Here is a 56680-nt window from a genome sequence, read left to right as displayed (position 1 = left end):
GTGAAAGGAATTGGACCGGCGAAACTTGCGGCAATGCGCGACCAGGTCGGCTTATAGACGGGGGCGTGGGGTAAGTGGGGGAGATCAGGCTTGTCCCGGCGGCGCTGGTGGTGTGGGCAGTGGCTGCGGTGGCGATCACCCTCGGAGTGGGCATCGCGGTGGTTGTGGTGCTGGTGGCCGTTATCGGTGCTGTGGTGCTGCGCGCCTACGGGCAGGCGGTGTTCATTGCGGGGATGGGTGCGGCCGCCGTCGTGACCACCGGGGTGCGACTGCGCATTGCGCGGGCGTGGGAGCCCGCGGGTCAGTTCGTGGGCCGGGTATCGGGCGCGCCGAAGCAGACGAGCACCGGCGGGTTCATCGTCCGCGTGCAGGTAGACGGCAACCCGACGCTGACGCCCGTGTTTGTCGATGAAGTGCCGGACACTGCCGTGTCCGGCGCCCAGGTGGTTGTGCGTGGCGTGGTGAAGGAATCGGAGATGGCTGGGATCAACCCGATTGCGGTCAACGGGTCAGTTGAGGTGGTCGCCCCACCGCAGGGGTTGGCTGCGTTTGCGCAGCACACCCGGGAAACGTTTGCCAGCGTTGTCCAGGCCACCGTCGGGGAGTCCGCCCAAGGGCTGATCCCTGGCATGGTGCTCGGGGACGTCTCGTTGCAAACCAGCCAGGAACAGCAGGATTACATCGATACTGGCCTCTCGCACCTGTCAGCAGTCTCTGGTGCGAACGTGGCAATCGTGACCACGTTCGCAGCGATTGCCGCAGCGGCAGTGGGCTTGGGGCTGCGGGGCCGTATCGTGGCGTCGGCTGCGGCGCTGTTGCTCTATGCCTCGCTGGTCGGACCCGAGCCGAGCGTGCTGCGCGCTTCCGTGTCTGGGTTGGTGGGGTTGACTGCAGTGTTGGCGTCACGCCAGTCCGAGCCGATCCACGCGCTGTGTTTATCGGTGATCGGCCTAGTGCTGGTGGATTCAGACCTGGCGGTGCATTACGGGTTCGCGCTCTCGGTAGCGGCGACCGCGGGCATCGTCGCGCTGTTTCCGCTGTTGTACCGCGTCCTTGCTGCCACGGGCTGGCCCGACATTCTCGTGCGTGCACTTGCCGTTGCGGTTGCCGCCGACGTAGCGACGATGCCGATTGTCGCCATGATGGCCGGCCGGGCTTCTTTAGTCTCTGTGGTGGCAAACGTCATCGTCGCACCGGTGACCGGCCCGGTGACTGTGCTCGGCCTTGCGGCGGTGTTGCTCAGCCTCATCCACGGCGGGTTGGCTGCACCTGTGCTGTGGGTGGTGGAACCCATGGCCTATTGGGTGCGTGTGGTCGCAGAGAACGGTGCACGGTTTCCCGGTGCCACGGTAGAGACGGCACCCATCGTTGTCGTGGTTGTCTACGGATGGTTCCTCGCGGGCCTGTTTGCCGGATACCCGAAGACCACTCTGGCGGCGGCGCTTGTGTGCGGGTTTGGTGTGGTCCTGTCGCAGGCGCCGGCGGGCACGCCGGTGGATGTGGGCAGGTTGCGTGCTCATGTCGTCGAAAAGCAAGAAGATGCCCTGCCCATTCCGCCGGGCACGCAGCTTGTTGTCGTGCTTGAAAAGGGCCGCCCCCACCGAAGACCCGTGGTCACTGACCAGGGCATCCCCGTGATCTTTCCCAACCGCGACGGCAACGTTGCCATCTACCCGGATGGCACCCAAGTGCTGCCGCGGCGAGAGTTTTAAGATGGTCGTCATGCTCAACCCCGTGCACCTTGTCTTAGGCGAAGACGAATTCCTCGCCGAGCGTGCCACAAAAAAGATCATCGCCGACGCTGGCGACGGCATCGAAGTGACCACCCTGCGTGCAGGCGACGTCACCGAAGGCGAAATCGCCATGGCAACCAGCCCGTCACTGTTCGCCGAAGACCGCGTCGTACTGGTCAAACACGCAGAACTCGCAGGCAAAGAACCCACCGAGGTACTGCTGAAAGCGTGCGTGGATCCTGCACCCGGCATCGTGATCATCATCCAGCACACCGGTGGTGGGCGGCAGAAATCGCTGGTGCCCAAGTTCAAAAAACTCGCCGATGTGCACGAGGCCAATCCGCTTAACGACGGCCAACGTCGCACCTGGGTCACCGAAGAGTTCCGCTCCCACGGCGTGCGCCCTACCCCCGATGTGGTTGCCGCACTCCTGGAATCCGTCGGCTCAGACCTGCGCGAACTCGCCTCCGCCGTTAGCCAGCTTGTCGCCGACACCGACGGGGAAATCACCGTCGCCGCAGTGCGCGAATACTACGTTGGCGTCGCGGAGGTCGCAGGCTTTGACATCGCCGACCAAATGGTCGCCGGTCGCGCCGACCGTGCACTCGCATCGACGCGCCGAGCACTTCAACTGGGCGTCAAACCGGCCACCATCGCCGCAGCGCTCGCCCACAAAGTCGGCGACATCGCGAAACTTTACGGCGTGCGCGGCAACCCCGACCAGATCGCACGCACCGTAGGCATGCACCCGTACGTGGCCAAGAAAACCATGCAGGTGGCGCGCCACTGGTCTGGCCGAGCGGTGTCCGAAGCGGTGATCATCGTGGCTGACCTCGACGCAGAGGTGAAAGGCCAAGGCGGCGACGCCGAGTTCGCCCTGGAAAACGCCGTGCGACGCATCGCGGAGCTTGTATGATCGCGCCGGGAGATCTCGCCGTCATCATCGGCCTCAACGTCATCGGTGCCGCCGCGCCAGGTCCCGACGTGGTGCTGATTACCCGCACAGCGACGCGCTCGCGCCGCCACGGGTGGGCAACCGCCATCGGCATCCAAACTGGCGTGCTCATGTGGTGCGCGCTCACTGTCTTTGGCGCTGCGGCGCTGCTCAACGCGTTCCCAGACGCGCTGACCTACGTCCAACTGGTGGGTGGTGCAGTGCTGATTGCGATGGGTGCGAGCAACGTTCGTGGTGGTCTCGCGGATCGGCACAACCCACCAATGACCCTCGAAGAGGCGGAGCAGCGGCTCGGCACGGTGCGCTCTGCATACATGCGTGGCTTAGCAACGAACCTCGCCAACCCCAAGATCGTCATCGCGCTGTCCGCCATGATCGCCCCACTGCTGCCGCCCAGCCCCAGCCTGAGCACCGCCCTCATCGTGACGTTTGCGCTGTGGCTGAGCTCCTTCGTCCTGTTCGCCGTCTTTGTCCAGGTGATCTCTACCCAGCGGGTGCGGCGCAAGTTCCTGAGCGCCGGCCCCTACATCGACATCGGTGCAGGCGCGTTCTTCGTTATCGTCGGCCTGACCTTGATCGTGCGCGGGGCGCTGGCGCTCTAACCGCCCTGTAAACGGCTCGCCGTTTACAGGTAGGGCAGGAGGAAGCGCACCGTGTGGGCGGTTGCGCTCGGGTCGGTGAACCAGGTGTGGATGCCACCCTCGATGCGCTCCACGCGCGTGGCCGCGTCGCAGCTCTGCGCCTCAAACGTGGTCACGTTGTCGGAGCGCGAACGGGTGGTCGTGCCCAAGCACTTGTTCTTCGAGGCCATGGTGCGCATGACGCTATCCACCGACTCGTAGAACGCACCGTGCCGGATACCGCCGTTGTATCCCACAACGTTGTCGTTGGTGCCGTGCATGATCAGCGTCGGCACCGCGCCGGAGGTGCAGCCGGTCACGGTCGGGTTGTAAAACGCACCAGCGACGGAGGCGACCGCCTTGACGGTGTCGGGGGCGTGGCAGGCAAGTGCGGCCGCAAATCCGCCGCCGTTGGACAGGCCGGCTGCGACGACACGGTTCGGGTCGGCGCCGTACTGGGTGGTGGCGTCGTCGATAATGGCGCGCGTGTAGGCGATGTCCTCATTCAGCGACGTGCGGGCATACGGCGCTCCAGCCCACGCGTTGTCAACACCCTGTGCGTAGATCACAATCGTGTTGTCGATTGCGGTTTCGAACTTCTGGTAGTCACGCGTCTGGCTCGCGGTGTGCTGCCAGCCACCAAAACCAAGAATCACCGGGTAGGCGACACCCTCGGAGTAGTTCGACGGCAGGACCACATCGTAGGAGCGCGAGGTGCCATCCACCACGATGCGGCGCGTGTGCTTGCCCGGAGCCTTGTCGCCCACGGCGCCATTGCGTATCGACGACCCCGCTTCCGCCATCGGCACCGCAACCAAAATACCGGCGATGATCAACGTCAACACGCCAAGCGCCTGCTTGACCTGCGGGTTATTCATCGGAAGGAGTTTCGACAATGCCGAAACGAGCTCAGCTGCATCCACGGATGCCGAAACGGACGGGTCTGCAGCCTTCGCCTCTGGAGCGATTGCAGGGGATGCCATCAGGCTAAACGTCAGCGCGGCCGCAACCGCACGCTTTTTAATTTTCACGGAAGTTCCTCTTTTGTCGGGCCGCACGCGGCGTTAGAAACAAGTAAATCCCGCCCCGAATAAACCTGGGCGGGATCAACCTGTGAACAACGGCAATTAGTCCATCTTGTTCAGGGCGCGAGCCATGTTGGACTTCTTGTTCGCCGCAGAGTTGCGGTGGAAGACGCCCTTGGTCACAGCCTTATCCAGCTTGCGGGAAGCAACGCGCAGCTGTGCCTCAGCGGCAGCCTTGTCGCCGGACTCCACAGCCTCACGGAACTTACGGATCTCCGTGCGGGTAGCGGAACGGAAGGACTTGTTGCGCTGACGACGCTTCTCGTTGGTGAGAACGCGCTTCTTCTGCTGCTTGATGTTTGCCATCGTGAAATACCTCTTGGTTTCTCAATCGAACATGTACATGTCGCGGCATCTGGCAGGGCATTGCGTGCAGTGCTTTGGGTATCAAACGCGAACCCAAGGTCCTGTCCGCGTAGCACCGCACACCCTATTGAGCGCCGGATGCGAACAACCCCGAAAGAATAACAGTGTGAACTGCACAAACCAAACTGTTGGAGTTACGACCAGTTGAAGCGTTCGCGCAGCGTGTTGGCCACCCGCTGGAAGCGACGTGGCGGGACGGTGGTGCCGCGACGTTCCACATCTGATTCCGGCACGACCAGAGTCTTATCCAAACGCACCCAGCATGGCTGGCCGGAGGATTCCCAATCGCCCGGCCCGATTTCAAACCACCGCTCGTCGTTTTCGTGTTCCCGCTCGGGGGAGATCAGCAACCCCAACACGTCGTGGCGCTCGCGGCCCACGATCAGGATCGAGCGCTGCCGCGGCGGATGTGAAGGGACGGTGACCCAAACAACCTCGCCTGGTTCGGCGGTGCCGTCCATGTCCGGGGCGTAGTAGATGCTGCGACACACGGAGTCGGTGGGGCGCACCGAGACTTGCGGGGCACGACCACGGCGTTGCTGGATCTGGGATGTCAGTCGATCACCAAACAGCGTAAAACCGTGGTCGAGGACGGGTTTCCTCTTTCGCTTAAAGCGCTCAAACGCCACGGTTTCACCTCCGGTTTATGGTCACTGGCCACTCTAAGCCTTCGCGGGGGATGGAACAACCACTTTTTGCTGCGAATGTTTCCCTACGTCGCGCAGCACCCACATGAGTAGCGCGGTCGTTCCGATGGTGAGCAACGCGGAGACGGCCGTTTGAGGCAGGGTGATTTCTGTTTCGCCTGGATCAGTCAATCCCAGCGTGCCGTAGGAAAACACAATCGTGTTGGACACCGCGTGCAAAACTACGGCCGCCTCCACACCGCGGGTGTGCCAGGTCAGCAGTGCGGCGCACAGGGCGAAAATGGCGATGTCGAGCAGGCCGATCCAGTTGTACAAGTGCAACGCCACGAACACGGCGGCGGGCAGCCCGTAGCAAATCCAGCCAGGTGAGATCCACTGGCCGAGGATCTGCGGCAGGCTCGCGCGGAAGACGTACTCCTCGGCCGCGGCCTGCAGCGGGACGACAACCACAAAGGCGGCGAGCAGCATCCATTCGCGAGGACTCAGCGAAAGGTCGCCGGTCCCGAACAGGAGGGCGTCGAGAAGCACCTGCGCCCCATAGATCGCGCCGACCACCACGAACGCGCGCCCAGCAACGCCCCAGCGGAAGTGCCCCTCGATGCTGGAGAGCGCACCAGGTTTGCGGCCGAGTACCCGCGCGGCGATAAACGGCGCAGGCAGCCAAGCCGCGATGAACAACACCTGCACCAGGGAGGCAAGCGGGTCGGAGGAGGTTTCGTCGAAAAGATCGCCCAGCCCGTAGAACCCAGCGGCAAGGCCGATCGGCACCGCCATCGCCATCGTGAACGCTGCGATGCACACAGCAAGCACCACGAACTCGACGAGCGGACGCCACCACGCAGGCTTGCGCAAACGGTGCGTTAAACCAGCTCTGTGAAACTCAGTTGGCATGCCCACACGTTAGCGCGCCGCGCGACACGTAAGATGAAGCAATTATGGCTGCCAAATCGACGAACTTCGCGGAAAATACGTTCACGGACCCCGCCCGCATCCGTAACTTCTGCATTATCGCCCACATCGACCATGGTAAGTCCACGCTGGCAGACCGCATTTTGCAACTGTCCAACGTGGTGGACGAGCGTGAGATGCGCGACCAGTACCTCGACAACATGGACATCGAGCGCGAACGCGGCATCACCATCAAGGCCCAAAACGTTCGCTTGCCGTGGGTGCCCAAGACCGGCGCGCACGCGGGTGAAGAGATGGTGTTGCAGATGATCGACACCCCAGGCCACGTGGACTTTTCCTACGAGGTTGCCCGCTCCCTCGACGCGTGCGAGGGCGCAATTTTGCTTGTCGACGCAGCCCAAGGCATCGAAGCCCAAACCCTGGCCAATCTCTACATGGCCATCGACAACGACCTGGAAATCATCCCGGTCCTGAACAAGATCGACCTGCCGGCAGCCGACCCGGAAAAGTATGCACTCGAGATCGCCAACATCATCGGCTGCGAACCGGAAGACGTGCTGCGCGTGTCCGGCAAGACGGGCGAGGGCGTGCCGGAACTGCTCGACCGCGTCGTTGAGCTGATCCCGGCTCCGGAGTCCGAGCACGGCGCAGAGGCGCCGGCCCGCGCCCTGATTTTCGACTCCGTCTACGACACCTACCGCGGCGTCGTCACCTATGTGCGCATGATGGACGGCCGCCTCGAGCCGAACCAGAAGGTACAGATGATGAACACCGGCACCACGCTCGAGATCCTGGAAATCGGCGTGGTCTCCCCAACGATGAAGAAGACCAAGGGGCTTGGCCCGGGCGAGGTCGGCTACGTGATCACCGGCGTGAAGGACGTGCGCGAGACCCGCGTCGGCGACACCGTCACCTGGGCCTCCAAGGGTGCTACGCAACCCTTGGAGGGTTTTGAGGAAGTCAAGCCGATGGTGTACTCGGGCCTGTTCCCGGTGTCTCAGGAAGACTTCCCGGCCCTGCGCGAGTCGCTAGAGAAGCTGCAGCTTAACGACGCCTCCCTCACCTGGGAGCCCGAAACCTCCGTCGCCCTCGGCTTCGGTTTCCGCTGCGGCTTCTTGGGACTGCTTCACATGGAGATCACCCGCACCCGCCTCGAGCGCGAATTCGACCTGGACCTCATCTCCACCGCGCCGTCGGTCACCTACCGCGTGATCGCCGAAGACGGCACCGAACAAATGGTGCACAACCCGTCCGACTGGCCCGGCGGTAAAATCCCCGAGGTGTACGAGCCGATCGTGAACATGACGATCATCGTGCCCCAAGAGTTCGTCGGCACCACCATGGAACTGTGCCAGTCCAAGCGCGGCCAGATGAAGAACATGGAATACCTCTCCGAGGACCGCGTGGAGCTGCGCTACCTCATGCCGCTCGGCGAGATCATCTTCGACTTCTTCGACATGCTGAAGTCCCGCACCAAGGGCTACGCATCGCTCAACTACGAAGAAGCCGGCGAGCAGCAAGCCGACCTGGTCAAGGTGGACATCCTGCTCCAAGGCGAACCCGTGGATGCGTTCTCCGCCATCGTGCACAAGGACTCCGCCCAGTGGTACGGCAACAAGATGACCAAGAAGCTCAAAGAGCTCATCCCACGCCAGCAGTTCGAGGTGCCCGTCCAGGCGGCGATCGGCTCGAAGATCATTGCGCGTGAAAACATCCGTGCCCTGCGTAAGGACGTGCTGTCGAAGTGCTACGGCGGCGACATTTCCCGTAAGCGCAAGCTGCTGGAGAAGCAGAAGGCCGGTAAGAAGCGCATGAAGTCCATCGGTTCGGTCACCGTGCCGCAGGAAGCGTTCGTGGCAGCGCTGTCCACCGACGAGGAGTAGTTCGGTGCCCTAGTTTGATGTAAAACCACGCAGTACCGCCTGCGTGGTTTTACATTTCGCGCAGGTCGCTACCGTGGGCCTTGTAACATCTTGCATCGCGCTAGCGCCGACGCGCCTGCCGGATCGTTTTCTCCACGACCTCGACGCATTGCTGCATGGTTTTCGACCCCGCCCGGGGAACCGTCCAACCATGAAGCATCGATGTCAGGTTGATGGACGTATCTAACTGTCGTTGGTCGTACTCCCAGTGGTGTCGGCCGTCGAACATGATCCCGATCTTGAGTTCGGGGATGGCAAAATCAAAGGTCGTAATGGCTTTGCCGCCCACTGTCAGCGGATACTGCTCTACGAGCGTGTGGCCGTAGTTGCGAACCACTGGCTGGAGGAGCAACCGCAGTTCGGTTTCTTTCGGCGAATCGGCAGTTGAACGGGACAGATCGAGCACCCGAGACAGCCACCGTTGATTGATTTGCCGAAGGGCGCTGGCGCGAATGTCTTCCGCCTGTAGTCCGAGGTGTCGACGGGCGCAGTCGACAAGTTGTACAGCCTTGACCATTTCTGGGCTCACACCGGGGATTGGCTCTGTCTGCCACGAGTGTTCGCCTCGTCGAATCTGTTGCAGAGCCTGCACGGTTGCACGTAATGGTCGAGAAACGCGGATGGGCACACCGCGGTGGGTGAGGGTCCATGTTTCTGTGTGTGGGGCGTGGAGTCGTGCGACGGAGGGACGTATAGCGGAAGCGGTGAGTTTTTGGGGTGTGGGTGCTCGCAGAGTAGTGTCTGCGCCTTCAACGAGATACGGCAATCCGTAGAGAGCGAGCGCGGAGAATCCGCACACCACGCTGCCTGGGCGTTCGTACGCGTGGACGACGGCGCGCACGGCTGCGGGCACGTCGTATTTCTGGTTGTGCGGGTGGTGTCGTGCCGCGAGTTGGACTGCCCATTGTTCCAGGCTGTGGCGCTCGTGGATGAAGCGTTGTTTGCTAACAGGCAGGTAGTTTTGTCCGCGTTCCATCTGGGACGCATTGACGATGGTTGGCGGGAATTCGATGTTCATTCCGTCGTACATAACTATTTGACGTGGAAACTCTCGCCCCGGTTCCTACAATCGCCGTATGCGTGAAATTGTGTTGAACCGTGGCGGCTTTTCCATCTTCGCCCGCATCTTCGGTGAGGCGGATGCCCCGGCGTTGTTGTTCCTGCAGGGTGGCCCGGGTTTTCCGGCGCCGCGTGAGCGGTTCGAGTGGGTGGAAACTGCGCTCGAGCGTGGCTACCAGGTGGTCATGTTGGATCAGCGGGGGACGGGGCGCTCGACCAGGGTTGATTCCGCGACGCCTTCGCTTATCGACGACACCGTGCTCACCCAGCTTCGCGCCAGCGACATCATCGCCGATGCGGAAGCCTTGCGTGAGGAGATGGGGCTGAAACAGTGGGATGTGCTGGGCCAATCCTTTGGCGGGTTCTGCCTGACGCATTATTTGGCCGTGCACCCGGAGAGTGTGGGGAGGGCGTTGTTTACGGGTGGGTTGCCGTCGATAAGCGAGGGCGCGGATGGTGTCTACCGTGCGACGTTTGCCAAGCTCAAGCACCGTCACCTGCAGTTCAACGAGCAGTACCCGGAGGCCGAGCGAACGATCCGTGAGGTGTGCCGCCACCTGGAGTCGGAGGAGGAGCTGCTACCCACCGGCGAGCGGCTGAGCGCGCGGCGCCTGCGCACCCTCGGTATTGAGTTGGGGCGCGAGGACGGGTTCGCGTCGCTGGCGCAGTTGTTTGAGGCGCCGTTTCACCCGAACGGCAGGCTGCGCACGGACTTTTTGGCGTCGGTGGGGGAGCGTGTGAGTTTTGCCAGGGGCCCGCTGTATGCGGCGGTGCATGAGTCGATCTACGGCGGCACGGTGCCGGGGGCGACGAACTGGGCGGCGGAGCGGGTCTCCCGCGAACTTACAGGGTTCGCGCCGGACGCCAGCCCTAACGACGAGGAGTTCTACCTCACCGGCGAGCACATCTTCCCGTTCCAATTCGACGAGGATCCGGAGCTACGCCCGTTCAAGGCGGCAGCAGAACAGCTGGCGCAGAAGGATGACTGGGACAACCTGTATGGCGGGCTCGGTGGGGGCCACGATGCGTACGCGGCGGTGTACACCGACGACATCTACGTGCCGCACGAGCTGTCGCTGGAAACTGCGGATGTCATCGGTGCGAAGGTGTTTGAGACGGACCAGTTCCAGCACGACGGGCTGCGCCGCCACGGCAAGGCGGTGCTTGGCCGCCTGCTGGACATGGCGGGGAAGTAGCTAGCCGCGGTTGTCTTCGGCGGCGGTGCCGGTGCCGCTGTCAGTGTTCGTGCTGTCTTCGTCTTCGGCCTGGTAGCCGTCGGACCATTCGCCGGTTTCGTAGTCGTAGCCGACGGGGGTGCCTTCTTCGTCGGTGCGTCTGTACCAGTCGGTGTATTCGTTGGACGTGGAATCGAACTCGGCACCTGCGCCTTCGCCCGCCGCGGAGGGTTCGACAACGATTTCAAAGTCGTCGCCGTATTCTTCGATGCCTCGGATGACGGCGGATTTCACCGCGTTGCGGGCGTAGGAATTGCGGATGGCCATGGGGTCGGTGGAGAGGTCCTTGATAAACGAGTACATCAGCAGCAGGATGACCACCGAGAACGGCATTGCGGACAGGATGGTCAGCGACTGCAGGCCGGACAGGGCGTCTTCGCCACCGGAGAGCAGCATGACGACGGCGATGCCCATCATGGCCAGGCCCCAAAACACCACCACGAGTTTGTTCGGTTCGGGGTCGCCCTTAGAGGACATGGAGCCCATGATCGTGGAGGCGGAGTCTGCGGAGGTGATGAAGAACACCGCGAGGATGCCGATGAGGATGTACGGGGTGATCTCCACCAGCGGCATTTCGCCGAACATGTTGAAGAGCACTTGCTGCGGGGTGGCGGTGCCGTCGAAGCCTTCGCGGCCTTCGCGGGAGAAGGTGATTGCGGTGCCACCGAAGATAGTGAACGCGCAGATGAGCACGGCGGTGGGGACGAGCGTGGTCACTACCGCGAATTGGCGCAGAGTGCGTCCGCGGGAGATTCGTGCGATGAACATGCCGACGAACGGTGCCCAGGCGATCCACCACGCCCAGTAGAAGGCAGTCCAGGCAGACTGGAAGTCGAGGGTGTCTTCACCCCAGGACAAGGAGCGCGACGCCATGTCGAAGAAGCGGTCGGCGTAGACCAGGGTGCCTGACGGCAGCAGGTTGACCAGCAGCAGGGTTGGCCCGGTGGCGAAGATGAACAGGATGGCCGCCGACGTCAACGAGATGTTGATATTCGACAGGATGCGGATGCCTTTGCCCACACCAGAGACGGCGGAGATAACAAAGCCGATGGTGAGCACGCCCATGACGGTCAGCAGCACGCCCATGGGGGCGGAGTCGCCGCTGCGCATGATGGCGATGCCGTCGCCGATCTGCAGGGTAGAAATACCCAGCGTGGCCGCGGTGCCGAACAGGGTGGCCACGATCGCCAGGATGTCGATGATGGTGCCGAAAGGGCCTGAGCGCTTGAACACCGGGGTAAACAGCGACGACATAAGCGTGGGTCGTCCGCGGCGGTAGCAGGAGTAGGCCATGGCGCCACCGACCAGTGCGTAGAGCGCCCACGGGGAGAGGCCCCAGTGGAAGTTGGCTTGGGCGATTGCGTGGTGCAGTGCTTCTTCGGTTTCGGCCTCGACGGTCAGCGGTGGCGGGTCGAGGTACATGGTCAGTGGTTCGGAGGGGCCGAAGAAGAAGATGCCTACGCCGATGCCTGCAGCGAACATCATGGCGACCCAGGAGAAGAACGAGTATTCGGGTTCTTCGTCGTCTTTGCCCAGTGTGATGTTGCCGAAGCGAGAGAACGCCAGCACTGCCATGATGATGACGCAGGCGACGAGCACGATGTTGAAGAGCCAGCCGAAGTTGCGAAGGCCCCATGCCAGTGCGCTGGAGGCGCTCGAGCCGACCTGTTCTGGGGAGGTCACGCCCCAGATGATGAAGGCAAGGATCGCTGCGGCGGTCACGCCGAAAACGACTTTGTCCAGGCTGAAGTTGTGGCGTGATTCTTCGACGCTGATGCCCGGGACGAGGCCGGGGTGCATGTCGTCGGGGTAGACGCCTTGTGTGCGTTGGACGCGCATGGGGCGTTTATTGCTTGTCGACGACGACCGTCGCGGCATCATCTGAGGGCTCATTTGGGTTTACGCTCCAGGCAGGGTGTCGGCGGCGGTCGGGTAGGACGGTTGTGCCCCGGGGCGGGTGACGGAGAACGCGCCGACGCGGCACGCATAGGTGGAGGCCTCGACGAGCGTGTCGCCCTCGATGATGCGGGCACAGAACGCGCCTGCGAAGGAGTCGCCGGCGCCGACGGTGTCTACGGCCTCGACTTGTGGGGAGGGGATGTGGGTCAGCGCGTCGCCTTCAACCACGAGCGCACCTGCTGCACCGAGGGTGAGCACGACGGAGGCGAAGCCTGCGTCCTTCAGGCGGCGTGCGAGGTCCTCGGGGGTGCCGGTGGAGTCGTAGCCAAGCTGGTCGAGGATCAGGCCTGCTTCGTGTTCGTTGGCCATGAGCGGGTCTGCGGCGAGCAGGGCTTCGCGCGGTACGTCGACGACGGGGGCAAGGTTGATCACCACGCGACCCTTCGCCAGTTCGACGGCGCGGGCGAAGCCGTCGGCCGGGATTTCACCCTGCAGCAGGACAACTTCGGCGGCTTCGACGGGTGCGGCGTGGCGGGAGACGAAGTCGGCGTTCACCAGTGCGTTGGCGCCGGGAACGACCTGGACGGTGTTTTCGCCGTTGGCGGCGACGGTGATCACGGCAAGGCCGGTGACCTCAGTGACTTCTTCGACGTGGGTGAGGTCGACGCCCGCCTCGCGCAGCAGTGCAGTTGCCGGGATGGCGTTCGAGTCGGTGCCTACCGCGCCGACCAGTGCGACGGGGGCGCCGAGGCGTGCGGCGGCGCAGGCTTGGTTCGCGCCCTTGCCGCCGGCGGTGATGCCTCCGCCGGAGCCGAGTAGCGTTTCGCCTGGGGTGGGGTGTCGGTCAACATTGACGGTGAGGTCGGCGTTGATGGATCCGACCACGCAGATTTTTGCGGCACTCATGGGTGCCTATAGTACGGCGGCGAGCAGTTCTCGGGTGTAGGGGTGCTGTGGGTTGGCCCAGATCTCCTCGGTTGGCCCCTGCTCGACGATGCGCCCGGACTGCATGACGGCAACGGTGGGGCACAGTTCACGCGCGACGTTTAAGTCATGGGTGACGAAGATGAGGGTGTGGTTGCCTACGGTGTCGCGAAGCAGGTCGAGCACTTGGTTTTGGATGGTGGCGTCGAGGGCGGACACGGGTTCGTCGGCAAGCAAAATGTTCGGGCGAGGGGCTGCGGCGCGCGCAATAGAGATGCGTTGGCGCTGCCCGCCGGAGAATTGCGCGGGCTTGCGGTGGCCGGCGCCGGCAAGGCCGACGCGCTTGAGCATTTCGTCGGAGCGTTGCTTATCGACGCCTACCTCACGAATCGACGCCCCAACCTCCATACGTGGGTCAAGGGAGGAGTACGGGTCCTGGAACACCATCTGCACGTCCCCTGCGACCGTCACGGTGCCGGAGGTGGCCTGGCGCAGCCCCGCAATCAGGTGGAGCAGCGACGTCTTGCCGGAGCCTGAGCCGCCCACGATGGCCAGGCGCTCGCCCTCGCGGACGGTGAGGGTGACGTTGTCCACCGCCATGGTGGCGCCGCGCTGCAGCGAGACACCATCCAGTTCGACGACCGGCTCGCCGAGCGTGACAGGGGCAGCGGGCGCGCCGGGCTCGGCTGCGGCGGCGAGTGCTTTGGCGTAGTCGGAGTCGCCAGCGACGATGCGCCCGTCCTTAAACACCAGCACCCGGTCGGTCATGCGGCGCACCACGGCCAGGTCGTGGGAGATGAACAGCAGGCCCATGCCGCGCTCGCGGACAAGCCGGTCGAGCAGGTCGAGGATGTCGGACTGGACGATGGCGTCGAGGGCGGTGGTGGGCTCGTCGCAAATGAGCACGTCCGGGTCCTGGGAAAGGGCGAGCGCGATGAGCACGCGCTGGCGCTGGCCGCCGGAAAGTTCGTGCGGGTAGGCGTCGGGGCGGTCCACGCCGACGTCTTGGAGCAGGTCGCGTGAGACGATCCGGCCGATCTTCTTCAGCGGGTCGAGTGCGGTCATGGGTTCTTGGAACACCATGGCGACGTTTTTGCCGCGCACCCGGCGGCGCACGCGGTCGCGGGTGCCCACCATCTCGGTGCCGTTGACGGTGATGGATCCGGTCGCGGGCAGGTCACTCAGCCCCATGATGCTTAAGGCGGTGACGGACTTGCCGGAGCCGGATTCGCCGATGATGCCCACGCGTTCGCCGGGGGCGATGTGGAAGGTGATGTCGTGGAGGATGCCGTCGATGCTGAAGTGCTTAACGTCGATCATCGGTGCCTCCGAGCAGGTTAAATCCCAGCACGGTCACCGCGATGGCCAGGCCCGGCCACAGTGCGAGGTGCGGGGAGGTGGCCAAGAACGGCTGCGAGGCCTGCAGCATGCGGCCCCACGACGCGTACGGGGCGGGGGAGCCGAGACCGAGGAAGGACAGGCCAGCCTCGGCGAGAATGGCAAGGGCCACGGCGACGGAGACCTGTGTGAGCACGATCGGCCAGATATTCGGCAGGACGTGGCGCCACGCGATTGCAGGCCCGGACACCTTGGCAATGCGTGCGGCCAGGATGTAGTCGTTTTGCATCACCTGCAGCGTGCCGGCGCGAGCGACGCGGACGAATCCCGGGATGCCGGCGATGCCGATGGCTAGCACGACGATCCAGATCGACGCACCGAACACGGCGGTGAACACGATGGCCAACAGCAGTGCGGGGAAGGCGAGCAGAAGGTCGGCGCCGGCCATGACGAATCGGGCCGCACCGCGGCGCATGCCGGCCCAGATGCCCAGCGGCACGCCGACCAACGCGGAAAGCCCAACCGCGCCGATAGCCACGGTCAGGGTCAGGCGCGCGCCGTCCATGACGCGCGAGGTGATGTCGCGGCCGAACTGGTCGGTGCCCATCCAGTGCGCTGCCGAAGTGTCCTGGAGTCGGTTCTGAACGTCGGCCTGTAGCGGGTCGAACGGCGTCCACACCAGCGACAGCAGCGCAACTGCCGCGACGGCCAGTACGATCAGCCCGCCGATTTTGCGTTGTGTTGTCATGCTTGCCTCCGAATCCGCGGGTCGACCACCGTGTACGTCAGATCCACAATGAGGTTGACCACCAGCGTGAAGGCCACGACCAGCATCATCACGGTTTGGACGGTGGTGAGGTCGCGGTTGCCTACGGCGTCGAGAAGCATTGTGCCCAACCCCGGGATCGTGAACACGCGCTCGATGACCACCGCGCCAACGACCAGCGACGCCAGCTGCACGCCAACGACCGTGATCACCGGCAGTGCCGCGTTGCGCAGGGCAGAGGAGTAGAGCACTGCGCGTATCGACGACCCCTGCGACCGTCCCGTACGCACATAATCCTTGCCCAACTCTTCACGCACCGACGCCGCAATGTAGCGGGTCAGAATCGACGCCTGCACAAGTGAAAGCGCCGCCACCGGCAGCACCACGTGCGCAGGCGTGCCCCACCCGTTGGCGGGCAGCCAGCCTAAGCGTACGGAGAACAACGCCACCAGCGCGATACCGACCAAAAACGACGGGACGATGATGCCCACCTGCGACAGGCCACTGACCAGCGCAGGTCCCGCGGAACGGCGCCGACCCGCGATGTACACACCGGCGGGTACCGCGACGAGCAGCGACACCGTCATCGCAAGCACCGTAAGCGTCAGCGACACCCCGGCGCGTTCAATGACGGATTCGGTGATCTCCTTGCCCGAGGACAACGACACACCAAAGTCGCCGGTGATCAGCCCTGAAATCCAGTCGAAGTACTGCGCTGGCAACGGGCGGTCGAGCCCGAGGCGGGTGTTGAGCTCTGCGATGTCTGCCTCGGTTGCCGCCACGCCGAGCGCGATGCGTGCCGGGTCGCCGGGTACTGCGCGCAGCAGCGTGAAGATGATCAGGCTGGCGGCGACGAGCAGCAGCACAAAGCGCAGCAGGTGTTTGCTGATGGTGCGGATCATTTCTTCACCTCGTTCAGCCGTAGCGAGTCAGTGACCACGTTGGGGTTCAGCCCACTCACGCCTGGGGCGTAGAGCACGATATTGGGCGCGTTGACCAGGGTCAGCGATGCCGCGTCGGCCATGACTTGGTCGATGGCGGCTTTGATGTCGCCGTCCGCGAAGTGCTGCTGGGCCTCGGGCGAGTCGTAGCCCAGGTAGTAATCCGGGTTGCCGAACAGTTGGGCGGCGTCGCGTGGCTCCACGTGGGCGATGAGTGAGGACTGGTAGTCGTGGCCCTTGTGCACTTGGCTGAGCCATACGGCGGGAAACTCGACGGTTTCCAGGTTGATCTTGAATCCGACGTCGCGCAGTTGCGAGAAGATCAGCTCGGATGCGGTTTGTGCGTAGGGGAGGTTGGGCACTGTGATGGTGACCTCCGGGGTGCGTCCGGCGAGCAGTTCGCGGGCCTTGTCGGGGTCGAAGGGGTAGTAGTTGTGCCCGGTGAACCACGGGTCGGTCGGCGGGACGGGGGCGCCGCCGGTGTCGGTGGCCAGACCGTTGTAGACCACCTCGTTGATCGCGTCGCGGTCGATTGCGTACGCCACGGCACGGCGGATGTCCGGATCGTCGAATGGGGCGCGCTGGTTGTTCATACTCAGCAGCACTTCGCCGTTGGTGGTGCCCACTTCCACCCGGATGTCCTCGGGTAGCGTCTCTATCAACTGCGGCGCCTGCATCGCCCACACCACGTCGGCGTCACCGACGCGTAGCGCGTTGACGGCAGAGACCGGGTCGTCGAAGTAGCGCATCACGGCGTCGCGCTCGACGGGGCCATCCCAGTAGTCCTCGCGGGCGTCGAAGACGATCTTCTCGCCGATATCGAAGCGCTGCACTGTGTAAGGGCCGGTTCCCAGCGGGTCGGTGGCCAGCCGCTCGATGCTCGCTGGGGTCATCATCGCGCCGGTCAGCGTTGCCATGGACCACAGCCACGCATCCGCGTCACCCTCGACGGTGACGGCCAAGGTGTGCTCGTCGAGCACGTGCGTATCGACGACCGGAGCCATCTGGGCCTTCAATCCATTCGTCCACTCGTTTTGCACGTAATCGATGGAGAACGCGGCATCCTCGGCGGTAAACGCTTTGCCGTCGGAGAATGTCACGTCGTCGCGCAGGTGGAACGTGAATGTGTCGCCGTCGCGGTCCCATGAGGAGGCGAGGTGGGGGATGGGCTGGCCGTTGTCGTCGATACGCACCAGCGTCTCGTACACATTGCCCACGAGCGCTTGGGGTGCGGCGGCACCGCCAGTTGTTGTGAAATCGAGACCGGCAGGGGCTGCGGAAGCCGCAACCACCACCTCATCGCGGGCCTCGGAATTGGTGCAAGCAGCCAACGTAAGTGACAGGGAGACGGTGGCTGCGACCAGCGTCCTTGAAAGCATGCTGTGAGATTAGTGGATGTCGGAGTCCACCTGGAACCACAGGGGGGACGAGTGCCCCCGAACATTGTTCAATCCGAAGGACACCTTGTCCGCGCGGAAGATGTGCACGGCGTATTCGAGCACGTCACCGTTGTGCGTTAGGGCCTTCAGCGCAACCACAACAACCGGGTCGTCTTCTTCGATGCCGAGCTGCTGGGCCAGCTTCGCGTCGGCGCGCTCCACCGTGAAGGAACGCGACAGGTTGTTAAAGTCCGCGCCCGCGCGAATGAGCTCGCGGTGGATGGAATCCTCGGAGGTATCCACCGTCTCAATCACATCAGTCAGCGACGCGTCGAAGTACATCACTTCGGCCACGAGCGGCTCGTCGTCGGCGCTGCGCACCCGGTCGAGCACGTAGACGTCTGTGCCAGGAGTGATGCGCATCTTCTCGGCGACGGTCTCGTCGGCCTGGATGATGCCGCGGCGGTTGACCACCTCGCCCGGGTTCTTGCCCATCCGGTACAGCCACGAGGTGGTGGACAGGATCTCCTCGAACGTCTCGGTGCGGGTATTGGACAGCACCAGGGAGCGACGCCCGCGGCCCGAGGAGAGCAGGCCCTCCGCGCGCAGCGTCGCTACCGCCTGGCGTACCGGTCCGCGGGAGGTGTTGAACTGCTCACACAACTCGACCTCGCTTGGCAACGATTCGCCTGCAGGGATGTGGCCTGCGAAAATCTCGTCGCGAAGGTAGTCAGCGATCTCCTCGTGCTGCTGTGGGCGACGGAGTGGACCGGTGGGCAATTGAGCCATGAGGGTCAGTTCTTTCGTGGTCGAAGCGGATTTGTATAGCCAAATCCTAGACCACTGTTCACCAGAATTTTACTTTCCCCAGGAACCGGCAAGAATTTCCATAGTCCGCAGGGTTGCGTCGTGGCTGCCGGACTGCAGCGAAATCATCAACTCGTCCGCATTGGCCAGTTTTTGGAACGCCTCGAGGTATTCCGCAACCTGCTCGCCGGTGCCCTTCGCCGTGTAGCGCAGCATGTCCGTGATCTGGCGGCCCTGGTGGGAATTGACCACGGCGTCAAGTTGGTCGTCCGAAAGCATCGTTCCGCGCCGCCCCATGAACGCGCGCACCCGGTTGCGGTGCACGATACGGGTTTCCTCCACGGCCTCCTGCTCGGAATCGGCAGCCGTGACGTTGACCGCGGCGATGCAGTACGGCTCGGGGTGGCGCTCCGAAGGCTGGTAGTTCTCCTTGTAATAGGTGGTGGCCTGCTCCAAGTGCTGCGGCGCGAAGTGAGAGGCGAACGCGTACGGCAGGCCCAGCTTCGCGGCCAGGGATGCGCCGAACATGGACGAACCCAGAATGATCAGCGGTACGTTCGTGTTAAACCCGGGCATCGCGGTCACGCCTGGCAGTGGGGACTCGTTGGACAGCCACGCCTGCAGCTCGAGAACGTCTTCGGGGAAGCGTTCGGCGGCGGCAGGGTCTCGTCGCAAAGCGCGGCCCAACGTCTGCTGATCAGTACCGGGCGCGCGCCCCAAACCAAGGTCGATGCGGCCGGGGTAGAGCTCCTCGAGCATGCCGAACTGCTCCGCAATCACGTACGGGGAGTGGTTTGGCAGCATCACACCGCCCGAACCGAGGCGGATGCGCTCGGTCTTTGCGCCGATGTGGCTAATGAGCACCGCGGGTGAGGACGACACAATGCTCGACATGTTGTGGTGCTCCGCGTACCAAATCCGGTCGTAGCCCAACCCTTCCGCCTTTTGGGCGAAAGTAACGGAGCGTTTCATCGCCTCGCCGACGGACTCGTCGGGGTAGCGGGTGCAAAAATCGATCAGAGAAAGTGGCGTACGCATAAGGCCCCACCGTACGCGTTTTGCGAACAATGGGGCCTCGCAGGAGAGCCAGGTGCGACTACGACTGCAGCACCGGTGCAGCGTCACCTTCGGCGGAGAGGTCTTCGCCTTCGATGGACTCCATGGTGCCCGGGATCATCGCAGGCTTCGGCTTGGCCAGGTCCACGATCAAACCGATGATGAAGGCCACAACAACCGGAACAACCCAGCCGAGGCCCTCAGCGGCCAACGGGGCCCACTGCACAATCGGGCGCAGTGCATCGGCTGCCCAGTCCAAGGAGATGAAGGTCTCGATCGCGGACCACACCACGGCGACCCACAGCGGGACGAAGAACGCCCAGCTAAAGCGGGTACGTGCACGGAAGGCCGGCTCGATGAGCGTCAGTGCGATCAAGGTGATGGCTGGCGGGTACAGGAAGCCGATCACCGGAGCGGCAATCGCCATCACGAAGTCCAAGCCCTGCGTTGCCATGATCATGGAAGCCACAGCGAAGATGACGGCCCACACGTGGTAGGAACCCGGGAACTGCTCCGAGAAGTACTCGGCGGTTGCGGTGATCAGGCCGACAGCGGTGGTCAGGCAGGCAAGCAGCACGATGGCGGAGAAGACCGCCTGGCCGGCACCACCCATGGTCAGGTTGGAGGCTTCGGCGAGCAGGCCCGCACCGTTGTCAAAGTTGGATGCGCCCGGCATGACGCGACCGACTACGCCAAGACCGACGTAGACCAGAGCCAGCATGATGCCTGCGCCGACGCCGGCTGCGATGGTGCCGCTGACCAGCGGGGTGCCTTCCTTGAAGCCGTGGCCGCGCAGGGTGGAGATCACCACGATGGAAAACGCCAGCGCCGCAATGGAGTCCATGGTCAGGTAGCCCTCGAGCAGGCCGGAGGTCAGCGGGCCGTTGTCGTACGGCTCCTGCGGGGTGACCGGCTCGGCAGTCCAGCGGAATGCCGCCACGGAGATCATGATCACCAGCAAGATGACCAGCGCTGGGGTGAGGAACTTGCCCAGCTTCTCCATGATGGTGCTCGGGTTCCAGGACAGCGCCAGGGCGATGCCGAAGAACACGATGTTGAAGATGCCAGAAGCGAACAGCGAATCGAAGCCGAACAGCGGGGTGATCGCGGTTTCAAACGAGACGGCGCCGGTACGCGGCAGTGCGTAGAACGCGCCGATGGACAGGTACGCCAGAACCGGGAAGACCACGCCGAAGGCGGTGCCGGCACGCTGTGCGAGGTCGCGCAGGTTCGAGCCGGACAGGGCAATCGCGATGACGGCGAGCACCGGCAGCAGCGATGCGGTGACCAGGAAGCCGATGAGTGCCGGCCAGAAGTTGTCACCGGCCTGGACGGCCAGCATCGGCGGGAAGATGAGGTTTCCCGCACCAAAGAACATTGAGAACAGGGCAAGCGCCGTCACGATGATTGCGCTGGTGGAGCGCCCATTCGTTGACTGGCCATCTGCCTGCGAAATCGCTGTGGAACCCATTGGGAGAACCTCTCTAGCTAGTGTGCAGTTGTCTTAGCATAAACCACACGCCCGCCAGATGGGAACTAAGTTCCAATAGATGGGACGCTAGATGGTGTTGATTGCGTCCCCGATCCGCTTCACCGCCTCCTGGAGAATCTCCGGGGAAGTAGCAAAGTTCATCCTCGCACGGTGCTCTCCGCCAGGGCCGAAGTCCACGCCCTCATTCATCGCAACTTTTGCGTGACGACGAAGCCACGCCGCCGGTTTTTCATCCACAAGCTTGGTCTTTGCAAAGTCCAAGAACATCAAATAGGTCGCCTGCGGCACCTCCATCGCAATGCCCGGGACGGCCTTCGGCAGGTTTTCCACCAGCCAGTCGCGGTTGGCCCGCAGCTGCTCTACCTCGTCGTCAAGGAACTCACGACCATGCGTGTAGCAAGCCTCTGCTGCCACGATGCCGAGGGTGCCCACACCATCCTTGGCTACCCCCGACATCGCGTTCCACGTACGAACGTCCTCGTCATTGGTAAAGATCATCTGCGCGCACTTCAGGCCAGCTACGTTCCACGCCTTCGACGTTGCCGTCACCGTGATACACACGTCCGGGTTGTTCGCCGCGGCGCAGACGTGGGCGCCGTCGAACACCAGGGGCGCGTGGATCTCGTCGACAATGACCCGCGCGCCGTGCTTGCGGGCGACCTCGCAGACGGCATCCAACTCATCAGCGGTAAAGATGTAGCCGCCCGGGTTGAACGGGTTGGTCACGATGATGCTGCCCGCGCCGCCCGCAAACGCTGCGTCCACCTCATCCAGGTCGAGCCCGCCCGCGCTGGAGACATCCACGCGCTTGCGGCCCGCAACCTGGGCAACTTCCAGGAACGGGAAGTACGCCGGCACCGGCACGATCACATCACCCTCGGTGAAGTACTTGATCGCCAGCATCACACCGCGCACCACATCCGCAACCGGGAAGATCTTATCCGCGTCCGGGCGCCAGCCGTAGCGGTGCTCGTAGAACCCAGCCACCGCTTCACCCAAATGGTGCGCGTGCGGCGCCGGGGTGTAGCCGAACATCTCGCGCTCCACCGCATCCGCAATCGCTTCCTTTACCGCCGGGGCGGTGGGGAAGTCGCTTTCCGCGATGAACAACGGCAGCACGTCAGCGTCGAACTGCGTCCACTTGCGCGTGCCGCGGGCTTGCAGGGTTTCAAGGCTGGGAAATTGCATGCGCCCTACGGTAGTGGGATTTTTTCCTTTGCGGACCCTTTTATGCCGTAGCGCGTGGTGCTACGGTCAGTACATGACGGAGACAATCAGCCAGCGAGAGCTGCGCAATGAAAGCGGGCGTATCATGCGAGCGCTTGATGAGGGGGAGACATTTGTGATTACGAGCAACTCGCAACCGGTCGGTGAATTGCGACCATTACGAAAGTCACGATTCGCTCGAAAAGAAGACTTGTTAGCAACGGTCAAGCGGCTTCCGAAAGTTAAGTTTGAAGAGTTCCGGGCCGATATTGACGAGTATGTAGACCAACGAATTGATCCGCGTGACTAGCAGAGGCTTGTTGGATACATCAGTGCTCCTCGATCTCGATGAAATAGATCCAAATCTACTGCCAGAGCAGTGGACAATCTCGTCTATCGCTTTCGCTGAGCTGGCTGTCGGCCCTGTTGCAGCGCAGGATCCTTTGGAGCGTGCCCGCCGATCAAATCAGGCCCGTGCAATCGCTGAACTAGTTGAGTGTATTCCGTTCGACGATCGTGCAGCACAAGCCTATGCCCTTGTATATGGGGCAGTGATCCGTGCCGGGCGAAAGCCACGAGGCCGCGCGTTTGATCTTTTGATCGCTAGCACTGCCTTGGCGGAAGGACTTGATCTGTACACGAGGAACCCGCAGGACTTTAGAGGTCTTGAGGAACTTTTAAACGTGATTTCGGTTTAGTCCGCTGTACCCGCGCTGGTGCCGTGGTCTTCTTCGTCGTACTCGTCGTCTTCGGCGCCGTCGGCGGCGAAACCGAACGCCTTCAACCGCTTCCTATCTGCAGCAGAAGAGGATGCCGTCAGGCGCAACAGCTCTGAATAAATACCGCCAGAGACAGCCAGATCTGCCGGCGAGCCGATCTCGTCGATACGTCCGTCGCGCAGGGTGATGATGGTGTCCACGCCGGCGATCGTCGATAAGCGGTGCGCGATCATGATCGTGGTGCGGTTGCGCATGAGCTCATCCAGGCCGGCTTGGACGGCGCGCTCGGCTTTGGTGTCCAGGGCGGAGGTGGCCTCGTCGAGAATCAACAGCGGAGCGTCCTTGAGCATCGCGCGCGCCACCGCCACACGCTGGCGCTGACCACCAGACAGGCGCAGGCCGCGCTCGCCGATGATGGTGTCGTAACCATCGGTGAACTTCATGATGAAGTCATGCGCGTTGGCGCGCTTGGCCACGGCAACGACCTCTTCCATCGTGGCGTCCGGCTTACCGTAGGCAATGTTTTCAAACACCGAACCGGAAAACAGCGCAGCCTCCTGGAACACCACACCCGTGGTGGCGCGCAGCTTCTCCACGTCCAGGTGCGAGATCTCCTCGCCGCACACCTCAAGGCGGCCACGCGTGATGGGGTAGAGGCCAAGCAGCAGGTTCACAATCGTGGACTTGCCGCCGCCGGACTCGCCAACCAGCGCGATCTTCTCGCCCTCACGGGCGGTAAACGTCACATCGTGCAGCACGGGCTCACCCGGCATGTACTCGAAGGTGACGTTCTCAAACGCGACGACAGGTTCGCGCACCCTCAGCGGTGTCTGCTGCGTTGCGTCGAGCGCCGGCATGCCGGAGGCTTCCGTCGCGGCCACCAGCTGGCGGTTCGCGGTCGGCTCGACCGGCTCGTCCATCACCTTGAAGTAGTCGCGCGAGCCGGCGATGGCGCGCTGCGCGGAATCGACGATCCAGCTCATCATGGTCACCGGCTGGCGCGCCATGGTCACCATTTGGATGAGCATGACCATCTCGCCAACCGTGAAATGCCCGTCGAGCGTGCGCGTGAACAGGATCAGGTAAATCCCCAAAAAGATCAGGTTCATGGCCACGCCGCGCGCGGTATCCATGGAGTGCCACCAGCGCGACTGCGGCCGTGTGATGTCCACCGTGTTGGTGTAGTGGCGGCCGAACTTTTCTAACTCGCGCACCTCGGCACCGTAGGACTTGGTCACCTTCACCTGGCCGACGACCTCGGCGAAACGCCCGTTGCCCTCGTCGATATTGGCGTTTTTCTCCTGCTCGAAAACCTGCCAGCGTTTCGACGTCAACGCCGTCAGCCACGTATACAGCGGGAACAGCAGCGCCAGCAGCACTGTCAGCGGCCAGTAGTAGTAGGCCGTGATGCCCAAAATGGCCACGACCTGCAGCAGCATCGGCAGGAAATTATTGGTAAAGGATTGGATGAACTGCGTGACGTTCGCAATCGAGCGGTCCAGCCGCGCGATGATCGTGCCGGTGACCTGGTTGTCGTAGTAACGCTGCGGTAGTGCGAGCAACTTGGCAAAGTAGCGCGTAGACAGAATCTGGCGGATGCGCGCCACCATCACATCGCCCAGGTATCCGGACACGTTGTGCAGCATGGAAGCGGACGCCTCTGCGACAAACAGCGCGATGGCGAGCCAGACGACGGTGCGGGTTGCGTCGGGCACGGGCTCGTCGCCAAGCGCCGCAATGATCGTGTCGGTTGCCTCCCGAATGAGGAACGGGGAGATAAGCCCAAGCCCCGCGACTATCGACGACACCACCACAACCGCGATATAAAACGGCCACAACGCGGAAGCACTGCGAACGACGCGCATCAAAGACTGCATAATTTCCACAGGGTACCTGCGCGGTATTGTGTGCAGCGAAGCACTAGTTACGCGACAGAAAACGAGGCGCACATGTCCATCCGCACGAGCACCCGGCTTGCCGCCGTCATCCTGGCCACGACCATGCCGCTGGCAGCTTGCGTGGACCAACAAGAAGACCCGATTGGCGACGAAACCAGCCAGAACCTCGAAGAATCCGTCGAATCGAAGGTCAACGACAAGCCCACCTTCAACGTTGAGGAAACCGACCCGAAGGTCACCGACGAGGTCACCGGCAAGTCCGTCAAGGATCCGGCGATGGAGTTGTCGTACAAGTGGCAGGGGACGTCGTCGACAGGCGTGGGCACCGTGGTCGTTATTGCGGTGACCAACACGTCCGACGCGCCACTGCCTGTCGACGCGCTGACACCGGAACTGCGCTACAACACCGACGGCTCCTCCTACACCGACGCCTCCTACATCTCCAATGCGGAGAAGGCCCAGGTAGATGTCGTCGGCATCGACATGCCGCTCGGCCCGGGTGCCACCACGAACGCGAAGTTCCCCTTCGAGGTCGCGCAGGGCAACCTGTGGGACGCCGAGTTCACTGTTGGCAACGTCACATTCAAGGGCAATTTGAGCTATTAGACTGTCGCGCATGACAAATCCTTTGCTTGCGCCATCGACGTTGCCCTACAACCTGCCGGACTTCGCCGCAATCCGGCTTGAGCACGTGGAACCCGCCTTTGAACAGGCGTTGGTCAACCACGCGCAGGAAATCGCGGACATCACCACCCAAGACACCCCAACCTGGGAGAACACCGTCGAGGCCTTCGAGCTCGCCGGTGCGGACCTGGACCGTGTCATGGCGTGGTTCTTCAACCTGCAGGGCACCGATTCCACCGACGAGTTCGACGCCGTCGCCGACCGGATAGTGCCGAAGTTGTCCGCGCACGTGGACTCGATCTACCAAAACAGCGAGCTCTACTCCCGCATCCAGCAGGTCACGACGCCGGAGGATGAGGAATCGCAGCGGCTTCACGACGAACTCAAGCGCCGGTTCGCACGCCGCGGCGCCGATTTGGACGCGGCCGGCAAGACGCGCCTGCAGGAGATCAACCAGCGCCTGTCGGAACTCTCCGAACTTTTCGGCCGCAACCTGCTGGCGGATACGAAGAAACTCGCCGTGGAACTGACCCGCGAGGAACTCGACGGCCTGTCCGAGGCACAGATCGAGGCCTACCAGGACGGCGAGCGCTTCGTCGTGCCGATCGAACTGCCGACCACCCAGTCCCTGCAGGCCGAACTCGAAAACTCGGGCGCGCGCCACAAGCTTTTCGACGCCTCCCGCGCCCGCGGCCGCGACACCAACGCCGACATCGTCGCCGAGTCGGTGAAGCTGCGCCTCGAGCGCGCGAAGCTGCTCGGCTTCGATTCGCACGCCGACTACGTCATCGCCGAGGAGACCGCAGGCAACGCGGCCGCCGCCCGCCAACTGATCGCGGACCTGGCGCCTGCCGCCGCTGCGAACGCCGAGGCGGAGCGCAAGCTCGCCTCCGAACTCGCCGGTGAAGACCTCGACGGCGCGGACTGGCCCTACTGGCAGGCGAAGCGTCGCGAGCAGGAACTGGGCATCGACGAGGCGGAGATCCGCAAGTATTTCCCGCTCGAGCAGGTGCTTACCGACGGCGTGTTCTACGCCGCCAACCTCCTTTACGGCATCACGGTGGAAAAGCGCGAGGACCTCAACGGTTACCGCGACGACGTGGACGTCTGGGAGGTGAAGGAAGAAGACGGCACTGGCATTGGGTTGTTGCTGACGGACTACAACGCGCGTTCGTCGAAACGCGGCGGCGCCTGGATGAGCTCCTTTGTGGACCAGTCGCACCTGGCGGGCACGAAGCCGGTGGTGGTCAACGTCATGTCGATCACCTCGAACCTGCTCACTATCGACGAAGTGACCACCCTGTTCCACGAGTTCGGCCATGCTCTGCACGGCCTGCTGTCGGACGTGCGCTACCCGTCGAACTCCGGCACCAACGTGCCGCGCGACTGGGTGGAGTTCCCCTCCCAAATCAACGAGAACTACGCGTTCGCCCCGGAGATCGCCCGCAACTACGCGCGCCACGTGGACACCGGCGAGGTCATTTCCGACGAGCAACTCGCCGCACTGAAGGCCTCGCGTCAGTTCGGCCAGGGCTTCCTCACCGCCGAGTACCTCGCGGCCAGCGCGATCGACCTGGCGTGGCACTCGATCACCGAGGACACCCCGTCCGACATCCAAACCTTCGAGGAAGAAGCCCTGCGCGAGGTCGGTCTGGACATCGACGGGCTCGAGCCGCGCTACCGCTCCACCTGGTTCAACCACATCTTCGCCGGCGGCTACTCGGCGGGCTACTACTCCTACCTGTGGGCAGAAGCACTTGATGCCGACGGCTACCAGTTGGTCGAACAGGAAGGCATCAACCGCGACACCGGCGCGAAGTTCCGCGAGACCATCCTGTCCAAGGGGTCCTCGCGCGACTACGCCGAGGCCTACCGTGCGTTCCGTGGCCGCGACAAGGACACGCGTCCGTTGCTGGAGCGTCGCGGCCTGGCGGGCTCCGACGTATCGGCATAGCCGGTTAACGGCCTGCGCTACGCTGGCGGCATGTCCCGCGGAAGTGTGAAGCATTGGTGCGCGGCTGCGGTGGTTGCCACGACGCTTGCGGCGTCGGTGGTTCCTGCAGTCGCGCCTGCTTCGCCTGCGTTGAATGCGGCGCAGGGTGGGCGGATTTTCGTCGATAATTTAGGCTCGGACCGCCTCACTGCCTGCACGCTTGGTTTCAACGACGTCGAGCACCGTCGTAGTTACACCGCCGCCCACTGCGTGGTACAAAACGAGCAGTACTTCCCCCAGGGTGCGCTGGTCTACCTTGCAGATAGCGCCGGCAAACAAATCGACGAGCCCGCAGGGTTGATCTTCCCCGCGCGGGCGTATTCGCCGAAGACGTCCGCCAACGACTGGGCGGTGATCTACTGGTTCGAAGACGTTCGTGTTGGCGGCAACCCGTATGGCGGGACGGTTATACCGGTGGAAAAGATCAGCAGCACCGACACGATCTGCTTCCGCGGGTACTCCACCCATGGGCGCTCGGATGCCTCGACGTGCGGCAAGTTCGTCGGCACGGTTGAAAACACCACGTACTTCGACGCGCCGAAGATGCCGGTGCCAGGTGACTCCGGTGGGCCGGTGTACATCCCGGGCCGCGGCCTGGTGGGGGTGATCTCGGGCGCGAACTATGTCGCGGGCGAGGATAACCATCAGTTGATTGGGTTCCAGCGCGCCAGTTCGCTCGACAGTGGCCCGGTGTACGGGGAGGAGCAGGTCGACGACTTTTTGGAGTACCAGTATTCGCTGCGCTACTCCACGACGATCACCAACCCGCCGGGTGGCACGATCACGTTGACGCCGACCTTGGTGCCGCGAAGGACGCCTGCGCAGGCGACGTTTGAGTCTGGTGCCGCGACGCCGACGAGTGTGCCGACGGTGGCACCAAGGCAGAAGGCGGTGGAGCAGGCGCCGTCGGGCCCGTCGGCGTCGCAAGTTATCGGGATCATTATCGGCATTTTGGTGGTTGTTGCCGCGGTGAGCCCGATCGTGATGATGGCGTTGAAAGCGGTCTAAATGGGCTGGATAATGGGGTTGAGCCCGTGGTTGCAGGTGCCGCTGATTGTGGTGCTGGCGCTGCCGGCGTGCGCGGCGGTGTCCTATGTGCTGCTTTGGGTCGTCGACCGGCTCGGTCTAGGCTTGGGCACCATGGCCAACCCTGAAGAGCTGCGCAAGCAGGATCAACAGCTGCCCAAGCCGCAGCGTAAGTACCCGCAGTCGCGGGTGACCCAAGCAATGTGGGTGCTCATCGCTCTTGTCATTGTTGCTGCGGTGATCGGCGCGCTTTAGTTGCGTATCGACGCCTCCGCCACCGCCTTAAACAACTCCATCTCCGGTAGGTGTTCGATGAGCACGGGGGTGCCGGTGGCGTCGCAAAGCGGCATGCGCCAGTTGGTGTACTGCTCGCCGTTGGTGCCGGGCTGGTTTTGAATGCGCTCGTCGCCAACCATGTCCACCAGGTTCGTACACGTCATCGCCGATGGGGTGGAGGCGACGAAGCGAGTCAGTCCCGTGATCAGTGCCTTTTCGTCGTCGCCGGTAAGCGCACCTTCCTCCCGCGCGAGGCCAAGCACCTGGTCGATCCAGATGCGGTCGGTGGCGTTGAGGTGCTCCACGGGGTCGTCGACAAGCCCAAGCTCATGGCGCAATTCGTTGTGTGCACCCTTGAGGTAGCCAGCGGTGGGCGGCAGGTCGTGCGTGCCCACAGCCGTAAGCGCCAGGTGGCGGTACTGCTGCGAGGGGCGCGGCAGACCCGGCGGGATGGATTCGAACCACAGCACCGAGGTGCCCAAAATGCCCTTGTCGCGCAGGAAGTCCTGCACCCACGGCTCGAACGTGCCTAAGTCCTCGCCGACGACGACTGCCCCGGCGCGCTGCGCCTCCAACACGAGGGTGCCCACCATGGCCTCAAAGTCGTAGTTCATGTACACCCCGCCAGCGGGTGTGCCGGCGCGCGGCACCCAGAACAGGCGGAACAGTCCGAGCACGTGGTCGACGCGGATGCCGCCACTGTGGCGCAGCGCTGTGCGCAGCAGGTCGCGCCACGGCCCGTAGCCGGACTCGGCGAGTTGCTGCGGGTTCCACGGCGGCTGCGACCAGTCTTGGCCTTTTTGCGAGTACTGGTCCGGGGGAGCTCCCACCGACGCATCGGACACCAACACCTCGCGCAGTGTCGCCGCGTCCGCGCCGCCAGGGTGGATGCCCACCGCAAGGTCCGTCATGATGCCGATCGACATCCCGGCCGCTGTCGCGCGCTCCTGGGCGAGGCGCAGCTGCTCGTCGGCGATGAACTGCAGCCACATGTAGAACTGCACGAGGTCCTCGATGTCGTCGCCGGCGTGCCGCGAGCGATGCTCCGGGTGATGCTCCGGACGCTGCTCCGACTCGGCGGCCTGCGCAGCACACCAGGTGGCAAACTCGCGCAGGCCCTCGCCCTCGTCCAGACAGAACAGCTCAAAGTCGTGGGTGCGCGACTTATCGGCCTGCGAGGCCCAGAACAGCTCGCGCAGCGCCGCCAACTTCGCGGCGAACACACGGTCGCGATCCAGGGGCGCCGGCGAGGTATTCAAGGCCTTCAACGGCGCGGCCAATTCGGCGATCGCTGCACGAAGATCACCATCGACCAGCTCGAACTCCGGCACCTGCTCCACCGCGATGTAGAGCGGGTTAATAAACCGACGCGAAGTAGGCAGATACGGTGAGTTCTCCACGGGCGGGACCGGCTGGGCGGCGTGCACCGGGTTGATCAGCAGATAATCGGCCCCCTGCGCGGCAACCGTCTCCGCCAACAACGCCAGGTCCCCAAAATCACCCAACCCCCACGAGGACGCAGAGCGCACCGAATACAACTGCGCCATCACACCCCAGACAGGGTGCTGGACCACGGCGGAGTTCGTCGACAAGCAATCGGGCACCACGAGCAACGTGCATACCGCATCAAAATTGTCCGACTCCAAGTGCAGCTCGTGCCAGCCCGGCGGCAGATCCCCAGGCGTATGGAACGTCGCCTCGCCCCACACCACACCGTCCGAAGCCGTATGCGGCGGCGCCCAATTCTCATCCTGGTAGCAATCCCGCGAGGAACCATCCTCCAGCCGGATCCAACAATGCGCCGGGTGCCCGTCGTGCACATGCACGTTGAAATGCTGCTCGCGGCCCTGCGTCGCCACCACCGTCGGCGGCAAGGGGCGCGTGGCCCAGTGTTCGCGCCGGGCATCGAGGTGGAAGTGGAGTTCCTCGTCGGTGGGGTCGTCGTCAAGCGAAAGCCCCAACGCCCGCAACAACGCGACAAACGACGCCGGCGGCGGCGACACCATCTTCCCGTCAGTCGCGCGGTAGGAGGTGCCGAAGCCATACGACTCGGCAAGGGCGTGCAGCAGTTCCACGTTGGTCACGCTTCCGCATTCTGCCAAAACGTCGGTAATGTTGGGCACCATGCCATCGACTTCTCACACGACGGAACTTGGATTCACCCTCAACGACACGGAGACGTGCCTGAGCCGACTCATCGAAATGTGCGAGAAGCACCCGCACCTCGTGCTGTTCTCGCGGCCCCGCAACTACGAATGGGTCTCCGTGACGGCAGGGGAGTTCCTGCAAGAGGTCTACGACGTGGCCAAGGGGCTGATCGCCGCAGGTATCGAGCCCGGCGACCGCGTGGCCATCCTGTCCAGCACGCGCTACGAGTGGGCGCTGCTCGACTTCGCCATCTGGGCCGCCGGCGCCGCATCCGTGCCAATCTACCCGTCGTCCTCGATGCACCAAATCCAGTGGATCCTCGAAGACTCCGGCGCGAAAATCGCGTTCACGGAAACGCGCGACCACACGATGCTCATGAGCCCGTTCCTCCTCGGCGAGGACGGCACCCCGCGCATGGCCGACTCGACCTCGCAGTTGCAGCGCATCTACGAGTTCAACTCGGCCGCCGTGGAGCAGATCAAGTTTGAGGGCCGCGAGGTGGAGCAATCGCTTATCGACGACCGCGTTGCCGCCACCCGCCACCCCGATCTGGGCTCCATCGTGTACACCTCCGGCACCACCGGCCGCCCCAAAGGTGTGGAGATCACCCACGGCAACTGGGCGTACCAGGCGTGGGCGCTGCTGGAAAACGAGATCGGCTCCGTGTCCTTCCCTGGCCAGCGCATGGTGACGTTTTTGCCGCTGGCGCACGTGCTTGCGCGCGCGGTGGCGCTGGCGTGGACGATTTCGGGCGCTACCCAGTCGCACTGGTCGGATACTTCGACGTTGACCGTGGAGCTGCAGCGCGCACGTCCCAACCTGGTCATTGGCGTGCCGCGCGTGTTTGAAAAGGTGCGCGAGGGTGCGTACAACAAGGCCGCGGATGGCTCCGCGATTGGCAAACGTGTCTTCTTGGAGGCCGAAAAGGCCGCGATTGAGTACTCCAAGGCGCTGGATACGCCGGACGGCCCGTCGCGCGTGCAAAAGGCGAAGGTGAAGCTCTACGACAAACTGGTCTACGCCAAGATCAAGGAGGCCATGGGTGGTTCCGTCTGGTACGGCATCACCGGCGGGTCGGCGATGAGCTCGGACCTGTCGCACTTCTTCCGCGGCATGGGCGTGCCGATCTACGAAGGCTACGGGCTGACCGAAACGTGCGCTGCGGCGTGTGTGAACAACGCGCACAGCAACAAGATCGGCACCGTCGGGCGCCCTGTCAACGGCTATTCGGTGCGGATCAACGACGACGGCGAGATCGAATTTAAAGGCCCCGGCGTGTTCTCCAAGTACTGGCGCAACCCGGCCGCGACCGAGGAAGCGCTCACGGACGGCTGGTTCAACACCGGCGATCTTGGCGAGGTCGACGAAGACGGCTTCGTGTCCATCACCGGCCGCAAGAAGGACCTCATCGTCACCGCCGGCGGCAAGAACATCTCCCCGGGACCGATGGAGGAGATCATCCGCCAGCACCCGCTGATCTCTAACGCGTTGGTGGTCGGCGACGGTAAACCGTTCGTCGGCGTGCTGGTCACCCTCGACGAGGAGGAACTGAAGCGCTGGAAGGCGAACCACAACATCCCGGCGAACAAGAAGGTGTCGGATCTGGCGCAGGACCCGGCGTTGCGCGCCGAGGTGCAAGACGCGGTGAACATGGCAAACGCGACCGTCTCGCGCGCGGAGGCGATTAAGAAGTTCCGCATCCTCGACCGCGACCTGTCGGAGCAGCACGACGAGATGACGCCGACGATGAAGGTGAAGCGCAATGTGGTGTTCCAGCGCTTCCAGGAGGACATCGACAAGCTGTATCAGCGTTAACGGCGCGCCTACCCTCATCGGCTCGCGGTGTGACATAGCATCCCAATTTGTCACTTCCACAGTTCGTTTTAAGGGGGTTCACGCCGTGCACAAAACTGCAGCCGTGCTGCGTCACCGTGAACTTACCCAGGAGATTTACAACATCGGCGACGAGGTTGCGGAGTACATCGAGCACGTCGCCGAGTCGATTGCGGACTATGACGGTGAGCTCACTGAAGATTGCCTGGCAGAGTTCGAGGAGATTGTCGACGACGCCCGCCAGGACGCCCGCCGCATCGTCGCCGAGTTAATCGGCCTGCGCCAAGCGCTGACCTCGGGCCGCGCCGCCGGCTACTTGTCGGTGGGGGTCCGCCCGGAGGAGCGTATCCCGCAGCCTGAACTTCTCGACGCCGCCGGCCTCAAAGACCTCTTCCCGCTGCAAGCACCATTTTCGGTGCAGACGATGCACGACGCGCTCGTCGGCCGCACCGAACTGGTGGTGCAGCACTTGGAGGAGATCGTCTCCTTCACCCTCGAGCAGACTGACATGGTCGCCCGCGAACTCGGCGTGGTGTCGCTTCCGCACCTGTACGCGCGGGTCGGTGAGATCGTCGAGGAAGCCGTGATCGGCTGGGTGGAAACCGTCTGCTTGGACCACCCGGCGTTCGTACGCACGATGCGCGGATCCAACCCGCCGGAGTTTTTGGAGGAGCGCGCCCGCATCGACCGCATTGTGGCGAAGGTGGCGGCGAAGCGTTCCCTGCGCGGGGCTTAGGTGGGGGTTCCGTGATGGATTCCTTCGGCGTGTACATCCACGTGCCGTTTTGTGCGACGCGCTGCGGCTACTGTGACTTCAACACCTACACACCCACCGAGGTGGATTCCTCGCACGCGCAGTACCTCGACGCGCTGGAGCGCGAACTCGAGCTCGCCGCCGCCCGCGGCCTGCCGGAAGCCCAAACCGTGTTCATCGGCGGCGGCACCCCGAGCCTGCTCGGCGCGCAAGGCCTCGGCCGCATCCTGGGCGCCATCCGCAACACCTTCGGCATCGTGGCCGGCGCGGAGATCACCACCGAGTCCAATCCGGAATCCACCAGCTCCGACTACTTCGCGGGCCTGCGCGATGCTGGCTTTACGCGCGTCTCGCTCGGCATGCAGTCCGCCTCCACGCCGGTGTTGAAAGTCCTAGACCGCCAGCACACCCCGGGCCGCGCCGTCGCCGCCGCCCGCGAGGCACTTTCCGCCGGGTTCGAGCACGTGAACCTGGACATGATCTACGGCACGCCCACCGAAACCGACGACGACGTGCGCCGCACCCTGGATGCCATCCTTGCAACCGGCGTCGACCACGTCAGCGCGTATTCGCTCATCGTGGAAGATGGCACCGCCATGGCGCGCAAGATCCGCCGCGGCGAACTGCCCGCGCCACAAGAGGACGTCTACGCGGACCGCTACGAGATCATCGCCGCAACGCTGGAGGGCAACGGATACGACTGGTACGAGGTCTCCAACTGGGCCAAACCCGGCGGCGAGTGTCGCCACAACCTCATCTACTGGCACAACCAGAATTGGTGGGGCGCAGGCCCCGGCGCGCACAGCTTCATTGACGGGATGCGCTTCTTCAACGTCAAGCGCCCCGAGCGCTACGCACAGTTGCTTCACGACGACACCCTGCCCATCCAGGACACCGAAACCATCACCGCAGACGAAGCCCACATGGAGGCGATCATGCTCGGGCTTCGCCTGCGTGAGGGGATTCCGGCCGGGTGGGTTGGGGAGCGGGCGCGTGGGGTCGTCGATAAGCATGTGCGCGCGGGGCTCCTAGAGCGGGGAGAGCGCTTGCGCGTGACGGATACCGGCAGACTGCTTGCAGACGGCATCATCACCGATATCCTGGCAGCCGAGTAAGGAGGCGATCATGAGCGCAGCAGACGAGCGGCGCCAAAAGGTGCTGCGGGCGATCGTGGCGGACTACATCGCCAGCCAAGAACCCGTCGGATCCAAAGCACTGGTGGAGCGGCACAACATGGGGGTGTCGTCGGCGACGATCCGCAACGACATGGCGGTGCTTGAGCAGCAGGGCTACATCTCGCAGACGCACGCCTCATCCGGGCGCATCCCGACCGAGGCCGGCTACCGCAAGTTTGTCGACGCGCTGCACGACGTCAAGCCGCTGTCCGCTGCTGAGCGCCACGCGATTCTGGACTTCCTCGAAGACGGCGTGGACCTCGAAGACGTGCTGCGCCGCTCCGTCCAACTGCTTTCCCAACTGACCAACCAGGCGGCCGTGGTGCAGTTGCCTAACCTGTCCGCCTCGCGGGTGAAGCACTGTGAGGTTGTCGAACTCACACCAACGCGCCTGCTGCTCGTGCTCATCACCGACGCCGGGCGCGTCGACCAACGCAACGTTGATCTCGCCGCGCCAATTGGCGACGACGGCGTGCGCATCCTTCGCGACATCCTCAACGACGCACTTGTGGGCAAGAACATGCGCGACGCCTCCGCCTCACTCGCCGGCGTGGCGGTCAGCGCCCCGCCGCACCTGACCGAACCCACCACGCGCGCCGCCGAAGTGCTCATCACCACACTTGTCGACGCCGCCCCCGACCGCCTCATCATCGCAGGCTCCTCAAACCTGCTCGTGCCCTCCGGCGGCCTCCAGGACGTCATCGACGCCCTCGAGCAGCAAGTTGTCGTACTGAAACTGCTCGCCGGCGCCCAAGAACTCGAACGTGTCTCCGTGCGCATCGGCCGCGAAAACGAAGACGAGGAATTATCCAGCGCCTCAATTGTTACAACAGCGTACGGGGCAGGCGATGCAGCACTCGGCGGCCTCGGGGTAGTCGGTCCAACCCACATGGACTACCCCGGTACCATGCAGAAGGTTGCCACCGTGGCTCGTTACATCAGCCGCACACTGCGGGGTGAATAGAAGGGAAGATATGGCTCGCGATTACTACGGCATCCTCGGCGTGGACAAGGACGCCACCGAGCAGGAAATTAAACGGGCGTACCGCAAGCTCGCACGCAAATACCACCCGGACGTGAACCCGTCCGAGGAAGCTGCCGAGAAGTTCGCGGAGATCGCGGCAGCGCAAGAGGTGCTGCTGGATCCGCAGAAGCGTTCCATCGTGGACCGTGGCGGCGACCCGATGGAGGCCGGCGGCGGCATGGGCGGCGCCGGTTTTGGCGGAGGTGGCCTCGGCGATATCTTCGAGGCGTTCTTCGGCGGCGGTGGTGGTGCTCGCCAGCCGCGCTCGCGCGTGCAGCCGGGCAACGACGCGCTCCTGCGCACCTCGATCACGCTCGCGGAGGCGTTCACGGGCGTGAAGCAGGACGTCACCGTCGATACGGCGGTGCTGTGCGACAAGTGCCACGGCTCCGGCTCTAAGTCAGGGGCTAAGCCGGTCACCTGTGACGTGTGCCAGGGCCACGGCGCGGTCCAGGAGATGCAGCAGTCTTTCCTGGGCAATGTGATGACCACCCGCGAGTGCCACAAGTGCCATGGCTTCGGCGAAGTGATCACCGACCCGTGCGCCCAGTGCGCCGCCGACGGCCGCGTACGTGCTTCCCGCGACCTGGTGGTCAACATCCCGGCCGGCATTAATAACGGCATGCGCATCCGCATGGCGGACCAGGGCGAGGTCGGCCACGGCGGCGGCCCTGCCGGTGACCTCTACGTCGAGGTGCACGTCGAGCCGCACCCGGTGTTTGTGCGCGACAATAACGACCTGCACCTGCGCCTGACCGTGCCCATGTACGACGCGGCACTGGGCACCGAACTCACCGTGGAAAACCTTACCGGCGATGAGACCCGCATCGAGGTGCCCGCAGGCACCCAGCCGGACGACCGCGTTGTCCTGTCCGGCGAGGGCATGCCGCGCCTGCGCCAGGAGGGCACCGGCGACATGATCGCGCATATCGAGGTCACTGTGCCCACCGCGCTGTCCAACGAGGAGCGTGCAGCCCTTGAGGACCTGCGCGCCGGCCACCCGGAGGACCCTAAGGTCCACTCTGAGGGCGGCGAGCACGGTGATGGTTTCTTCTCCCGGATGCGTGATCGTTTCCGCCGATGAGCCTGCCCTATTTTCTTAGCGACGACCCCACCTCCGGCATCATCGAAGGCCCCGAGGCCAAACACGCCCACGTCAAGCGCATCCAGCCGGGTGAGCGCATCATGCTTTTCGACGGCACCGGCAACCAGGCCGAAGTCACCGTCACGCGGGTGGATGCCTCAAGGGTTGAGGGGGTCGTCGATAGGCATGAGTTCGTGGAGCGTCCCACACCGCGCGTGACGGTCGTGCAGGCGATCCCGAAAAGCGAGCGCGCCGAACTCGCCGTCGACCTCGCCGTGCAGGGCGGGGCGGATCGAATCGTGCCGTGGATTTCGCACCGCACGATTGCGCGCTGGCCGGCGAACAAGCAGGCGAAGCAGGTGGAGAAGTGGCGCTCGCAAGCGCTGGCGAGCGCGAAGCAGGCGCGCCGCGCGTGGGTGCCGCAGATCCACGAGCCGGTGACCACAAACCAGTTGTCCGATCTCCTCCGTGACCCGAGGAACGAGGGTCACGCGCTTGTACTCCACGAGGATGCGACCGTGCCGCTGCGTGAGGTCACCTTCGGCGAGGACGTCTGGCTCATCGTCGGCCCCGAAGGCGGCATCGGGCAAGACGAACTCGAACTGCTCGGCGCGGACGCCGTGAAACTCGGCCCCGAAGTCCTGCGCACCGCAACAGCAGCGTTCGCGGCGCTCAGCGCGATCGGCGCGCTGACAAACCGCTGGTAGGGTAAACGCACATGGAAGAAATGGTGACGCGCAAGGTCGAACTCGACTCGGCGTACGCACAATCCGTCCTCGGCATCAACGACAACAACCTCCAACTGCTGGACCGCTATCTGGACGTGAGTTTCCACGCCCGCGGCACCACCTTGTCGGTGCGCGGCACGGCCGCCCACGTGGCGCACGCGCTGCGCGTGGTAGAGGAGCTGGAGTCCATGGCGCGACGCGGGGTGCCGCTTCGCCCTGACACCGTCGTGGAGGCGGTGAAACTCATGGAGATGGAAGCCCCCGGCTCGGTCGCGGACATCCTCGGCGAGGAGATCATTGCGCGGCGCGGCAAGGTTATTCGCCCGAAGACTGCCGGTCAGCGCCGCTATGTGGATGCGATCGACGACAACACCATCACGTTCGGCATCGGTCCGGCCGGATCCGGCAAGACGTACCTTGCGGTGGCGAAGGCGGTGCAGGCGCTGCAGAACAAGCAGGTCAAACGCATCATCCTGACGCGTCCCGCCGTAGAGGCCGGCGAGAAACTCGGCTTTTTGCCCGGTACGCTTTCCGACAAGATCGACCCGTACCTGCGCCCGCTGTACGACTCGCTGCGCGACATGATGGACCCAGAGGCCATCCCGAAACTCATCGAGGCCGGCATCATCGAGGTCGCGCCCCTGGCCTACATGCGCGGGCGCACCCTGTCGGACGCGTTCGTCATCCTTGACGAGGCCCAGAACACCACCGGGGCGCAGATGAAGATGTTCCTCACCCGCCTCGGGTTTGGCTCAAAGATGGTGGTTACGGGTGACACCTCTCAGGTGGATCTGCCGCGCGGCACCGTCTCGGGCCTGCGTGTGGCGCGTCGTATCTTGAGCGACATTCCGGACATTTCGTTCCAGGAGATGCGCGCCGACGACGTTGTGCGCCACCACCTGATTTCCCGCATCGTGGCCGCCTACGACCACCACGATGCCCAGAACGCGCTGCGCTACGAAAAGCGGCAGCAGAAGATTGAAGCAGAGCGCGAAGCGGAGGCAGCGCAGTGAGCATTGAAGTCTTAAACGAGTCCGGCGAGGCGGAAGTCAACGAGCAAATGCTTATCGACGTCGCCTCCTACGCCCTACGCACCATGGACGTCCACCCCGACACCGAAGCAACCATCACGCTTGTCGACGAAGCCACCATGGCCGACCTCCACGTCCGCTGGATGGACCTCGAAGGCCCCACCGACGTGATGAGCTTCCCCATGGACGAACTCACCCCGGGTGGGGGACGGCCCGACGCCGACATGCCGGGGCCCGCGATGCTCGGCGACATCATCCTGTGCCCGGCCTACGACCGCAAACAGGCCGAGATGGCCGGCCACGACCTCGCCCACGAAATGGCGCTGCTGACCGTCCACGGCGTGCTGCACCTGCTCGGCTACGACCACATCGAGCCGAAAGACGAGCGGGAAATGTTCGCGCTGCAAAACGAGATCCTCGCCGACTGGTACGACGACCTGGCCCGCCGCGGGGTGGCATACCAGCCGAAGCCGACCGGCCCGCACGCCTTCCCGTCCGCAGCTGACCGCGACGAGCTAGACAAGCTGATGAAGGGCGCCGAGTGACACTCACCATCACCTTCGCAACGATCACCGTCGTTGCGCTACTGCTCTCCGGCCTGCTCGGCTCCGTCGAATCCGCCCTGGCACCCATCTCGCGTGCCCGCGTGGAAGGCATGGTCAAGGATGAGACGCCGGGTGCAGATGCGTTGCTGCGCGTCGTCGAAAATCGCGCGAATCACATCAACACCCTCGTGCTGCTGCGCACCGTCTTAGACGTTATGGCGGCAGTCTCGGCGGCGATGCTGGCCATGGACGTCATCGCGTCAGATGCGTGGGCGATTGCGGTGGCGGTAATCGTCGTCACGCTGCTGCAATTTTCCATCATCGGCGTGTTCGCACGCACCGCCGGCAAACGCAACCCGTACACCATCTCGCTCAAAGCCGCCCAAGGCCTGCACATCTTCCACACCGTGCTCGGACCAGTGGCGAAACTGCTCATCTGGATCGGCAACCTGTTCCACCCCGGCGAAGACTTCCGCAACGGGCCATACGCCACCGAAATCGAACTGCGCGAAATGGTCGAAGTCGCCCAAGAAAAAGGCGTGGTGGAAACCACCGAAGGCCGCATGATCCAAAACATCTTCGACCTCGCCTCCACCACCGCACGCCAAGTCATGGTTCCGCGACCCGAAATGGTATGGATCGAAGGCGAAAAACTCGCCCGCCAAGCCACCGCACTCATGGTGCGCTCCGGCCACTCCCGCGTGCCCGTTATCGGCGAAAATGTCGACGAAATCATCGGCGTCGCCTACCTCAAAGACATGTTCACCGACCGCGGCGCGCCCGTCGACCCGAACACGCCACTGACCGAGTTGATGCGCCAACCGATGTTCATCCCGGACTCCAAGCCGCTCGACCTGCTGTTGCGCGCGATGCAGCAGCAGAACACCCACATCGCGGTGGTTATCGACGAGTTCGGCAACGTCGCAGGCCTGCTCACCATGGAAGACCTTCTTGAAGAAATCGTCGGCGAGATCACCGACGAATACGACGAGGATGAAGAAGCCCCCATCGAAGAAATCGACGAGCGCGTCTTCCGCGTCCAAGCGCGCCTGCCTCTCGACGACCTCGTGCACTACCTCGCCGACCACCTCGACTACACGCTGGAGTACTCGGAGGAGGTCGTCGACAATGTGGACACCGTCGCCGGCCTGCTGTCGTACGAACTCGGCCGCGTGCCCCTTCCCGGCGCCTCCATTCTTCGCGACGGCATCCGCTACACCGCAGAAGGCGGCCGCGACCGACGCGGACGCATCAAGACCCGCACCGTGCTGGTTGCGGTCGGCGAGGAACCCGAAAACGGGGTATCGTAGCACCTGTAACCAACCGAAAGGAGTTCCACCATGCGAGCAGTTCGCTACTACGGCCAGAAGGACATCCGCGTCGAGGAAATCGACGCCCCGGTTGCAGGCAAGGGAGAGGTGCTCATCGACGTCGCCTGGTGCGGCATCTGCGGCACTGACCTGCACGAGTACCTCGAAGGCCCGATCTTCTGCCCGAAGCCTGGCCATCCGCACCCCATCACCGGTGAGGAGCCGCCGATCACCCTCGGCCACGAGTTCTCCGGCGTTGTTTCGGCGCTCGGCGAGGGTGTCGACGACCTCGAGGTCGGCCAGCACGTTGTCGTCGAGCCGTACGTCCTGCCGGACGACGTCGACCCGAAGGAGCCGGGCCCGTACAACCTCCACCCGGACGTGAACTTCATCGGCCTCGCAGGTGGTGGCGGCGGCCTCTCCGAGAAGATCGCTGTGCAGCGTCGCTGGGTTCACCCGATTTCCAACGATGTTCCGCTCGACGAGGCTGCGCTCATCGAGCCGCTGTCCGTCGCCCACCACGCATTCGTTGCGTCTGAGGCGAAGGAAGGCGACGTCGCCCTCATCGGTGGCGCTGGCCCGATCGGCGTGCTGACCGCAGCTGTGGCGAAGGCATACGGCCTGACCGTCATCGTCTCTGAGCTCTCCGAGCTGCGTCGCCAGAAGGCGCTCGACGCAGGTGTCGCAGACTACGCGATCGACCCGAGCGCAACCGACCTCAAGGCAGAGATCGAAAAGATCACCGACGGCAAGGGCGTCGACGTCGCATTCGAGTGCACCTCCGTCAACGTTGTGCTCGACCAGCTGATCGACTGCCTCAAGCTCAAGGGCACCCTGGTCGTCGAGTCCATCTGGTCGAAGAAGGCCGAGCTGGACATCCACGCGCTCGTGATGAAGGAACTGACCATCCGCGGCATCATCGGCTACGCCCACGATCACCCGCAGACCATCAAGTTGGTGGAGTCCGGCAAGATTGATCTGAAGCCGTTTATCACCGGCAAGATCGGTTTCGACGGTGTCGTCGACGAGGGCTTTGACACCCTGATTAACCGCAACGAGACCGCAGTGAAGATTCTGGTGTCGCCGGAGCTCTAAAATGCTCCTATGAGCAATATTCTCTCGATCCAGTCCGCCGTCGCGTTTGGCCATGTTGGCAACTCGGCGGCGGTCTTTCCTTTGCAGCGCATCGGCCACGAGGTGTGGCCGGTGTACACGGTAAACTACTCCAATCACACGGGTTATGGTGCGTGGGAGGGGCCGATCATTCCGGCCGCCGACGTTGCGGCGGTGCTCAAGGGCATCCGCGACCGCAATGCGTTCCCGCTTATCGACGCCATCCTCACCGGCTACCAGGCCTCCCCGGAAATCGCCGACGTGATCGTCAGCACCGTGCGCGACATCAAGGCTGAAAACCCGGATGCGCTCTATGCGTGCGATCCGGTGATGGGGTCGGCGAAGTCGGGCTGCTTCGTGGCGGATACGATCCCGCCGCTGTTCCGCTCGACGATCGTGCCGGCGGCGGACATCATTACGCCGAACCAGTTCGAGTTGGGCTACCTCACCGAGCGCGACGTCACCGACCTGGATTCGACCCTTGCCGCCGTGGACGCGGCCCGTGAGATGGGCCCGTCGACCGTGCTGGTGACTTCGGTGGAGCGCCCCGAAACGCCCGAGGATGCGATCGAGATGATCGCCGTGGACGACAACGGCAAGTGGATCGTGCGCACCCCGCGCCTGCCGTTTAAGCGCAACGGCTCCGGCGATGTTACTGCAGCGCTGTTTACCGGCCACTACGTGCGCAGCCACGACGCAAAGGACGCGTTGGCAAAGACCGCCTCCTCGGTCTACGCCATGCTGCGCGTGACCTTCGAGGCCGACGCGAACGAGCTCCAGTTGGTCGAGGCCCAGGAGTTTTACGCCAACCCGCAACTCCAGTTCGAGGTCGAAGCCCTCTAACCGGTTTCAGGCACACCGCGTCACCCGCTCACCCGGGCGGGTTTTTCGCGTTTTCGGGGCCGGGTGAATCGATTAGTCGAACAGCAGCTCCATCGCCCCCGTCACGGTGGGCACTTCGGTCCCGTTGGGTGCGATCCAGCAGATGCGCCCGTTGGGGTTGTCGATGTGTCCGCGGATCGCCCGCCACCGGTCGTCGTCGTTGACCCCGTTGTGGTAGGCGCACAGTTGCGCCAGGTTGTTCATGTTGGTCATCCCGCCGTGCTTCCAGGCGTGCATGTGGTGGGTTTGGGTGGTTTCGGCGGAATGCCTGCAGTCGGGGAAGGCACAACTTGGCGACATCAACTTCGACATCGTCCGCTGCTTCCCATTCGCCAGCCGCTGCGTCCGGTACAGGTTCACCGCACCTTTCTGCGGGTGGAAGGCGGCCACCTCGAGCACGTCGCCGAACTCACGGGTGAGAAACTCGGCGCCGGTCATCGTGGTGCCGTCGGTAAGTACAAGTTCGACGTCGTCGCCGCAGCCGTCCATGATGCGGGTGTAGGCCTGGATCGGCACCAAAATCATCGGCCGCAGCGCCGCGCGCGGCACCCCGCCGCCCTCGCGCAACAGGCGGAACAGTGAGCCGGCCATCTGCTCCGCAGCCGGCCGAACCTCATCGATCATGGAACGCAGCGTGTGCTCCAAGTCGGCCAGATCGCGCTCGTTGTACGTCAGCGTCATGGTACGCATGCCCTCCCGGGAGCGGGTGAACCGGCAGGAAGGTTTGGGGGCGGTCACGGGGACGTCGATCAGCCTGCTGATGCGCTTCGACAGCGAGCGAAACGAACCACGATGCCGCACCAGATCCAACCGGATGCGCCACCGCTCAGCCGCCGACGCCACCACAACCAACTTCTTCTCGATGAGCACCAACTGGTCGATCGGCAACCCCTCCGCCAACGCCAGCGCATCAGCCTGCTTGCGCGTGAACTTGGTCGGGCCATAGTACGTATCGAAGACGCGGGCGAGGTCGCGCGCTCGTGTCGTCGATAAGCCAGCTGCAACTGCGGCCTCCCGAGAAAACCCGGCGAGCATCCCCACGCCCGCTTGACAAAACTCAATGAAATCCATGCACCCGACGCTAGAAACCCACCGCAACCCCCACAAGACCCCACAAAAAATCTGTGGATAACTCCCACACCACCGAAAAAGTTATCCACAACGGTAGGATGCGCACCATGATTGATTTCCCGGACAACCTGCCAGAAGACGCGATCGCTGACGGCGGTTTCACAAACACGCCGGACGGGTTCAAGTCGGGCTTTGTCAGCTTCGTCGGGCGGCCGAACACCGGCAAGTCCACGCTGACCAACGCGCTGGTGGGGGAGAAGATCGCCATCATGGCCGACCAGCCGGAGACGACTCGCCACCCGATCCGCGGCGTGATCAACCGTGACGGTGCGCAGGTCATTGTGGTGGACACGCCGGGGATTCACCGCCCGCGCACGCTGCTGGGCGAGCGGCTCAACGACGTGGTGAAGGACACCTTCGCGGACGTCGACGTGATCGGCTTTACCGTGCCGGCGGACGAGAAGATCGGACCCGGTGATCGCTTCATCCTCGACGAGATCCGCAAAACGAAGCCGAACACGCCGATCGTGGGCATCGTGACCAAACTGGACAAGACCGGCAAGGACACCGTCGGCGAGCGCCTGCTCGAACTGCACGACATGCTCGGCCCCGACTGCGAGGTCGTGCCGGTCTCCGCAACCGCAGGTGTGCAGACGGACACGCTGCTGGACATCCTGATCGAGCATCTGCCGGAGGGTCCGCGGTTCTACCCGGAGGGCCACACCACGGACGAGGATGTGGAGACGCGTATCGCCGAGTTGATCCGTGAGGAGGCGCTGCGCGGTCTTCGCGACGAGCTCCCGCACTCCGTCGCCGTCCAAATCGACGAAATGCACCCGGACCCGAACAACCCGGAGCGCACCATGATCTACGCGGTGCTGTATCTGGAGCGCCCGGGCCAAAAGCGCATCATCGAAGGCCCGGACGGGCGGCGCTTAAGCGGCATTGTGCACCGTGCGCGCAAGCAGATCATCGACCTGGTTGGCCAGAACATCTACTTGGATGTGCGCGTGAAAATCCTGAAGAACTGGCAGCAGGATCCGAAGGCGTTGGGCCGGCTTGGCTTCTAGGCCGTCGTGGCGCGATCGCGCCTTTGTGGTGCGCACTTACGATTTCGGTGAGGCGGATCGCGTGATCGTCCTGCTGACCCGCAACCACGGCCTGGTGCGCGGGGTGGCGAAGGGCGTGCGCAAGGTGAAAAGCCGCTTCGGCTCGCGCCTGCAGCCGTTCGTGGATGTGGATGTGCAGGTCTATCCGGGCAGAGGCTTATCGACGATCACCGGCGCCGACACCGTCACCTACTTCGGCGCCCGCATTATCGACGACTTCGACCGCTACGCCGCCGCCTGCGCCGTCATGGAGGTCGCCGAGAAGCTCTCCTACGACCAGGGTGATCCGGAACTGTTCGCGCTCGTGCAGGAGGCGCTGACCAACCTGCAGACCGACCAGCATCCGACGCTGGTGCTCGACGCGTTCGTGCTCAAGGCCACCGAGCACGCCGGCTGGGGTTTAAGCCTGTTTAACTGCGCGAACTGCCAGGCGCCAGGCCCGCACAAGGCGTTTAACGCCACCGTCGGCGGGGCGGTGTGTAACAACTGCCGGCCCACCGGCTCGATGGATGTGGATCCGGAGACGCTGCACGATATGTGGTTGTTGCGGGGAGGCTACGGGGTGTCGTCGATACGCGTTGCGCAGATTCACCGCGCGACCGTGGCACACGTGCAGCACAACCTTGAGGCCGGGCTGAAGAGTCTGAAGATCATGGAGCAGGCATAATTAACGCCCATGGGCGCACCGAAGATTGACAAGAAGTTCATCCCGAAACACATCGCACTGGTGATGGACGGCAACGGCCGCTGGGCGCAGCAACGGGGCCTCAAGCGCACCGAGGGGCACAAGGTGGGCGAGGAGAAGCTCATGGACGCCGTCGACGCCTGCATCGAACTTGGTGGGGTGGAGTGGCTGTCCGCGTACGCGTTTTCTACGGAGAATTGGAAGCGCAGCCCTTCCGAGGTGCATTTTTTGATGAACTTCACCCGCGATGTGCTGCGCCGTCAGCGCGACGAGTTGCATGAGAAGAACGTGCGCGTGGTGTGGTGTGGGCGCCGCCCGAAACTGTGGGGCAGCGTGATTGAGGAGCTTGAGGTCGCTGAGGAGCTCACGAAGCACAACACGGGGCTCACCCTTGCGATGTGCGTGAATTATGGCGGTCGCGCCGAGCTCACCGACGCAGTGCAGGCGCTTATCGACGACAACGTGCGCCACGTCGACGAAAAAACCATCCAGCGCTACCTGTATCGCGCCGACATGCCGGACGTGGACCTGTTCTTGCGCCCGTCGGGGGAGCAGCGCACCTCAAACTTCCTGCTGTGGCAGTCGGCCTACGCGGAGATGGTGTACCAGGACGTGCTGTTCCCGGACTTTACTAAGCAGGACCTGTGGGACGCGGTGCTGGAGTACGCGAAGCGCGACCGGCGCTTTGGCGGCGCGGTAGATAAGTTCGATAGCTAGCGTTTGGCCTGGCAGTCGCGGCACACGCCGTAGATTTCGGCGTCGTGGCCGACGAGTTCGTAGCCGTAGTGCTTCGCCATCACCTCGGCCCATCTTTCTACCGGGCCGCCTTCGATTTCCTCGCTGCGCCCGCATTTGGAGCACAGCAGGTGATGGTGGTGGTGGTCGGCGAGACAGTCGCGGTAGAGCGTTTCGCCTTCGGGGGAGTAAAGCACGTCCACCGCGTCGACCTCCGCGAGTGATTGCAGCGTGCGGTAGACAGTGGTCAGGCCGACGGATTCGCCGTTGTCGGTGAGGATCTCGTGGATGGTCTGTGCGGAGGCGAATTTGTCTAAGCCACGCAGCGTATCGACGACCGCCGCGCGCTGCTTAGTCATCCTCGGGCCAAGCTTCGGGACCGGACGCGTGCTGTGTGGGCGGTTCATACCGGGCCAGCTTAGCCGGGGATGGCACTCGGCTGGGACGAGGCCTAGCCGGATCTTGCCTAGTGCTGATTCGGGCTAGTCCTGGCCCGGCACCGACGTGCGCCGGGTTGTGTCAGCGGCCGGCGCGTAGAACTCGCAGGCATGGTCTACGAGCGCGTGGATAATCCGGATCACGGTGGGGTTGGCAAGTTCGTAGGCGACTTCGCGGCCGCAGCGTTTGGCGGCGACGAGGCCTTCGTCGCGAAGCACCCGCAAATGCTGCGACACCAGCGGCTGCGACTTCCCCAAAATTCCCACCAACTCATGGACCGCGCGCTGTGAATCGTGCAGCAGCAGCAAAATCCGAAGACGCATCTCCGAATCCAGCACTCGGATCAGTGCGGCAGTGTGGTCTAACTCCTCCGGCGAAAAGCGAAGGTCGTCACGCATGGGCGGCCCCTTTCGACGACAGTCCTACACAGTTGTCACACAGTTTACTCGAAGCAGGCGTAAAGGTGGGACTTATGTCCAAAGGGTCGTCTGCGTCGTCGCAAAGTGAAACGGCTAGACTGATCGACGTATTTTGGCAACCGTATTACACGCAGGAGATTGTGATGCCCGCATCCAAGATCGAAACCGTCGTCAACCTCTGCAAACGCCGTGGTTTGGTGTACCCCGCAGGTGAGATTTACGGCGGAACACGCTCCGCGTGGGACTACGGCCCACTCGGCGTCGAGCTGAAAGAAAATCTCAAGCGCCAGTGGTGGAAGCACATGGTGACCTCCCGCCCCGACACCGTCGGCGTCGACACCTCCATCATCCTGCCCACCCGCGTGTGGGAAGCCTCCGGTCACGTCGAGGTGTTCACCGACCCGCTCGTTGAGTCGCTCTACACCAACAAGCGCTACCGCGCCGACCACCTGATCGAAGCGTACGAGGAGAAGCACGGCCACCCGCCGGCAAACGGGCTCGCCGACATCAACGACCCGGAGACCGGCCAGCCTGGCAACTGGACCGAGCCGAAGGAATTCTCCGGCCTGATGAAGACCTACCTCGGCCCCGTCGACGACAAGGAAGGCCTGCACTACCTGCGCCCGGAGACCGCGCAGGGCATCTTCGTTAACTTCAAAAACGTGATGACGTCCGCGCGCCTCAAGCCGCCGTTCGGCATCGCCAACATTGGCAAGTCGTTCCGCAACGAAATCACCCCGGGCAACTTCATCTTCCGCACCCGCGAGTTCGAGCAAATGGAGATGGAATTCTTCGTCAAGCCAGGCGAGGACGAAACCTGGCACGAGTACTGGATTGAAAACCGCTTCAACTGGTACGTCGACCTGGGCATCAACCCGGAGAACCTGCGCCTGTACGAGCACCCGCAGGAGAAGCTGTCGCACTACTCCAAGCGCACCGTGGACATCGAGTACGCGTTCGGCTTCACCGGCTCCAAGTGGGGCGAACTCGAGGGTGTGGCCAACCGTACGGACTATGACCTGAAGACCCACTCCGAGGCGTCCGGCGAGGACCTGTCGTACTACGACCAGCAGAACGAGGAGCGTTGGATCCCGTACTGCATCGAGCCGGCCGCTGGCCTGGGCCGCGCCATGATGGCATTTCTTATCGACGCCTACGATGAAGAAGAAGCACCCAACGCCAAGGGCGGCACCGACACCCGCGTCGTGCTGCGCCTGGACCGTCGCCTCGCGCCGGTGAAGGTTGCCGTGCTGCCACTGTCGAAGAAGCCGGAACTCGCCGGCCCCGCCGAGGAGCTGGCCACCAAGCTGCGCCAGTACTGGAACGTGGACTTTGACACCTCGGGTGCGATTGGTCGTCGTTACCGTCGCCAGGACGAGACCGGCACCCCGTTCTGCGTCACCTACGACTTTGACACCCTTGAGGACAACGCTGTGACCGTTCGCGAGCGCGACACGATGGAGCAGGAGCGCGTGCCTCTCGACGAGCTGGAGGCCTACCTGGCCGCCCGCCTGATCGGCTGCTAATGCACTACGTCAGCTGGGATCGCACGGACCGCGACGCGCCGAAGTTGCTCGCGGAGGCCGGACCCGAGGTGTTGGGTGTGTTCTCGCACGACCACGCCGTTGTGGGCGGCGACGAGTGGCAGTTGGTGTCGCACCCCGAATCGGGTGCGGTGGCGACGCGCCGCGGCGAGGAGATCGTGCGCACGTCGAACAGTTTGAAGCGCGCGAAGCGCATCGACCTGGTCATCGAGGGCCACGCCTACGCGTTCGTCCCGGAGACCTCCAAGAACTGGGTGGTCGAGGATGCGAGCGGCGAGAAGGTTGCCCAGTTCACCCAGGACCATAACGGTGTGCGCAAGGCGATCCTCGAGTTCGAGGGCGAGACCGACCTGCCGCCCACCCAGGTTGCCGGCCTTGCGTGGTTGACCCGCGAGGTGCTTGAGGCCCGCAAGATGGTCAATTCGACCGCGCTGATCAGCACTTTGGTGTTCTTGTCGCTGTTCATCGTTGTGGTGGCGTTGCTGTGATTTGGCAGGGCGCCACGCTTCTCGACGATTCCCGCACCCGCGCCACCGCCACCGCCGACACCATCACCGTCGGTGGGGCACACCCGAGCGCGGTGCTGCGCATCACCGCCGGGAGCGCGCGCCGGTTTAAGGCCGTCGATGCGGATACGGGCGGGGAGTATGTTCTGCGCAAGGCTGGGTTTACGGTGGCGCGCTACACCGCGGATTGCGACGGGCGCCGCTACACCCTGAACCGCACCGGCCTGCACCGCGAGATCCGCGACGCCGCCGGAACCCTCGTCGCCGTGACCCGCGGGAAGGCCTCGGGCGACCTCCACGTTGAGGTCAAAGCGGATGTCGACGCTGCAGCCGAGGCCGACCTGCCCATGGAGGATCTTGTCTTCATGACGTGGGCGCTGACCTTCGTGGACACGCCCGCGCGCCGCACCCGCATTTAGCGCCGCGGCGGCCCGGCAGCGCGGCTGCCCAGCGCGGGCCAGCACCACCGCTGCGTCAGCCTGGCTGTGCGGCCCCGCGCGGCCTAGAACGTGCCGCCGCGGTTAGAGGGGCGCCCGCCGGAGAAACCTCCGCCACCACCGCCGCCGAAGCCACCCCCGCCGCCGCGGGATCCGCCGCTGTAGCCCCCACCGCCTCCGCCGCCGGAGAGCAGCGTGCCCCACAGCACAGCCCTGGCCAGCGAGTCGGCGGTTTGGCGGTTGCGGGCCGCTTGGTAGCGGCGCACGTCGTCGTTGGCGGAGTTTTCGGCGCGGCGGGCGGTGTCGGTGGCGGTGCGGGCGGCGTCGATAGCTGCACGTGTGTCACGCACCCGCAGCTGGAGCGCCTGGGCGTGCTGGCGCTTCGCCTCAGCCAGCAACGTGCGCGCGTGCGAGCCGATGATGCGGCCGCGCGAGCGGATCAGGTCTTCGGCGCGCTGGATCTGCGCGGCACAGACCTGCATTTGCTGGTCGAACAGTTGCAGCGCGCGGGCCTGGTCGCCGGCGACGCCGCGGGCACGGTCGAGGGCGTCGTCGATTTCGGCGTCCATGTTCGCCAGTTCCTCGTAGAGGGCGAGCGGGTCGGTGTCGGCGCGGTTGCCCATTGCGTCGAGCATGCGCTGGGCCTTGGCGGAAACCGCGTTCAAAGAGGCGACGTCGATACGCGCGCCCTGCTCACGGGAGCCCTTGACGGTTTCGATGTCGCGGAGTTCGGCGCGGATTTCGTCGATAAGCGCTGGCAAATTGGTTTTCGCCGCCCGGATGTTCTCTTCGGCGTGTTCGATGGCGTTGAGGTTGGTGTCGGAGACCTCCACGGCGTGCGAGGCAGCCGCGAGCGTGTCCAGGAGTGCGCCTTGGCGGCCGGCGGGTTGGGCGGCGAGGCTGCGGGCGTCGTTAAGCGCCTTTTCGGCTTCGTCGAGGGAGGCCTGCGCAACATCGACGTTGTCCACTATCGACGACAACATCTCCACCGCATACGCCTCCCGCAGTTGCGCAAGGGTGGCGCGGGCGGGCTCGAGGCGCGCGCGGATGTCCACGGTGCGGGCGAGGATCTTGTCTACCTCTTCGGGCGCGCGCATGAGGACGCCGCGCATGTCGTTGAACTCGGCGGTTTTGTCGCGAAGCGCCTGTTCAGCCTTGCCCGACGATGAGATGATGTCGAGGAGCATGGCGCGTTTTTCGGGTTCGGTTTCGGGGATGGCGTCGTAAAGTTTCTGGTGCGTGGAAAACGCGCGCTGCAGGGTGCGGGTGGCGTCGTTCATGGCGGAGGTGAACGGGCGGACGCGCTCGGCGCCGAATTCGGAGGTGGCCAGTTTCAGCTCCTCCTTGCCTTGCGTGATGGACTCGTCGGCGGACACGAGCGCGTCGCGCGCGACCTCCTCCAGGGTCGCGGTGGGCAGGCGGCCGAGCGAGTCAGTATCCGCCGGGTCGAGCGCCTTCGCAGACGCGATCTGCTTGGCCTGCTGCTTGCGCGAACCCTTGCGTGTTGCCGCGTACATGCCACCGCCGGCAAGCGCCGCGACACCGAGGCCGCCTGCGACCCAGCCAGCGCCCGCGCCATCGCTATTGCTTGACGACGACGACCCATCGACCGACTCAACCGCATTCAGCGCCGCCTGCGACCAATTGTGCTGGCTTAGCTGGGCGTAGGCGGCGTCGTTCATCCGGTCGATCTCGGCCTGGGTCCATTCTTCGCCACCGCCGACGTTGTAGGCGCGCTCGTCGGGGGAAATCACCAGCACGGCGGTGTTGGAACCGTTCGCGGCGACGGCCTGGTCGACCCAGTCGGACGGGCTGATGCCGCCAAAGGTACGCAGGAACACCACACGCACCGACTTACCCTGGGACTGGCTGACCTGCTGGATCGCCTGTTCAATCTCGGCGCGCTCGTTATCGGTGAGCACGCCGGCGTCGTCGGTCACAGGCTTGGTTAAAAGCCCTGGCTGGACGGTGGTTTCCGTGGCCACGCCTTGCGCAAGCGCGGGCGTTTCGGCAAAACCTGAGGCGGGCGCTGCGAGAAACAGCATGCCGCCGACGGCGAGGACGCGAAGGTAACGGCTAGTCATGCGACTAGGGTAGCGCTTCGTGTACGCCTATAACGCCGACGATACGAAACGCCGCACCGCCGAGGGTCCGAAGGGGGCGCAGCTTGCGCCGGATTCGCGGGGTGCGTTTGCGCGTGACCGGGCCCGTGTGTTGCATTCGGCGGCGCTTCGTCGATTAGCGGACAAGACCCAGGTTGTTGGCCCGCGCGACGGTGACACTCCGCGCACGCGCCTGACGCACTCGCTGGAGGTCGCCCAGATTTCGCGCGGCATCGGCGAGGGCCTCGGCCTGAACCCCGACCTGTGCGAGATGGCCGGCCTCACCCACGACATCGGCCACCCGCCCTACGGTCACAACGGCGAAGTCGCGCTCAACGAGGTCGCGCCCGACGGCTTCGAGGGCAATGCGCAGACGTTGCGCATCCTGTCGCGCCTTGAGCCCAAAGTGCTTATCGACGACCACTCTTACGGCCTCAACCTCACCCGCGCCTCCTTAGATGCCGCCGTGAAATACCCCGTGACCCGCACCAACCCCGACGGCACCCTAAACCGGAAGTACTCCGCCTACGACGAGGATGCGGCGGTGCTTGCGTGGGCGCGCGAAGGCCACACCGACGACATGCCACCGATGGAGGCACAGGTGATGGACTTTTCCGACGACATCGCCTACTCCGTCCACGACGTCGAAGACGGCATCGTCTCCGGGCGCGTCTCCCTGCAGGTGTTGTGGGACTTCGTCGAACTCGCCGCCCTTGCCGAGAAGGGTGCCGCCGCCTTTGGTGGCGACGCCGACTCACTCGTCGACGCCGCCGACCGCCTCCGCGCCCTTCCCGCCATCGCAGCCGCCGCCGACTTCGACTACACCCTGTCCTCTTGGGTTCGCCTGAAGGGGCTGACGTCGCAGTTGGTGGGACGCTACATCGGCGGCGTGACCAAGGCGACCCTCGACGGGAACCTAGGCACCGACGCTGCTGCCGGCGCGGGCGCGGGCGGCGCGGGCGGCGTGGGCGCCGGTTCGGGCCTGATGGGGCGCCAGCACGGCCGCCTCATCGTTCCTCCCGACGTCGAGGCCGAAGTCCGCCTGCTCAAAACCGTCGCGGTGCTCTACGTCATGGACGTGCCCGCCCATCTCGCGCGTCAGGACCGTCAGCGCGACCGGATTTACCGCGTCCATGAGTACCTGCGCGCCGGCGCCCCGGGCACCCTCGACACGATGTTCCGTGCCTGGTTCGAAGCCGCCGACACCGACGCGGAGCGCGAGCGCGTGATCATCGACCAGATCGCTTCCATGACCGAGTCCCGCCTCGAGCGCACCGCGAAGAAAGCCAGCGCCTTCGAAGGCTTCTACTAAGCCCGCGCGGTCGCGGTGGATTAGCCGAAGAGCCGACTGAAGAAGCCGCGCTTGCTCGTCTTGCTCGCGTCGCGCGGGCATTCGCACCATTGTCCGGACGCGACGCCAGCCTTGACCTGGTCAACGTGGTTGCCGCAGCCTGCCCAGGTGGTCTTGCCGCAGGTTGTGCAGGGGACGGGACGGCACATGGGGGCTCCTCTCGCTCGCAGATACTGCGAGTGAGCCTATACCGCGCCGAGGATGAATACGGCGAAAAGTGAGCTTAGGGGCAAACCCGAACTCGTCCCGACGGCGATTCCTACTGCCCTTCACTGTGTTCCACTGTGGTCGTGCCGCGCATCCGAGTTCGGGTTTGCCCCTAAGCTGCCAATCGGACACCTTCCCCCTTGAACCGCAGAGATCGGGGCGGGGCTGCTAGAGGCGGGCGGCGATGTCGGCGAGCGCGGCGCGGGTGCCGATCTCCCCGGGCAGCCACGGCAGTTCCACGCGCGGCACGTTGGGCAGTTTCGCGTCCAGAAGGGCAAGCGCTTCGTCTTCCACGGCGCGCCGGGCAGCCAAGAACTCGCTGGCGCTCGAGCCAGCGCCAGCACCAGCGCCAGTGCCAGCCCCAGCGGTGTCGGCGGGGCTGCGGCGATTGACGACGAGGCCGGAGACGCGGATGTGGTGTTGGGTGAGGTCGTCGTAAAGTTCGGTGCTCTCGAGGACCGGAAGCCGCTCGGCGGTGAGCACGATGGTGAACGTGCAGCGGGCCGGGTCGGTAAGAATGTCGCGCAGGCGCTCGAACTTGCGGCGACGGCGCAACAATGTGGTGCGGATCTGCTGGTTGCGGCGCTGCACCGGGTCCTCGTCCGCGCCGCCGAGGCCACGCAGGGCGCGGGAGAACTTGTCGGACTGTTCGCGGCGCTGCATCAGCCCGCCGGTGTAGGCCGCCATCAACTCCGGCAGGGCAAGGAGGCGGGAGGTGTGGCCGGAGGGGGCGGTGTCGAAAATGATGTGGTCGACGCCTTGCGTGTCCACGAGTTCCGCCACGCGTTCCAGCATCGCCGCCTCGTGCATGCCGGGGGAGTTGCGCGACAGGTCCAGGTGGCGGCGGATTTCGGGGTGCATGCGTTCCGGCATCATTGCCCGCATGGACTGTTCAACGTCGGCGAGGTGGCGTTCGGTGGTGGTGGTGGGGTCGAGTTCGACGACGGAAAGCCCGGGTTCGAGTTCGGTCGGTCTGTCGGAGAGCGACACGTTCCAGATGTGGCCGAGGTTGTGCGCCGGGTCGGTGGACACCAGCAGTACGCGCCGGCCGGCTTCGGCGAGGCGTACCGCGGTGGCGGCGGAGACGGTTGTTTTGCCAACCCCGCCTTTGCCGCCGAAGAACATCACGGGTGCGGTTTCTAGCAGCATCGCACGCCATCCAAGGGGGAGTGGGACATGCCCATGCGGGTGTGCCAGGCGTGGAATTCGTCGTAAAGCAAAGGCATGAGCTCGAGGGTGTAAAAGGAGGCGGGGTTGGGGATGCCGAGCGTTTCGGAGGCGACGAGCAGCGTGAACAGGTCGTCTTCTTCGCGGGCGGCGCGGGCAAATTCTCGACGATAGGGCGCCTTGTAGAACTCGTCCAGGCCGGCCGCGAAGGCTTTAAATCGCTCGAGCATCAGCTGCGGCGGCAGCGTGTTCGCCGGGCATGGTTTCGTCGTCACGCCAGGTCACTGCGGGCTCGCGGCGTGCCTTCGCGATCGCCGTGAACGCTTCGACGATGACCCAGATTGCGCAGCAGATGATGATCACGTCGAGGACGAGTAGCAGCCAGTTGCCGGAGTTGTAGAACGTGCGCACCTGCAGCACCGCCGCCCACAGGGACATGATGGTGACGAACACCAGCGGGACGAGCACTGGCCAGGAAGGGCGGCGCAGTTTGGTCAGCATGATCGCCACGATGGACAGGGTCAGGCCGGCCATGAGTTGGTTGGTGGTGCCGAACAGTGGCCAGATGAGCATGCCGCCGGAGCCGTCGATGCCCATGGAGAACGTCAGGCCGAGTGCGCAGCCGACCGCGATGATGGTGGCGATAAGGCCGGAAAGTTTGAAGCCTATCAGATCGCCGATTTCGGTGACGACGAAGCGCTGCAGGCGGATACCGGAGTCCATGGTGGTGGCGGCGAAGAGGACGGCCATCGTCGCCAAGATTGTTGCGGACAGGGACTGTGGGATGCCCAGGCCTTCGTTCATCAGCGCGCCGCCGCCTTGGATGAAGGCGTCCACGCCGCCAGCGTTCCATTCGTTGTAGATGTTTTCCCAATCCGTGATGGTGTTGAATCCGGCGGTCGTCGCAACGATGGTGCCCAGTGCGAGCAGGCCTTCGCCGACGGCGCCGAAGTAGCCGACGAAGCGCACGTCGGTTTCCTTATCGATCTGCTTCGACGACGTACCCGAGGACACAATGCCGTGGAAGCCCGAGATCGCGCCGCAGGCGATGGTGACGAACAGGAGTGGGAAGATGCCGGGGGTGCCGTCGGGGACGGAATCGCGAAGTGTCGGGGCGACAACTTCCGGGCGGACGACGAAGAACGAGCCGTACAGAATGATCAGACCGACGAACAGTTGCAGGCCGTTGATGTAGTCACGCGGCTGCAGCAGCACCCACACCGGCAGCAGGGATGCGATGAAGGCGTAGAGGAACAGGAAGATGATCCACCAGCCGCGATCCGGAATACCCAGCATGACTTCGGGCAGGGCGAGCGGCATGCGGTCGCCGAGGATCATCAGGCCGTAGAGTGCGGCGACGCCGACGAAGGACACCAGCGGCAAGTTCCAGTTGAAGCGGTAGATCGCCTGGCCGATCAGCAGGGCGACGAGGATCGCGCCCCAGGTGGGGATGACGGCGGTTGGGGTGGAGATCAGCAGGTTAGAGATCACCACCGCGAACGCCGTGTTGACCATGAGCAGCAGCAGGAAGATCACGATGAGGAACAGGTTGCGTCCGCGCGCGCCGATGTAGCGGCCGGACAGCGTGCCAATGGAGTGCCCGCGGTGGCGTTGCGACGCCCACAGCGCCCCCATGTCATGCATCCCCGCAAAGAACACCGTGCCGAGCGTCACCCAGAGGAACGCCGGCACCCAACCCCAAATCACCGCGACGGCCGGGCCGATGATCGGCGCCGCGCCTGCCACGGAGGTGAAGTGGTGGCCCCACAGGACGTATTTGTTGGTGGGCACGTAGTCCACGCCGTCTTCCATGGTGTGGGCGGGCGTGGAGTAGGCGTCCGAGAGTTGGTACACCTTTTTGCCCAGGAACTTCGAGTACAGCAGGTAGCCGGCGGCCATCATCGCGAGGCCGACGAGCACTAGGATGAGCGAGCTCATGGGCATCCTCCATTCGTGTCGTGGTTCACAGTTTGCGAATTATGACACACAGCACACTCTTAAGTATCCATTTGGGTGTTTTATGCGCTGTTTTACGTGAGCAGGATGTCTGATACCCCTCGACTTCCGCGCGATGACCGCATAAGTTTGCGTAGTAGAACTTTGCTAGCTGTGTCGAAAGGCGAAGGCGTTTGTTTGATCGCGTGGAACGAATGATTCGAGCGTTTCCTTGGATGCTCTCGCTTTCCCCGGACGATCGAGAGGCGTGCGCGCGTGACCTTCGAGAAGCGTTTACTTCGGAAGACCCCAGCCTGCTGGCAGCCGAGTTCACAGCATGGAAGGAAACTGCGACTGCTATAGCCGAGGGGGTTGATTGCAAAGAGTTGGAGTGGCTCGACCCGTCAGATGACGCGTGCGTGGTTACGCGACCAGCGTGACCCCTTCATCCTCAAACACTGCGCGCATTTTG

General features: G+C 64.0%; 54 protein-coding genes (1 of these 54 cut by a window edge). 30 read left to right on the top strand and 24 right to left on the bottom strand.

Going from position 1 to position 56680, the window contains the following annotated elements; genetic code table 11:
• The 4 genes in view from HMPREF2690_RS03420 to HMPREF2690_RS03405 are tightly spaced (at most 17 nt apart) and all read left to right on the top strand, a layout consistent with a single transcriptional unit that may run on beyond the window.
• Window positions 1–57 carry the final stretch of a ComEA family DNA-binding protein gene (locus HMPREF2690_RS03420; RefSeq protein ID WP_070820199.1) on the top strand. It extends 621 nt beyond the left edge of the window, so 57 of the gene's 678 nt are visible here — the last part of the coding sequence; its start codon lies off the left edge, out of view; the stop codon is at window positions 55–57.
• Window positions 58–74: 17 nt separating this feature from the next.
• Window positions 75–1712 carry a ComEC/Rec2 family competence protein gene (locus tag HMPREF2690_RS03415; RefSeq protein WP_070820198.1) on the top strand — a complete coding sequence of 546 codons (1638 nt, stop codon included), beginning with the start codon at window positions 75–77 and terminating at the stop codon, window positions 1710–1712.
• 1 nt (window position 1713) lies between these two features.
• Window positions 1714–2649, top strand: a complete 936-nt coding sequence (gene holA / locus HMPREF2690_RS03410) for a DNA polymerase III subunit delta (protein ID WP_070614020.1) — start codon at window positions 1714–1716, stop codon at window positions 2647–2649.
• Window positions 2646–3290, top strand: a complete 645-nt coding sequence (locus HMPREF2690_RS03405; RefSeq protein ID WP_070421323.1) for a LysE family translocator — start codon at window positions 2646–2648, stop codon at window positions 3288–3290. The genes holA and HMPREF2690_RS03405 overlap by 4 nt, the downstream gene beginning before the upstream one ends.
• Window positions 3291–3313: 23 nt before the next feature.
• Here HMPREF2690_RS03405 and HMPREF2690_RS03400 read toward each other — a convergent pair whose 3' ends face one another.
• The 4 genes from HMPREF2690_RS03400 to HMPREF2690_RS03385 all read right to left on the bottom strand — a co-directional run bounded on the left by HMPREF2690_RS03400 (window position 3314) and on the right by HMPREF2690_RS03385 (window position 6297).
• Window positions 3314–4339 (bottom strand): CE1 family esterase, encoded by a 1026-nt coding sequence (locus tag HMPREF2690_RS03400; RefSeq protein ID WP_141761193.1) that lies wholly within the window; start codon window positions 4337–4339, stop codon window positions 3314–3316.
• A 96-nt stretch (window positions 4340–4435) separates the two neighbouring features.
• The gene (gene rpsT / locus HMPREF2690_RS03395; protein ID WP_070421324.1) at window positions 4436–4699 is read right to left on the bottom strand and encodes a 30S ribosomal protein S20; all 264 of its coding nucleotides are present in this window, start codon (window positions 4697–4699) and stop codon (window positions 4436–4438) included.
• Window positions 4700–4893: 194 nt separating this feature from the next.
• The gene (locus HMPREF2690_RS03390; RefSeq protein WP_070421325.1) at window positions 4894–5388 is read right to left on the bottom strand and encodes a type II toxin-antitoxin system PemK/MazF family toxin; all 495 of its coding nucleotides are present in this window, start codon (window positions 5386–5388) and stop codon (window positions 4894–4896) included.
• 33 nt (window positions 5389–5421) lie between these two features.
• The gene (locus HMPREF2690_RS03385) at window positions 5422–6297 is read right to left on the bottom strand and encodes a CPBP family intramembrane glutamic endopeptidase (RefSeq protein WP_083284914.1); all 876 of its coding nucleotides are present in this window, start codon (window positions 6295–6297) and stop codon (window positions 5422–5424) included.
• Between the two features lie 44 nt (window positions 6298–6341).
• Between HMPREF2690_RS03385 and lepA the strand changes: the two genes are divergently transcribed.
• Complete coding sequence (gene lepA, locus HMPREF2690_RS03380; RefSeq protein ID WP_070820197.1) at window positions 6342–8198, top strand: translation elongation factor 4; 1857 nt, start codon at window positions 6342–6344, stop codon at window positions 8196–8198.
• A gap of 100 nt (window positions 8199–8298) precedes the next feature.
• Here the strand turns inward: lepA and HMPREF2690_RS11900 are convergent, their stop codons facing one another.
• Window positions 8299–9255 carry a hypothetical protein gene (locus tag HMPREF2690_RS11900; RefSeq protein ID WP_141761192.1) on the bottom strand — a complete coding sequence of 319 codons (957 nt, stop codon included), beginning with the start codon at window positions 9253–9255 and terminating at the stop codon, window positions 8299–8301.
• A 58-nt stretch (window positions 9256–9313) separates the two neighbouring features.
• On the opposite strand from HMPREF2690_RS11900, the gene HMPREF2690_RS03365 reads away from it, so the two are divergent.
• Window positions 9314–10492 carry an alpha/beta fold hydrolase gene (locus HMPREF2690_RS03365; RefSeq protein WP_070820195.1) on the top strand — a complete coding sequence of 393 codons (1179 nt, stop codon included), beginning with the start codon at window positions 9314–9316 and terminating at the stop codon, window positions 10490–10492.
• On the opposite strand, the gene HMPREF2690_RS03360 is transcribed toward HMPREF2690_RS03365, so the two are convergent.
• The 10 genes from HMPREF2690_RS03360 to HMPREF2690_RS03315 form a co-directional block, all read right to left on the bottom strand.
• Entirely contained in the window at window positions 10493–12409 is a 1917-nt protein-coding gene (locus tag HMPREF2690_RS03360) for a BCCT family transporter (protein ID WP_083320307.1), read from the bottom strand. It lies immediately after the preceding gene.
• A 21-nt stretch (window positions 12410–12430) separates the two neighbouring features.
• Complete coding sequence (locus HMPREF2690_RS03355; protein WP_070820194.1) at window positions 12431–13336, bottom strand: ribokinase; 906 nt, start codon at window positions 13334–13336, stop codon at window positions 12431–12433.
• 6 nt (window positions 13337–13342) lie between these two features.
• Complete coding sequence (locus tag HMPREF2690_RS03350; RefSeq protein ID WP_070820193.1) at window positions 13343–14674, bottom strand: ATP-binding cassette domain-containing protein; 1332 nt, start codon at window positions 14672–14674, stop codon at window positions 13343–13345.
• On the bottom strand, window positions 14661–15440 hold the full coding sequence (locus HMPREF2690_RS03345) for an ABC transporter permease (RefSeq protein ID WP_070820192.1): 780 nt from the start codon (window positions 15438–15440) through the stop codon (window positions 14661–14663). The genes HMPREF2690_RS03350 and HMPREF2690_RS03345 overlap by 14 nt, the downstream gene beginning before the upstream one ends.
• Window positions 15437–16360 carry an ABC transporter permease gene (locus tag HMPREF2690_RS03340; protein ID WP_070820191.1) on the bottom strand — a complete coding sequence of 308 codons (924 nt, stop codon included), beginning with the start codon at window positions 16358–16360 and terminating at the stop codon, window positions 15437–15439. The genes HMPREF2690_RS03345 and HMPREF2690_RS03340 overlap by 4 nt, the downstream gene beginning before the upstream one ends.
• Window positions 16357–17778 carry an ABC transporter substrate-binding protein gene (locus HMPREF2690_RS03335; protein ID WP_070820190.1) on the bottom strand — a complete coding sequence of 474 codons (1422 nt, stop codon included), beginning with the start codon at window positions 17776–17778 and terminating at the stop codon, window positions 16357–16359. Before HMPREF2690_RS03335 ends, HMPREF2690_RS03340 begins: the two co-directional genes overlap by 4 nt.
• 9 nt (window positions 17779–17787) lie before the next feature.
• On the bottom strand, window positions 17788–18567 hold the full coding sequence (locus HMPREF2690_RS03330) for a GntR family transcriptional regulator (RefSeq protein WP_070820189.1): 780 nt from the start codon (window positions 18565–18567) through the stop codon (window positions 17788–17790).
• A 69-nt stretch (window positions 18568–18636) separates the two neighbouring features.
• The gene (locus HMPREF2690_RS03325) at window positions 18637–19623 is read right to left on the bottom strand and encodes an LLM class flavin-dependent oxidoreductase (protein ID WP_070820188.1); all 987 of its coding nucleotides are present in this window, start codon (window positions 19621–19623) and stop codon (window positions 18637–18639) included.
• A gap of 58 nt (window positions 19624–19681) precedes the next feature.
• Window positions 19682–21112 carry a branched-chain amino acid transport system II carrier protein gene (gene brnQ, locus HMPREF2690_RS03320; protein WP_070820187.1) on the bottom strand — a complete coding sequence of 477 codons (1431 nt, stop codon included), beginning with the start codon at window positions 21110–21112 and terminating at the stop codon, window positions 19682–19684.
• Between the two features lie 87 nt (window positions 21113–21199).
• Window positions 21200–22321: a MalY/PatB family protein gene (locus tag HMPREF2690_RS03315; RefSeq protein ID WP_070820186.1), complete on the bottom strand. Its 1122-nt coding sequence runs from the start codon at window positions 22319–22321 to the stop codon at window positions 21200–21202.
• A 73-nt stretch (window positions 22322–22394) separates the two neighbouring features.
• Here HMPREF2690_RS03315 and HMPREF2690_RS11650 point away from each other — a divergent pair, with 73 nt between their 5' ends.
• Together HMPREF2690_RS11650 and HMPREF2690_RS03310 are read left to right on the top strand one after the other, a co-directional pair.
• Entirely contained in the window at window positions 22395–22649 is a 255-nt protein-coding gene (locus HMPREF2690_RS11650; protein WP_070569615.1) for a type II toxin-antitoxin system Phd/YefM family antitoxin, read from the top strand.
• Window positions 22642–23037, top strand: a complete 396-nt coding sequence (locus HMPREF2690_RS03310; RefSeq protein WP_353935784.1) for a type II toxin-antitoxin system VapC family toxin — start codon at window positions 22642–22644, stop codon at window positions 23035–23037. The genes HMPREF2690_RS11650 and HMPREF2690_RS03310 overlap by 8 nt, the downstream gene beginning before the upstream one ends.
• Here HMPREF2690_RS03310 and HMPREF2690_RS03305 read toward each other — a convergent pair.
• Entirely contained in the window at window positions 23034–24935 is a 1902-nt protein-coding gene (locus tag HMPREF2690_RS03305; protein WP_070820236.1) for an ABC transporter ATP-binding protein, read from the bottom strand. The two genes, HMPREF2690_RS03310 and HMPREF2690_RS03305, sit on opposite strands and share 4 nt — an antisense overlap.
• A 72-nt stretch (window positions 24936–25007) precedes the next feature.
• Between HMPREF2690_RS03305 and HMPREF2690_RS03300 the strand changes: the two genes are divergently transcribed.
• From HMPREF2690_RS03300 to HMPREF2690_RS03285, 4 genes are read left to right on the top strand one after another with little or no spacing between them, the layout of a single operon-like run.
• Window positions 25008–25562 carry a hypothetical protein gene (locus tag HMPREF2690_RS03300; RefSeq protein ID WP_070820185.1) on the top strand — a complete coding sequence of 185 codons (555 nt, stop codon included), beginning with the start codon at window positions 25008–25010 and terminating at the stop codon, window positions 25560–25562.
• Between the two features lie 10 nt (window positions 25563–25572).
• Window positions 25573–27534, top strand: coding sequence for a M3 family metallopeptidase (locus tag HMPREF2690_RS03295; RefSeq protein ID WP_070820184.1), 1962 nt, complete (start codon window positions 25573–25575; stop codon window positions 27532–27534).
• Window positions 27535–27564: 30 nt separating this feature from the next.
• On the top strand, window positions 27565–28581 hold the full coding sequence (locus tag HMPREF2690_RS03290) for a trypsin-like serine protease (protein ID WP_141761191.1): 1017 nt from the start codon (window positions 27565–27567) through the stop codon (window positions 28579–28581).
• Window positions 28582–28854 (top strand): hypothetical protein, encoded by a 273-nt coding sequence (locus tag HMPREF2690_RS03285; RefSeq protein ID WP_141761190.1) that lies wholly within the window; start codon window positions 28582–28584, stop codon window positions 28852–28854.
• Here HMPREF2690_RS03285 and malQ read toward each other — a convergent pair.
• Window positions 28851–31001 (bottom strand): 4-alpha-glucanotransferase, encoded by a 2151-nt coding sequence (malQ, locus tag HMPREF2690_RS03280; protein WP_371326009.1) that lies wholly within the window; start codon window positions 30999–31001, stop codon window positions 28851–28853. The genes HMPREF2690_RS03285 and malQ overlap by 4 nt on opposite strands.
• Here malQ and HMPREF2690_RS03275 point away from each other — a divergent pair.
• The 11 genes from HMPREF2690_RS03275 (at window position 31000) to pdxY (ending at window position 42463) form a co-directional block, all read left to right on the top strand.
• A complete protein-coding gene (locus tag HMPREF2690_RS03275; protein WP_083320299.1) occupies window positions 31000–32838 on the top strand; it encodes an AMP-dependent synthetase/ligase in 1839 nt (612 codons plus the stop codon). The genes malQ and HMPREF2690_RS03275 overlap by 2 nt on opposite strands.
• An 85-nt stretch (window positions 32839–32923) precedes the next feature.
• Window positions 32924–33592, top strand: coding sequence for a hypothetical protein (locus HMPREF2690_RS03270; protein ID WP_070421344.1), 669 nt, complete (start codon window positions 32924–32926; stop codon window positions 33590–33592).
• Window positions 33593–33606: 14 nt separating this feature from the next.
• Window positions 33607–34725, top strand: a complete 1119-nt coding sequence (gene hemW, locus HMPREF2690_RS03265) for a radical SAM family heme chaperone HemW (protein WP_168167281.1) — start codon at window positions 33607–33609, stop codon at window positions 34723–34725.
• A gap of 7 nt (window positions 34726–34732) precedes the next feature.
• Complete coding sequence (gene hrcA, locus HMPREF2690_RS03260) at window positions 34733–35749, top strand: heat-inducible transcriptional repressor HrcA (protein ID WP_070820234.1); 1017 nt, start codon at window positions 34733–34735, stop codon at window positions 35747–35749.
• A gap of 10 nt (window positions 35750–35759) precedes the next feature.
• A complete protein-coding gene (dnaJ, locus tag HMPREF2690_RS03255; RefSeq protein WP_070820180.1) occupies window positions 35760–36893 on the top strand; it encodes a molecular chaperone DnaJ in 1134 nt (377 codons plus the stop codon).
• Window positions 36890–37600 (top strand): 16S rRNA (uracil(1498)-N(3))-methyltransferase, encoded by a 711-nt coding sequence (locus HMPREF2690_RS03250; RefSeq protein WP_070820179.1) that lies wholly within the window; start codon window positions 36890–36892, stop codon window positions 37598–37600. Before dnaJ ends, HMPREF2690_RS03250 begins: the two co-directional genes overlap by 4 nt.
• Before the next feature lie 11 nt (window positions 37601–37611).
• Complete coding sequence (locus tag HMPREF2690_RS03245; RefSeq protein WP_070453572.1) at window positions 37612–38634, top strand: PhoH family protein; 1023 nt, start codon at window positions 37612–37614, stop codon at window positions 38632–38634.
• Window positions 38631–39197 (top strand): rRNA maturation RNase YbeY, encoded by a 567-nt coding sequence (gene ybeY, locus HMPREF2690_RS03240; RefSeq protein ID WP_070484913.1) that lies wholly within the window; start codon window positions 38631–38633, stop codon window positions 39195–39197. Before HMPREF2690_RS03245 ends, ybeY begins: the two co-directional genes overlap by 4 nt.
• Window positions 39194–40507 carry a hemolysin family protein gene (locus HMPREF2690_RS03235; protein WP_070421349.1) on the top strand — a complete coding sequence of 438 codons (1314 nt, stop codon included), beginning with the start codon at window positions 39194–39196 and terminating at the stop codon, window positions 40505–40507. Before ybeY ends, HMPREF2690_RS03235 begins: the two co-directional genes overlap by 4 nt.
• Window positions 40508–40537: 30 nt before the next feature.
• The gene (locus HMPREF2690_RS03230) at window positions 40538–41602 is read left to right on the top strand and encodes a 2,3-butanediol dehydrogenase (RefSeq protein ID WP_070453562.1); all 1065 of its coding nucleotides are present in this window, start codon (window positions 40538–40540) and stop codon (window positions 41600–41602) included.
• 9 nt (window positions 41603–41611) lie between these two features.
• On the top strand, window positions 41612–42463 hold the full coding sequence (gene pdxY / locus HMPREF2690_RS03225; RefSeq protein WP_070820178.1) for a pyridoxal kinase PdxY: 852 nt from the start codon (window positions 41612–41614) through the stop codon (window positions 42461–42463).
• A gap of 72 nt (window positions 42464–42535) precedes the next feature.
• Here pdxY and HMPREF2690_RS03220 read toward each other — a convergent pair whose 3' ends face one another.
• The gene (locus HMPREF2690_RS03220; RefSeq protein ID WP_141761188.1) at window positions 42536–43573 is read right to left on the bottom strand and encodes an HNH endonuclease signature motif containing protein; all 1038 of its coding nucleotides are present in this window, start codon (window positions 43571–43573) and stop codon (window positions 42536–42538) included.
• A 107-nt stretch (window positions 43574–43680) separates the two neighbouring features.
• On the opposite strand from HMPREF2690_RS03220, the gene era reads away from it, so the two are divergent.
• The 3 genes from era to HMPREF2690_RS03205 are packed head-to-tail and all read left to right on the top strand — an operon-like array spanning window position 43681 to window position 46084.
• A complete protein-coding gene (gene era, locus HMPREF2690_RS03215) occupies window positions 43681–44643 on the top strand; it encodes a GTPase Era (RefSeq protein ID WP_210401377.1) in 963 nt (320 codons plus the stop codon).
• Window positions 44633–45349, top strand: a complete 717-nt coding sequence (recO, locus tag HMPREF2690_RS03210; RefSeq protein ID WP_070772127.1) for a DNA repair protein RecO — start codon at window positions 44633–44635, stop codon at window positions 45347–45349. The genes era and recO overlap by 11 nt, the downstream gene beginning before the upstream one ends.
• 9 nt (window positions 45350–45358) lie before the next feature.
• On the top strand, window positions 45359–46084 hold the full coding sequence (locus HMPREF2690_RS03205) for an isoprenyl transferase (protein ID WP_070569577.1): 726 nt from the start codon (window positions 45359–45361) through the stop codon (window positions 46082–46084).
• Here the strand turns inward: HMPREF2690_RS03205 and HMPREF2690_RS03200 are convergent.
• Both HMPREF2690_RS03200 and HMPREF2690_RS03195 read right to left on the bottom strand, forming a co-directional pair.
• The gene (locus HMPREF2690_RS03200) at window positions 46081–46509 is read right to left on the bottom strand and encodes a Fur family transcriptional regulator (protein WP_070772129.1); all 429 of its coding nucleotides are present in this window, start codon (window positions 46507–46509) and stop codon (window positions 46081–46083) included. The genes HMPREF2690_RS03205 and HMPREF2690_RS03200 overlap by 4 nt on opposite strands.
• 75 nt (window positions 46510–46584) lie before the next feature.
• Entirely contained in the window at window positions 46585–46938 is a 354-nt protein-coding gene (locus HMPREF2690_RS03195) for an ArsR/SmtB family transcription factor (RefSeq protein ID WP_070453541.1), read from the bottom strand.
• Between the two features lie 164 nt (window positions 46939–47102).
• Between HMPREF2690_RS03195 and HMPREF2690_RS03190 the strand changes: the two genes are divergently transcribed.
• The 3 genes from HMPREF2690_RS03190 to HMPREF2690_RS03180 are packed head-to-tail and all read left to right on the top strand — an operon-like array spanning window position 47103 to window position 49428.
• On the top strand, window positions 47103–48485 hold the full coding sequence (locus HMPREF2690_RS03190) for a glycine--tRNA ligase (RefSeq protein ID WP_070421399.1): 1383 nt from the start codon (window positions 47103–47105) through the stop codon (window positions 48483–48485).
• Window positions 48485–48991, top strand: a complete 507-nt coding sequence (locus HMPREF2690_RS03185) for a hypothetical protein (protein WP_070613970.1) — start codon at window positions 48485–48487, stop codon at window positions 48989–48991. The genes HMPREF2690_RS03190 and HMPREF2690_RS03185 overlap by 1 nt, the downstream gene beginning before the upstream one ends.
• The gene (locus HMPREF2690_RS03180) at window positions 48988–49428 is read left to right on the top strand and encodes a hypothetical protein (RefSeq protein WP_070820175.1); all 441 of its coding nucleotides are present in this window, start codon (window positions 48988–48990) and stop codon (window positions 49426–49428) included. The genes HMPREF2690_RS03185 and HMPREF2690_RS03180 overlap by 4 nt, the downstream gene beginning before the upstream one ends.
• A gap of 83 nt (window positions 49429–49511) precedes the next feature.
• Here HMPREF2690_RS03180 and HMPREF2690_RS03175 read toward each other — a convergent pair whose 3' ends face one another.
• Window positions 49512–51530 (bottom strand): TPM domain-containing protein, encoded by a 2019-nt coding sequence (locus tag HMPREF2690_RS03175; protein WP_070820174.1) that lies wholly within the window; start codon window positions 51528–51530, stop codon window positions 49512–49514.
• Between the two features lie 19 nt (window positions 51531–51549).
• Here HMPREF2690_RS03175 and HMPREF2690_RS03170 point away from each other — a divergent pair, with 19 nt between their 5' ends.
• Window positions 51550–52860 (top strand): deoxyguanosinetriphosphate triphosphohydrolase, encoded by a 1311-nt coding sequence (locus tag HMPREF2690_RS03170; protein WP_070421361.1) that lies wholly within the window; start codon window positions 51550–51552, stop codon window positions 52858–52860.
• A 414-nt stretch (window positions 52861–53274) separates the two neighbouring features.
• Here HMPREF2690_RS03170 and HMPREF2690_RS03165 read toward each other — a convergent pair whose 3' ends face one another.
• The 3 genes from HMPREF2690_RS03165 to HMPREF2690_RS03155 are packed head-to-tail and all read right to left on the bottom strand — an operon-like array spanning window position 53275 to window position 56211.
• A complete protein-coding gene (locus tag HMPREF2690_RS03165; protein ID WP_070820173.1) occupies window positions 53275–54255 on the bottom strand; it encodes an ArsA family ATPase in 981 nt (326 codons plus the stop codon).
• Window positions 54246–54503, bottom strand: coding sequence for a cory-CC-star protein (locus HMPREF2690_RS03160; RefSeq protein WP_070421363.1), 258 nt, complete (start codon window positions 54501–54503; stop codon window positions 54246–54248). The genes HMPREF2690_RS03165 and HMPREF2690_RS03160 overlap by 10 nt, the downstream gene beginning before the upstream one ends.
• Window positions 54487–56211, bottom strand: a complete 1725-nt coding sequence (locus tag HMPREF2690_RS03155) for a carbon starvation CstA family protein (RefSeq protein WP_070820172.1) — start codon at window positions 56209–56211, stop codon at window positions 54487–54489. The genes HMPREF2690_RS03160 and HMPREF2690_RS03155 overlap by 17 nt, the downstream gene beginning before the upstream one ends.
• Between the last annotated feature and the right edge of the window lie 469 nt (window positions 56212–56680).

This window comes from Corynebacterium sp. HMSC034E11, assembly GCF_001835905.1.
Lineage (GTDB): Bacteria > Actinomycetota > Actinomycetes > Mycobacteriales > Mycobacteriaceae > Corynebacterium > Corynebacterium coyleae.
Note: the sequence above shows the minus strand (reverse complement) of the source record. Positions and strands in the feature narration are given on the sequence as shown.

Bases quoted from the DNA above. Each gene is read 5' to 3' on its own strand.
- holA (WP_070614020.1), top strand. From the start codon at position 1,714: ATGGTCGTCATGCTCAACCCCGTGCACCTTGTCTTAGGCGAAGACGAA.
- HMPREF2690_RS03405 (WP_070421323.1), top strand. From the start codon at position 2,646: ATGATCGCGCCGGGAGATCTCGCCGTCATCATCGGCCTCAACGTCATC.
- rpsT (WP_070421324.1), bottom strand. From the start codon at position 4,699: ATGGCAAACATCAAGCAGCAGAAGAAGCGCGTTCTCACCAACGAGAAG.
- HMPREF2690_RS03385 (WP_083284914.1), bottom strand. From the start codon at position 6,297: ATGCCAACTGAGTTTCACAGAGCTGGTTTAACGCACCGTTTGCGCAAG.
- lepA (WP_070820197.1), top strand. From the start codon at position 6,342: ATGGCTGCCAAATCGACGAACTTCGCGGAAAATACGTTCACGGACCCC.
- HMPREF2690_RS11900 (WP_141761192.1), bottom strand. From the start codon at position 9,255: ATGAACATCGAATTCCCGCCAACCATCGTCAATGCGTCCCAGATGGAA.
- HMPREF2690_RS03365 (WP_070820195.1), top strand. From the start codon at position 9,314: ATGCGTGAAATTGTGTTGAACCGTGGCGGCTTTTCCATCTTCGCCCGC.
- HMPREF2690_RS03360 (WP_083320307.1), bottom strand. From the start codon at position 12,409: ATGCCGCGACGGTCGTCGTCGACAAGCAATAAACGCCCCATGCGCGTC.
- HMPREF2690_RS03355 (WP_070820194.1), bottom strand. From the start codon at position 13,336: ATGAGTGCCGCAAAAATCTGCGTGGTCGGATCCATCAACGCCGACCTC.
- HMPREF2690_RS03350 (WP_070820193.1), bottom strand. From the start codon at position 14,674: ATGATCGACGTTAAGCACTTCAGCATCGACGGCATCCTCCACGACATC.
- HMPREF2690_RS03345 (WP_070820192.1), bottom strand. From the start codon at position 15,440: ATGACAACACAACGCAAAATCGGCGGGCTGATCGTACTGGCCGTCGCG.
- HMPREF2690_RS03340 (WP_070820191.1), bottom strand. From the start codon at position 16,360: ATGATCCGCACCATCAGCAAACACCTGCTGCGCTTTGTGCTGCTGCTC.
- HMPREF2690_RS03335 (WP_070820190.1), bottom strand. From the start codon at position 17,778: ATGCTTTCAAGGACGCTGGTCGCAGCCACCGTCTCCCTGTCACTTACG.
- HMPREF2690_RS03330 (WP_070820189.1), bottom strand. From the start codon at position 18,567: ATGGCTCAATTGCCCACCGGTCCACTCCGTCGCCCACAGCAGCACGAG.
- HMPREF2690_RS03325 (WP_070820188.1), bottom strand. From the start codon at position 19,623: ATGCGTACGCCACTTTCTCTGATCGATTTTTGCACCCGCTACCCCGAC.
- brnQ (WP_070820187.1), bottom strand. From the start codon at position 21,112: ATGGGTTCCACAGCGATTTCGCAGGCAGATGGCCAGTCAACGAATGGG.
- HMPREF2690_RS03315 (WP_070820186.1), bottom strand. From the start codon at position 22,321: ATGCAATTTCCCAGCCTTGAAACCCTGCAAGCCCGCGGCACGCGCAAG.
- HMPREF2690_RS11650 (WP_070569615.1), top strand. From the start codon at position 22,395: ATGACGGAGACAATCAGCCAGCGAGAGCTGCGCAATGAAAGCGGGCGT.
- HMPREF2690_RS03305 (WP_070820236.1), bottom strand. From the start codon at position 24,935: ATGCAGTCTTTGATGCGCGTCGTTCGCAGTGCTTCCGCGTTGTGGCCG.
- HMPREF2690_RS03300 (WP_070820185.1), top strand. From the start codon at position 25,008: ATGTCCATCCGCACGAGCACCCGGCTTGCCGCCGTCATCCTGGCCACG.
- HMPREF2690_RS03295 (WP_070820184.1), top strand. From the start codon at position 25,573: ATGACAAATCCTTTGCTTGCGCCATCGACGTTGCCCTACAACCTGCCG.
- HMPREF2690_RS03290 (WP_141761191.1), top strand. From the start codon at position 27,565: ATGTCCCGCGGAAGTGTGAAGCATTGGTGCGCGGCTGCGGTGGTTGCC.
- HMPREF2690_RS03285 (WP_141761190.1), top strand. From the start codon at position 28,582: ATGGGCTGGATAATGGGGTTGAGCCCGTGGTTGCAGGTGCCGCTGATT.
- HMPREF2690_RS03275 (WP_083320299.1), top strand. From the start codon at position 31,000: ATGCCATCGACTTCTCACACGACGGAACTTGGATTCACCCTCAACGAC.
- malQ (WP_371326009.1), bottom strand. From the start codon at position 31,001: ATGGTGCCCAACATTACCGACGTTTTGGCAGAATGCGGAAGCGTGACC.
- hemW (WP_168167281.1), top strand. From the start codon at position 33,607: ATGGATTCCTTCGGCGTGTACATCCACGTGCCGTTTTGTGCGACGCGC.
- dnaJ (WP_070820180.1), top strand. From the start codon at position 35,760: ATGGCTCGCGATTACTACGGCATCCTCGGCGTGGACAAGGACGCCACC.
- HMPREF2690_RS03250 (WP_070820179.1), top strand. From the start codon at position 36,890: ATGAGCCTGCCCTATTTTCTTAGCGACGACCCCACCTCCGGCATCATC.
- HMPREF2690_RS03245 (WP_070453572.1), top strand. From the start codon at position 37,612: ATGGAAGAAATGGTGACGCGCAAGGTCGAACTCGACTCGGCGTACGCA.
- HMPREF2690_RS03230 (WP_070453562.1), top strand. From the start codon at position 40,538: ATGCGAGCAGTTCGCTACTACGGCCAGAAGGACATCCGCGTCGAGGAA.
- pdxY (WP_070820178.1), top strand. From the start codon at position 41,612: ATGAGCAATATTCTCTCGATCCAGTCCGCCGTCGCGTTTGGCCATGTT.
- HMPREF2690_RS03220 (WP_141761188.1), bottom strand. From the start codon at position 43,573: ATGGATTTCATTGAGTTTTGTCAAGCGGGCGTGGGGATGCTCGCCGGG.
- era (WP_210401377.1), top strand. From the start codon at position 43,681: ATGATTGATTTCCCGGACAACCTGCCAGAAGACGCGATCGCTGACGGC.
- HMPREF2690_RS03205 (WP_070569577.1), top strand. From the start codon at position 45,359: ATGGGCGCACCGAAGATTGACAAGAAGTTCATCCCGAAACACATCGCA.
- HMPREF2690_RS03200 (WP_070772129.1), bottom strand. From the start codon at position 46,509: ATGAACCGCCCACACAGCACGCGTCCGGTCCCGAAGCTTGGCCCGAGG.
- HMPREF2690_RS03195 (WP_070453541.1), bottom strand. From the start codon at position 46,938: ATGCGTGACGACCTTCGCTTTTCGCCGGAGGAGTTAGACCACACTGCC.
- HMPREF2690_RS03190 (WP_070421399.1), top strand. From the start codon at position 47,103: ATGCCCGCATCCAAGATCGAAACCGTCGTCAACCTCTGCAAACGCCGT.
- HMPREF2690_RS03185 (WP_070613970.1), top strand. From the start codon at position 48,485: ATGCACTACGTCAGCTGGGATCGCACGGACCGCGACGCGCCGAAGTTG.
- HMPREF2690_RS03175 (WP_070820174.1), bottom strand. From the start codon at position 51,530: ATGACTAGCCGTTACCTTCGCGTCCTCGCCGTCGGCGGCATGCTGTTT.
- HMPREF2690_RS03165 (WP_070820173.1), bottom strand. From the start codon at position 54,255: ATGCTGCTAGAAACCGCACCCGTGATGTTCTTCGGCGGCAAAGGCGGG.
- HMPREF2690_RS03160 (WP_070421363.1), bottom strand. From the start codon at position 54,503: ATGCTCGAGCGATTTAAAGCCTTCGCGGCCGGCCTGGACGAGTTCTAC.
- HMPREF2690_RS03155 (WP_070820172.1), bottom strand. From the start codon at position 56,211: ATGAGCTCGCTCATCCTAGTGCTCGTCGGCCTCGCGATGATGGCCGCC.